Annotated in this window: 58 protein-coding genes, 1 pseudogene and 1 riboswitch (1 of these 60 cut by a window edge); of the genes and pseudogenes, 28 read left to right on the top strand and 31 right to left on the bottom strand. The window is 72.6% G+C overall.

Annotated features, from left to right (window positions below; translation table 11 throughout):
• Positions 1 to 20, top strand: the final stretch of a protein-coding gene (locus P3T41_RS29660) for an amino acid adenylation domain-containing protein (RefSeq protein WP_280693633.1). 1660 nt of this gene lie to the left of the window's left edge; 20 of the gene's 1680 nt are visible here — the last part of the coding sequence; its start codon lies beyond the left edge, outside the window; the stop codon is at positions 18 to 20.
• Between the two features lie 104 nt (positions 21 to 124).
• On the opposite strand, the gene P3T41_RS29655 is transcribed toward P3T41_RS29660, so the two are convergent.
• The 3 genes from P3T41_RS29655 to P3T41_RS29645 form a co-directional block, all read right to left on the bottom strand.
• A complete protein-coding gene (locus P3T41_RS29655; protein ID WP_280693632.1) occupies positions 125 to 472 on the bottom strand; it encodes a YrdB family protein in 348 nt (115 codons plus the stop codon).
• Between the two features lie 175 nt (positions 473 to 647).
• Positions 648 to 1685, bottom strand: a complete 1038-nt coding sequence (locus P3T41_RS29650; protein ID WP_280693631.1) for a ketoacyl-ACP synthase III family protein — start codon at positions 1683 to 1685, stop codon at positions 648 to 650.
• Between the two features lie 200 nt (positions 1686 to 1885).
• On the bottom strand, positions 1886 to 2668 hold the full coding sequence (locus P3T41_RS29645; RefSeq protein ID WP_280693630.1) for a DUF3632 domain-containing protein: 783 nt from the start codon (positions 2666 to 2668) through the stop codon (positions 1886 to 1888).
• A 127-nt stretch (positions 2669 to 2795) separates the two neighbouring features.
• On the opposite strand from P3T41_RS29645, the gene P3T41_RS29640 reads away from it, so the two are divergent.
• Complete coding sequence (locus tag P3T41_RS29640; RefSeq protein ID WP_280693629.1) at positions 2796 to 3386, top strand: hypothetical protein; 591 nt, start codon at positions 2796 to 2798, stop codon at positions 3384 to 3386.
• Between the two features lie 34 nt (positions 3387 to 3420).
• On the opposite strand, the gene P3T41_RS29635 is transcribed toward P3T41_RS29640, so the two are convergent.
• Both P3T41_RS29635 and P3T41_RS29630 read right to left on the bottom strand, forming a co-directional pair.
• Entirely contained in the window at positions 3421 to 3642 is a 222-nt protein-coding gene (locus P3T41_RS29635; protein ID WP_280693628.1) for a DUF6126 family protein, read from the bottom strand.
• The gene (locus P3T41_RS29630; protein WP_280693627.1) at positions 3639 to 3992 is read right to left on the bottom strand and encodes a metalloregulator ArsR/SmtB family transcription factor; all 354 of its coding nucleotides are present in this window, start codon (positions 3990 to 3992) and stop codon (positions 3639 to 3641) included. Before P3T41_RS29630 ends, P3T41_RS29635 begins: the two co-directional genes overlap by 4 nt.
• Positions 3993 to 4202: 210 nt before the next feature.
• Here P3T41_RS29630 and nagB point away from each other — a divergent pair, with 210 nt between their 5' ends.
• Positions 4203 to 4985, top strand: a complete 783-nt coding sequence (nagB, locus tag P3T41_RS29625) for a glucosamine-6-phosphate deaminase (RefSeq protein WP_280693626.1) — start codon at positions 4203 to 4205, stop codon at positions 4983 to 4985.
• A gap of 60 nt (positions 4986 to 5045) precedes the next feature.
• Here the strand turns inward: nagB and P3T41_RS29620 are convergent, their stop codons facing one another.
• On the bottom strand, positions 5046 to 5801 hold the full coding sequence (locus tag P3T41_RS29620) for a maleylpyruvate isomerase family mycothiol-dependent enzyme (protein WP_280693625.1): 756 nt from the start codon (positions 5799 to 5801) through the stop codon (positions 5046 to 5048).
• Between the two features lie 52 nt (positions 5802 to 5853).
• On the opposite strand from P3T41_RS29620, the gene P3T41_RS36980 reads away from it, so the two are divergent.
• Entirely contained in the window at positions 5854 to 7227 is a 1374-nt protein-coding gene (locus tag P3T41_RS36980) for a 2-dehydropantoate 2-reductase (protein WP_348533706.1), read from the top strand.
• Between the two features lie 153 nt (positions 7228 to 7380).
• Here the strand turns inward: P3T41_RS36980 and P3T41_RS29605 are convergent, their stop codons facing one another.
• Complete coding sequence (locus tag P3T41_RS29605; RefSeq protein WP_280693624.1) at positions 7381 to 8094, bottom strand: transglycosylase family protein; 714 nt, start codon at positions 8092 to 8094, stop codon at positions 7381 to 7383.
• A 516-nt stretch (positions 8095 to 8610) separates the two neighbouring features.
• Between P3T41_RS29605 and ctaD the strand changes: the two genes are divergently transcribed.
• From ctaD to P3T41_RS29585, 4 genes are all read left to right on the top strand, one after another.
• Positions 8611 to 10296, top strand: a complete 1686-nt coding sequence (ctaD, locus tag P3T41_RS29600; protein WP_280693623.1) for a cytochrome c oxidase subunit I — start codon at positions 8611 to 8613, stop codon at positions 10294 to 10296.
• On the top strand, positions 10293 to 10682 hold the full coding sequence (locus tag P3T41_RS29595; RefSeq protein ID WP_280693622.1) for a cytochrome c oxidase subunit 4: 390 nt from the start codon (positions 10293 to 10295) through the stop codon (positions 10680 to 10682). The genes ctaD and P3T41_RS29595 overlap by 4 nt, the downstream gene beginning before the upstream one ends.
• 4 nt (positions 10683 to 10686) lie before the next feature.
• Positions 10687 to 11136, top strand: a complete 450-nt coding sequence (locus P3T41_RS29590) for an HIT family protein (protein ID WP_280693621.1) — start codon at positions 10687 to 10689, stop codon at positions 11134 to 11136.
• Between the two features lie 102 nt (positions 11137 to 11238).
• Complete coding sequence (locus P3T41_RS29585; protein ID WP_280693620.1) at positions 11239 to 11922, top strand: NAD(P)-binding domain-containing protein; 684 nt, start codon at positions 11239 to 11241, stop codon at positions 11920 to 11922.
• A 73-nt stretch (positions 11923 to 11995) separates the two neighbouring features.
• Here the strand turns inward: P3T41_RS29585 and P3T41_RS29580 are convergent, their stop codons facing one another.
• Positions 11996 to 12577: a DJ-1/PfpI family protein gene (locus P3T41_RS29580; protein ID WP_348533705.1), complete on the bottom strand. Its 582-nt coding sequence runs from the start codon at positions 12575 to 12577 to the stop codon at positions 11996 to 11998.
• A 145-nt stretch (positions 12578 to 12722) separates the two neighbouring features.
• On the opposite strand from P3T41_RS29580, the gene P3T41_RS29575 reads away from it, so the two are divergent.
• Both P3T41_RS29575 and P3T41_RS29570 read left to right on the top strand, forming a co-directional pair.
• Positions 12723 to 13238, top strand: a complete 516-nt coding sequence (locus P3T41_RS29575; protein WP_280693619.1) for a DUF664 domain-containing protein — start codon at positions 12723 to 12725, stop codon at positions 13236 to 13238.
• A 73-nt stretch (positions 13239 to 13311) separates the two neighbouring features.
• Positions 13312 to 14748, top strand: a complete 1437-nt coding sequence (locus P3T41_RS29570; protein ID WP_280693618.1) for an APC family permease — start codon at positions 13312 to 13314, stop codon at positions 14746 to 14748.
• A gap of 45 nt (positions 14749 to 14793) precedes the next feature.
• Here the strand turns inward: P3T41_RS29570 and P3T41_RS29565 are convergent, their stop codons facing one another.
• The 3 genes from P3T41_RS29565 to P3T41_RS29555 all read right to left on the bottom strand — a co-directional run bounded on the left by P3T41_RS29565 (position 14794) and on the right by P3T41_RS29555 (position 16994).
• Positions 14794 to 15996 (bottom strand): ROK family transcriptional regulator, encoded by a 1203-nt coding sequence (locus P3T41_RS29565; RefSeq protein ID WP_280693617.1) that lies wholly within the window; start codon positions 15994 to 15996, stop codon positions 14794 to 14796.
• A 111-nt stretch (positions 15997 to 16107) separates the two neighbouring features.
• Entirely contained in the window at positions 16108 to 16632 is a 525-nt protein-coding gene (locus P3T41_RS29560; protein WP_280693616.1) for an SRPBCC family protein, read from the bottom strand.
• Complete coding sequence (locus P3T41_RS29555; protein ID WP_280693615.1) at positions 16629 to 16994, bottom strand: metalloregulator ArsR/SmtB family transcription factor; 366 nt, start codon at positions 16992 to 16994, stop codon at positions 16629 to 16631. Before P3T41_RS29555 ends, P3T41_RS29560 begins: the two co-directional genes overlap by 4 nt.
• Positions 16995 to 17085: 91 nt before the next feature.
• Between P3T41_RS29555 and P3T41_RS29550 the strand changes: the two genes are divergently transcribed.
• Positions 17086 to 17829 carry a PIG-L family deacetylase gene (locus P3T41_RS29550; RefSeq protein WP_280693614.1) on the top strand — a complete coding sequence of 248 codons (744 nt, stop codon included), beginning with the start codon at positions 17086 to 17088 and terminating at the stop codon, positions 17827 to 17829.
• A gap of 147 nt (positions 17830 to 17976) precedes the next feature.
• A complete protein-coding gene (locus tag P3T41_RS29545) occupies positions 17977 to 18261 on the top strand; it encodes a hypothetical protein (protein WP_280693613.1) in 285 nt (94 codons plus the stop codon).
• 36 nt (positions 18262 to 18297) lie between these two features.
• On the opposite strand, the gene P3T41_RS29540 is transcribed toward P3T41_RS29545, so the two are convergent.
• On the bottom strand, positions 18298 to 18915 hold the full coding sequence (locus P3T41_RS29540) for a helix-turn-helix domain-containing protein (RefSeq protein ID WP_280693612.1): 618 nt from the start codon (positions 18913 to 18915) through the stop codon (positions 18298 to 18300).
• The gene (locus P3T41_RS29535) at positions 18912 to 20471 is read right to left on the bottom strand and encodes an MFS transporter (protein WP_280693611.1); all 1560 of its coding nucleotides are present in this window, start codon (positions 20469 to 20471) and stop codon (positions 18912 to 18914) included. Before P3T41_RS29535 ends, P3T41_RS29540 begins: the two co-directional genes overlap by 4 nt.
• Positions 20472 to 20649: 178 nt before the next feature.
• Here P3T41_RS29535 and P3T41_RS29530 point away from each other — a divergent pair, with 178 nt between their 5' ends.
• On the top strand, positions 20650 to 21345 hold the full coding sequence (locus P3T41_RS29530; RefSeq protein ID WP_280693610.1) for a DedA family protein: 696 nt from the start codon (positions 20650 to 20652) through the stop codon (positions 21343 to 21345).
• Positions 21346 to 21430: 85 nt separating this feature from the next.
• Positions 21431 to 22597, top strand: a complete 1167-nt coding sequence (locus tag P3T41_RS29525) for a DUF5954 family protein (RefSeq protein ID WP_280693609.1) — start codon at positions 21431 to 21433, stop codon at positions 22595 to 22597.
• A gap of 74 nt (positions 22598 to 22671) precedes the next feature.
• Here P3T41_RS29525 and P3T41_RS29520 read toward each other — a convergent pair whose 3' ends face one another.
• From P3T41_RS29520 to P3T41_RS29510, 3 genes are all read right to left on the bottom strand, one after another.
• On the bottom strand, positions 22672 to 23097 hold the full coding sequence (locus tag P3T41_RS29520; protein ID WP_280693608.1) for a hypothetical protein: 426 nt from the start codon (positions 23095 to 23097) through the stop codon (positions 22672 to 22674).
• A gap of 74 nt (positions 23098 to 23171) precedes the next feature.
• Entirely contained in the window at positions 23172 to 24677 is a 1506-nt protein-coding gene (locus tag P3T41_RS29515; protein WP_280693607.1) for a DUF2079 domain-containing protein, read from the bottom strand.
• Between the two features lie 202 nt (positions 24678 to 24879).
• Entirely contained in the window at positions 24880 to 26193 is a 1314-nt protein-coding gene (locus P3T41_RS29510) for a cytochrome P450 (RefSeq protein ID WP_280693606.1), read from the bottom strand.
• A 76-nt stretch (positions 26194 to 26269) separates the two neighbouring features.
• Between P3T41_RS29510 and P3T41_RS29505 the strand changes: the two genes are divergently transcribed.
• From P3T41_RS29505 to P3T41_RS29485, 5 genes are all read left to right on the top strand, one after another.
• Complete coding sequence (locus P3T41_RS29505) at positions 26270 to 26683, top strand: PaaI family thioesterase (protein ID WP_280693605.1); 414 nt, start codon at positions 26270 to 26272, stop codon at positions 26681 to 26683.
• Positions 26684 to 26875: 192 nt separating this feature from the next.
• Positions 26876 to 27163: a DUF6296 family protein gene (locus tag P3T41_RS29500; RefSeq protein ID WP_280693604.1), complete on the top strand. Its 288-nt coding sequence runs from the start codon at positions 26876 to 26878 to the stop codon at positions 27161 to 27163.
• Between the two features lie 216 nt (positions 27164 to 27379).
• The gene (locus P3T41_RS29495; RefSeq protein ID WP_280693603.1) at positions 27380 to 28594 is read left to right on the top strand and encodes a glycoside hydrolase family 3 N-terminal domain-containing protein; all 1215 of its coding nucleotides are present in this window, start codon (positions 27380 to 27382) and stop codon (positions 28592 to 28594) included.
• A gap of 139 nt (positions 28595 to 28733) precedes the next feature.
• Positions 28734 to 29429 (top strand): HAD family hydrolase, encoded by a 696-nt coding sequence (locus P3T41_RS29490; RefSeq protein ID WP_280693602.1) that lies wholly within the window; start codon positions 28734 to 28736, stop codon positions 29427 to 29429.
• The gene (locus tag P3T41_RS29485; RefSeq protein ID WP_280693601.1) at positions 29429 to 29857 is read left to right on the top strand and encodes an NUDIX domain-containing protein; all 429 of its coding nucleotides are present in this window, start codon (positions 29429 to 29431) and stop codon (positions 29855 to 29857) included. Before P3T41_RS29490 ends, P3T41_RS29485 begins: the two co-directional genes overlap by 1 nt.
• 23 nt (positions 29858 to 29880) lie before the next feature.
• Here the strand turns inward: P3T41_RS29485 and P3T41_RS29480 are convergent, their stop codons facing one another.
• Genes P3T41_RS29480 through gndA form a run of 3 tightly spaced genes read right to left on the bottom strand, consistent with a single transcriptional unit; the run spans position 29881 to position 33263 of the window.
• Positions 29881 to 30711: a family 1 encapsulin nanocompartment shell protein gene (locus P3T41_RS29480; protein ID WP_280693600.1), complete on the bottom strand. Its 831-nt coding sequence runs from the start codon at positions 30709 to 30711 to the stop codon at positions 29881 to 29883.
• On the bottom strand, positions 30708 to 31820 hold the full coding sequence (locus tag P3T41_RS29475) for a Dyp-type peroxidase (protein ID WP_280693599.1): 1113 nt from the start codon (positions 31818 to 31820) through the stop codon (positions 30708 to 30710). The genes P3T41_RS29480 and P3T41_RS29475 overlap by 4 nt, the downstream gene beginning before the upstream one ends.
• Before the next feature lie 6 nt (positions 31821 to 31826).
• Positions 31827 to 33263, bottom strand: coding sequence for an NADP-dependent phosphogluconate dehydrogenase (gndA, locus tag P3T41_RS29470; protein ID WP_280693688.1), 1437 nt, complete (start codon positions 33261 to 33263; stop codon positions 31827 to 31829).
• Between the two features lie 291 nt (positions 33264 to 33554).
• Between gndA and P3T41_RS29465 the strand changes: the two genes are divergently transcribed.
• Entirely contained in the window at positions 33555 to 33917 is a 363-nt protein-coding gene (locus P3T41_RS29465) for a DUF3592 domain-containing protein (protein WP_280693598.1), read from the top strand.
• Between the two features lie 173 nt (positions 33918 to 34090).
• Here P3T41_RS29465 and P3T41_RS29460 read toward each other — a convergent pair.
• Positions 34091 to 35254, bottom strand: a pseudogene (locus tag P3T41_RS29460) (DUF2254 domain-containing protein); the annotation flags it as partial.
• Positions 35255 to 35713: 459 nt separating this feature from the next.
• Positions 35714 to 36550: an SDR family NAD(P)-dependent oxidoreductase gene (locus P3T41_RS29455; protein WP_280693597.1), complete on the bottom strand. Its 837-nt coding sequence runs from the start codon at positions 36548 to 36550 to the stop codon at positions 35714 to 35716.
• Positions 36551 to 37193: 643 nt separating this feature from the next.
• On the opposite strand from P3T41_RS29455, the gene P3T41_RS29450 reads away from it, so the two are divergent.
• Positions 37194 to 38126 carry a hypothetical protein gene (locus P3T41_RS29450; protein WP_280693596.1) on the top strand — a complete coding sequence of 311 codons (933 nt, stop codon included), beginning with the start codon at positions 37194 to 37196 and terminating at the stop codon, positions 38124 to 38126.
• A gap of 33 nt (positions 38127 to 38159) precedes the next feature.
• Here the strand turns inward: P3T41_RS29450 and P3T41_RS29445 are convergent, their stop codons facing one another.
• Positions 38160 to 38387: a hypothetical protein gene (locus P3T41_RS29445; protein WP_280693595.1), complete on the bottom strand. Its 228-nt coding sequence runs from the start codon at positions 38385 to 38387 to the stop codon at positions 38160 to 38162.
• A 296-nt stretch (positions 38388 to 38683) separates the two neighbouring features.
• On the opposite strand from P3T41_RS29445, the gene P3T41_RS29440 reads away from it, so the two are divergent.
• Together P3T41_RS29440 and P3T41_RS29435 are read left to right on the top strand one after the other, a co-directional pair.
• Positions 38684 to 38968, top strand: a complete 285-nt coding sequence (locus tag P3T41_RS29440; protein WP_280693594.1) for a DUF427 domain-containing protein — start codon at positions 38684 to 38686, stop codon at positions 38966 to 38968.
• A gap of 193 nt (positions 38969 to 39161) precedes the next feature.
• On the top strand, positions 39162 to 39947 hold the full coding sequence (locus tag P3T41_RS29435) for an SGNH/GDSL hydrolase family protein (RefSeq protein ID WP_280693593.1): 786 nt from the start codon (positions 39162 to 39164) through the stop codon (positions 39945 to 39947).
• 90 nt (positions 39948 to 40037) lie between these two features.
• Here the strand turns inward: P3T41_RS29435 and P3T41_RS29430 are convergent, their stop codons facing one another.
• On the bottom strand, positions 40038 to 40289 hold the full coding sequence (locus P3T41_RS29430; RefSeq protein WP_280693592.1) for a DUF4190 domain-containing protein: 252 nt from the start codon (positions 40287 to 40289) through the stop codon (positions 40038 to 40040).
• 116 nt (positions 40290 to 40405) lie between these two features.
• The gene (locus P3T41_RS29425; protein WP_280693591.1) at positions 40406 to 40564 is read right to left on the bottom strand and encodes a hypothetical protein; all 159 of its coding nucleotides are present in this window, start codon (positions 40562 to 40564) and stop codon (positions 40406 to 40408) included.
• A 139-nt stretch (positions 40565 to 40703) separates the two neighbouring features.
• Here P3T41_RS29425 and P3T41_RS29420 point away from each other — a divergent pair, with 139 nt between their 5' ends.
• Positions 40704 to 41354: a TetR family transcriptional regulator gene (locus tag P3T41_RS29420; protein ID WP_280693590.1), complete on the top strand. Its 651-nt coding sequence runs from the start codon at positions 40704 to 40706 to the stop codon at positions 41352 to 41354.
• A gap of 202 nt (positions 41355 to 41556) precedes the next feature.
• The gene (locus tag P3T41_RS29415; RefSeq protein WP_280693589.1) at positions 41557 to 41901 is read left to right on the top strand and encodes a rodlet layer protein; all 345 of its coding nucleotides are present in this window, start codon (positions 41557 to 41559) and stop codon (positions 41899 to 41901) included.
• Positions 41902 to 41988: 87 nt separating this feature from the next.
• Here the strand turns inward: P3T41_RS29415 and lpdA are convergent, their stop codons facing one another.
• The 6 genes from lpdA to P3T41_RS29385 all read right to left on the bottom strand — a co-directional run bounded on the left by lpdA (position 41989) and on the right by P3T41_RS29385 (position 47881).
• Positions 41989 to 43398, bottom strand: a complete 1410-nt coding sequence (gene lpdA / locus P3T41_RS29410) for a dihydrolipoyl dehydrogenase (RefSeq protein WP_280693588.1) — start codon at positions 43396 to 43398, stop codon at positions 41989 to 41991.
• A 125-nt stretch (positions 43399 to 43523) separates the two neighbouring features.
• Positions 43524 to 44501 (bottom strand): alpha/beta hydrolase, encoded by a 978-nt coding sequence (locus P3T41_RS29405; protein ID WP_280693587.1) that lies wholly within the window; start codon positions 44499 to 44501, stop codon positions 43524 to 43526.
• Positions 44502 to 44617: 116 nt separating this feature from the next.
• Positions 44618 to 45313, bottom strand: coding sequence for a pyridoxamine 5'-phosphate oxidase family protein (locus P3T41_RS29400; RefSeq protein ID WP_280693586.1), 696 nt, complete (start codon positions 45311 to 45313; stop codon positions 44618 to 44620).
• Between the two features lie 11 nt (positions 45314 to 45324).
• Positions 45325 to 46254 carry a pseudouridine synthase gene (locus P3T41_RS29395; RefSeq protein ID WP_280693585.1) on the bottom strand — a complete coding sequence of 310 codons (930 nt, stop codon included), beginning with the start codon at positions 46252 to 46254 and terminating at the stop codon, positions 45325 to 45327.
• 74 nt (positions 46255 to 46328) lie between these two features.
• A complete protein-coding gene (locus tag P3T41_RS29390) occupies positions 46329 to 46994 on the bottom strand; it encodes a class I SAM-dependent methyltransferase (RefSeq protein ID WP_280693584.1) in 666 nt (221 codons plus the stop codon).
• Positions 46995 to 47083: 89 nt separating this feature from the next.
• On the bottom strand, positions 47084 to 47881 hold the full coding sequence (locus tag P3T41_RS29385) for an SAM-dependent methyltransferase (protein WP_280693583.1): 798 nt from the start codon (positions 47879 to 47881) through the stop codon (positions 47084 to 47086).
• 239 nt (positions 47882 to 48120) lie between these two features.
• On the opposite strand from P3T41_RS29385, the gene P3T41_RS29380 reads away from it, so the two are divergent.
• Positions 48121 to 49566 (top strand): serine hydrolase domain-containing protein, encoded by a 1446-nt coding sequence (locus P3T41_RS29380; protein ID WP_280693582.1) that lies wholly within the window; start codon positions 48121 to 48123, stop codon positions 49564 to 49566.
• 225 nt (positions 49567 to 49791) lie between these two features.
• A riboswitch (cyclic di-AMP (ydaO/yuaA leader) is annotated at positions 49792 to 49951 on the top strand.
• A 7-nt stretch (positions 49952 to 49958) separates the two neighbouring features.
• Positions 49959 to 50816, top strand: a complete 858-nt coding sequence (locus P3T41_RS29375) for a LysM peptidoglycan-binding domain-containing protein (protein ID WP_280693581.1) — start codon at positions 49959 to 49961, stop codon at positions 50814 to 50816.
• Between the two features lie 110 nt (positions 50817 to 50926).
• On the opposite strand, the gene P3T41_RS29370 is transcribed toward P3T41_RS29375, so the two are convergent.
• Positions 50927 to 51349 (bottom strand): MarR family transcriptional regulator, encoded by a 423-nt coding sequence (locus P3T41_RS29370; protein WP_280693580.1) that lies wholly within the window; start codon positions 51347 to 51349, stop codon positions 50927 to 50929.
• 163 nt (positions 51350 to 51512) lie between these two features.
• Here P3T41_RS29370 and P3T41_RS29365 point away from each other — a divergent pair.
• On the top strand, positions 51513 to 55057 hold a 3545-nt coding region (locus P3T41_RS29365; RefSeq protein WP_280693579.1), incomplete at its 3' end, for a helix-turn-helix domain-containing protein.

Raw genomic sequence — 55057 nt, 5'->3', positions numbered from 1 at the left:
TGGACTCCCTGCCGGCCTGAGGCCTGACCGGGGAGACCAGGGAATGACGGTGGCGCAGGAGCCGATGCTCCTGCGCCACCGTCATTCCCTGATGATCCGTCAGAAATCGTTGTGGGAACGGGTTTCAGGCCGACTGGTGCCACACCCGGATCAGCACCGCGTTGATGACGTACAGCACGAACAGCACGGCCGCCGGCACCACCCGCCCGGCGGCGTACAGCGCGAGCGCGCCCAGGCCGAACCAGACGACCTCGAAGGCGATCCGGACGGCACCGTGCAACGGCACCGCCGCCGAGGGCGACCCGAAGACCGCCCACACGACGATGAACAGCAGCGGTCCGCCGATCCCCAGCAGGAACTTGACGGCCGACTTGGAGCTGAAGGTGAATCCCCACAGCCCGACCGAGAACAGGACGGCGAGTTCCAGCAGGAACGCCAGCGTGAGGTTGATGGCCTTGGCGGCGGTGAGCATGGCTGCCTCCATGGGCAGAAGAGGGCGGTCGGAACGGCCGGCACCCCGGCGAGGGGCACCGTACCGGACCGACCGCGGTTCGAGCACAGTCTTTCCGTGAACAGGCATGGTGAATCAGTTGAACTGACGCAGCGTCACCAGGAGATCGGGGAACGTCACCGCGTCGGGGCGACGATCACCAGGCCGGAGTCTCGAGCACTTCGAGCACCGCGACGGTCCACATGAACCCGATCCCCGCACCCGCGGTGACGACCAGGTCGCCCGGCTTGGGGCGCCCGGTCTCGAACAGCCGGTTGAGGCCGATGATCTGGTCGCCGCCGCCCATGTGCGCGTAGTCCAGGCCCCAGTCGTAGACGGTGGTGTCGGGGTCCAGGCCGAGCGCGCCGTGGAAGCCCCACTCGATGATGGTCTTGCACATGTTGGCGTGGATGAACCACTGCGTACCGGCCAGGTCGGTGTCGGCCTCCGCCAGCGCCTGCTTGAGCACGGCACCGAAGTTCTCGTTGATCTTGGCGATCGTCTGGTCGTAGGCGTCCTCGTTGCGGCTCAGCCAGTGGCGCTTGCGGCCGGCCAGGTCGGCGGGCTTGCCGTCGTAGAAGGGCGCCTCGGTCCAGGCGTCGTCGCCGCGGTACAGCGGTTCGAGCGACGCGTCGGCGCGGCTGACGCTGGAGCGGACCTTGGCGAAGCCGCCACGGGTCGAGAGCACCAGCGCGCCCGCGCCGTCGCCGTACACCACCTGCTCATCGGCCTTCCAGCGGTCCCAGTACGGCAACTTGAAGGAGTCACCGGTGGTGACCAGAGCCGCGCCGCCCTCCGGCCGGGCGGTGATCCAGGAGGCGGCGACCTCGGCGGCGGCGAGGCCGCTGTTGGAGCCCTGGCGCACCTCGAAGGCCGCGCCGTGGCCGCCGACGGTCTCGTTCTGCACGTAGTGGGCGGGGGTCCAGACGTCCTGACCCTGGTGGCCGACGCTGGCGTGCACCACCAGCCGGAACTCCTCACTCGCGATGCCGGAACGCCCGACCGCCGTACGGCCGGCCGCCGCCGCCATCACCGGCCCGGTCTCCTCCGCGCTGGCCACCCGGACCGCGCGGTACCCGTTGGCCTCGCACTCACCGGCACCGTAACGGCCGTCGGCGACGGCCTGCTCAGCGGTATAGACCTGCTCGGGCAGATAGGCGCCGAGACCGGCGACGTAGAGATTCTCCCAACGCATGCTGCGCTCCAGATTCGTGGTGACTGCGGTCGCTCCGAGTCTGGCGGCCCGCGCTATAGCCAGACTCGGGCGCAAACCCGCAGCCCCGGGCCGCTGCGCACGGGTCGAGCGCCGGCGGCCCCGAGCGGCCCGACCCTACGAAAAGTCGGCAGCAGGGCCGGTGTTGCCCGATCCGGCCTGGCCCAGGTCGCCCAGCGCGGTCAGGTACCCAGGTACCGCAGCGCCGCCCGTGCCTCGTCGGCGCCGGCCTCCGTCCCGGCCGCCAGCTCCGTCAGCCGGGCGCGCCAGAACTCCCACCGCTCGACGGTGAACCCTCCCTCGGCCATCCCGCTGTCCGTGCACAGCTTGCCCAGGCGACCGGCCTGCCCGTCGAACGACCGCCGCCGGCGCGCGAGGCCCGCGAGCAACGCACCGCAGTGCTGGAACCATGGGACCACCCCCCTCGGGTCGGCCAAGTTGACCGGCGACTCCTCCTCGAGGCAATCGCGCAGCGTCCAGATCGCGTAGAGCGAGAAGTCGATTCCGGCGGCGGTCAGGCGCGCCGCGAATGCGTTCAGGTTCACCCAGACGTCGACATCCGAGAAGCCGGGCGTCTCGGCCCCCATGTCCAATGCCTCGCGCATCTGCGCGCCGAAACACGGAAGGTCGACAAACACCTTCGTCTCCCAGACGACACAGTCCTGCTGCCCCTGATCACGAGTGAGCACCCCCTGTCGCTCGATCCCGGTCAACAGGTCGACAAGCCTGTCCTGGACAGTGCCGGACGACGACTCCCGGGCCGCCGTGATGACGGGCTCCCAGGCCGCCCACAGCAGCCCCTCGATCGTGTCGATCGCGGATTCCTCGGCCTGGTCGTCCACGAAGGCCGAGCGCATCGGCGCGACGAATCGAGCAACGGTCTCGTCCAGCCCGGCGGCCGGTGTCGCTCGGAGGTACCCGCTGAGAAGTTCCTCGTAATAGCGCGAAGCCGTGTCGTAGTCCATGGTGTCGGCCACCGTAGCAACGGCCGGTGGCGGACGAAGCGGAGGGCCCCGGCCTCCGCGGAGGCGGAGAAATGCCTGGTCGGACCTCCCTGGTCGGGCGTGCGGCCCTGGGGGCACAATCGTGCCCATGACGCATTCGGAGGAACCGCAGATCGGCGCGGCACCAGCGAACGCCGACTCCGCCTGGATCGGCTTCGTCCGCAGCACCGTCGCGCAGGTCACCGAGCACGCGCCGGGCAAGGAGCTGGTCGGGCCGATCGCCTACGCGGTCGACGCCGCCTGGCGGGTGATCGCCTACAACGACGCCTTCGCGGACGCGTTCACCGGGCGGCGGGTGCCCGAGAACATGTTCAAGTGGATGGTCTGGGACGGGCGCGACCAGCTGCCCGAGCACGACCGCTACTGGGTGCGCCGAGTGGTACCGCAGCTGGACAGCCTGCTGGAGGAGTTCCCGGACCAGCCCGAGCTGGTGGAGCTGGCGCGGTGGACCGAGCGGACCGTGGGCGGCCCGCTGCGGCTGGCCGGCCGGACCGGACCGGACGGCGAGATCCGGCCGCTGATCCACGCCCGCTACGGCTTCGGCTCGCTCTGGATCGGCGCCGCCTCGCCGATGACCCCGTTGGGGCGCGTGGTCTTCGCCCACTTCTACGCCGGCGCGACCCCGGACGACGTGCGCGCGCTGCTGCGCTCCCCGGAACCTCGGCAGGGCGCGGCCTGAGGGCGGCGGGGCCTGGGGTGGGTGGCCGGCGCGGTCAGTGCCGGTGGCTGCCCAGGTAGAAGAGCAGCATCACGAAGAACGCGAAGAAGTGCGTGCCGGCGATGTAGATGCCGGCCCGGATCAGCGCCGCCTTGCGCTTGCTGTTCTCGTCGCGGATGGTCTCGTTCACCGGGTTCGCGGCACTCGCCGGGTTCGCCTCGTACGCCGGACTCGCCTCGTACGCCGGACTCGCCTCGCTCACGGGATTCGCCGTCACCGGACTCGCTCCTTCGCCTGGCCGGCCCCCGCGCGCAGCTGCACCAGCAGGTGCTCCTGGTCGGCGATCATCTCGGTCAGGATCCGCCGCGCCGCCCGCAGCAGGTCGGCCACATCCGGGGTGCTCAGCGCGTAGACCACGGTGTTGCCCTCACGGGTGGCGGTCACCAGGTTGCTCCGGCGCAGCACGCCGAGTTGCTGGGAGAGGCTGGACGGCTCGATCTCGATCGCCGCGAGCAACTCGCGCACCGGGCGCGGCCCGTCCTGGAGGAGTTCGAGGACCCGGATCCGCGCCGGGTGGCCCAGGGTGCGGAAGAACTCGGCCTTGGCCTGGTACAGCGGAACCGGCATACCCGTCCTCCTCGCGACACGTCGGGCGTCAGCTTCTCCGAACTTGAAGAATTCTTCAAGTCGCGCCCCGCCCGATCACGCCACCGGCCGCCCGACCTGACAGAACCCGGGCGCGACCATCGCCGGGCTTTCGAAGCGCCCCTGGACTGCGCTAAACTTCCAGAGATTGGTCTAGACCACTACATACACGCTTTCGGACGGTTGGTCAAGATGGAGATTGTGATCGTTCCCGACGCCGCCGCGGGCGGTGAGCTGATCGCCGAGGCGATCGCGGAGCTGCTCACCGGCAAGCCCGACGCGCTGGTCGGCGTGGCCACCGGGTCGACGCCGCTGCCGATCTACCGGGCGCTGGCCGCCAAGGTGCGGGCCGGATCGCTGGACGTGTCGCGCGCCCGGATCTGCCAGCTCGACGAATACGTCGGCCTGCCCAAGGGGCACCCCGAGTCCTACCGCTCGGTCGTGCTGCGCGAGGTGCTCGAACCGATGGGCATCACCGCGGACGCCTTTCTCGGCCCCGACGGCTCCGCCGAGGACATCGCGGCGGCGGCCGCGGCCTACGACCGCGAGCTCGCGGCGGCCGGCGGCGTGGACCTGCAGCTCCTCGGGATCGGCACCGACGGGCACATCGGATTCAACGAGCCGTGCTCCTCACTCGCCTCGCGGACCCGGATCAAGACGCTCACCGAGCAGACCCGGGTCGACAACGCCCGGTTCTTCGACAGTCTCGACGAGGTCCCGCACCACGTGATCACCCAGGGCATCGGCACCATCCTGGAGGCCCGCCACCTGGTGCTGCTGGCCACCGGCGAGGCCAAGGCCGAGGCCGTCGCGCAGGCCGTCGAGGGCCCGCTCTCCGCGCTGGTCCCGGCCTCCGCGCTGCAGTTGCACCCGCACGCCACCGTGGTGGTGGACGAGGCGGCGGCCGCCCGCCTCAAGCTGGCCGACTACTTCCGGGCCACCTACGCGGCCAAGCCGGCCTGGCAGTCGATCTGAGCCGTCCGCCCGCGGAGCCACCGCCCTGATGCTGCGTCAGGCCCACAGCCTGACGCAGCATCAGTTCCAGCCGGGGAACGGCGGCAGCGGCCAACTCGGCGGCTCCGGCAACGGCGCGTCCGACACCAGCGCCGCACCGCCCGTGCGCCCGGCGAGCCAGCCGAGCAGGGCGTGGCCCGAGCCGCTGACCACCAGGCCGGACGGCGCCAGGGTCCAGCGGCGGCCGAGATCAACGGCAGCCACCTCGCCGACCGGGAACTCGCGGGCGGCCAACGCGGCGAGCGTGTCCGGCAGCGCCCACCTCACGTACGCCTCGGGCCAGTCGGCCGGCCGGTAGCCGAGGTCGAGGTCGACATGGTGCGTCTCCAGCTCCCGCCAGCAGCGATACAGGGTGAACCAGGCCGGGTGCCGCCAGCCCGCGAGCGCGGTGACCAGGTTGTCCCACCGGTCGGCGGGCATCGCCGCGGCGTCCTCGGCCAGCCGGTCCAGCCGATCGCGCAGCTCGCCCACGAGCGCGGCGGCGGGCCGCGCCGCGCCGTCCCGCAGGGCGCCGACCGGCGTCGCGTCATCGGCCCGCCGGGTGGGCTCGACCCCGGTGCGGGCCAGCGCCAGCAGCCGCAGGTACGCCTCGGCGGCGCCGGCCAGATGCGTGATGACCTGCTCGCGGCTCCACCCGGCCAGCGTGGACGGCGCGCGGAGCTCCGCGTCGTCCAGCGCCACCGCGGCGGCGACCAACCGGGCTGCGGAGTCGGTCACTTCCGCGAGCAGCTGAGGCGGATCGAGCACGAGGGACGGATCGGACCACATCGTCGGCATGGCATCGGAGCTTACCGATGATCCACTTGATCGCTACCGTGGCCTGGTGATCATGACCAACGACTCTCCGACACCACAACCCCTGAGCACCGGACCGCGGCTGAACCCGGGCAGCACCTCCCGCCTGACGGTGGCCGTCCTCGGACCGGGCGGTGTCGGCGGACTGCTCGGCGCGCTGCTCGCCCGCGACGGGCACCACGTCATCTGCCTGGCCGGCGAGCGGACCGCCGACGTCATCCGCCGTGACGGCCTGCGGGTGACCAGCGGTCAGTACGGCGACTTCACCGTCCCGGTCGAGGCCGACACCGAACTGCGCCGACCGGTCGACCTCGCCTTCGTGACCGTCAAGCAGCCCGCCCTGCCCGCCGCCCTCGACCGGCTCCCGGCACGGCTGATCGGCCCCGAGGGGATCGTGGTGCCGCTGCTCAACGGCCTCGACCACCTCCCGGTGCTGCGCCGGCACTACCCGGCCGACCAGGTCGTGGCCGGCACCATCAAGGTCGAGACCACCCGCACCGCGCCGGGCCGGATCGCCCACACCAGCCCCTTCACCACCCTCGAACTGGCCGCCCCGCTCGACGCGCTGGCCGCCCGGCTCCGGCACGCCGGGCTGACGGTGGCGCTGCGGACCGACGAGCAGGCGATGCTCTGGGACAAGCTCGCCTTCCTGGCCCCGTTCGCCCTGCTGACCACCCGTCACCAGGCCTCCATCGGCGCCCTTCGGGGGCAGCACCGGTCCGAACTGCTCGCCGTGCTCGACGAGGTCACCGCCGTGGCCCGCGCGGCGGGCGCACCGGTGACCGCCGAGTCCGTGCTCTCCTTCTTCGACCGCGCCCCGGCCGCGATGAACTCCTCGATGCAGCGCGATGTGGCTGCCGGCCGCCCGATCGAGCTCGACGCCATCGGCGGGGCCGTCCTGCGGGCCGGTGCCGCGCACGGGATCGACACCCCGCTCCTCGCGTGCCTGGTCGCGGAGCTGAGCTCGGCTCCGGCGGCGGCAGCGGGCGTCCGGATCACCAGCCTGGACCACCTGGTGCTGACCGTGGCGGACGTCGAACGGACCATCAGCTTCTACCAGCGCGTGCTGGGCATGCGGCCGGTGACCTTCGGCGCGGGCCGCCGCGCGCTGGCCTTCGGCAGCAGCAAGATCAACCTGCACCAGGCCGGCCACGAACTGCTCCCGCACGCCGCCCGCCCGACCCCCGGAAGCGCGGACCTCTGCCTGATCACCGACACCCCGCAACAGCAGGTCGTGGCGCACCTGACCGCCTGCGGGGTACCGAAGGAGGAGGGCCCGGTGCCGCGCACCGGCGCCCAGGGGCCGATCACCAGCACCTACCTGCGCGACCCCGACGGCAACCTGGTCGAGATCAGCACCTACGACAGCACGCCGGGGCACCCGGGAGCCGGCGATCACGTCCAGTAGCGCGTCGGGCCGGCCGCTCCGCCGCTCCCCTGTGCTCCCAGGGGCCGTGGCGTGAACCTGAACTGACGAACAGTCACCTATGAGTACGCAAGCTGCCCCCTGTCCCGCGCGGGACAGGGGGCAGCTTGCGTGACGGGTGGTCCGAGCGTCAGATCAGAGGCTCAGGACCTGGCCCGGCAGGATGACGTCCGGGTTGGTGCCGATGGTCTGGGCGTTGGCGGCGTACAGCTTGGCCACGGTAGTGCCGTGCGAGGCCGCGATGGCGCTCAGCGTGTCACCGCTCTTGACGGTGTAACCGCCGGCGGCAACCGGGGCCTGCTTCTGGACCGGCGCCGACTGCACCGGAGCGGACTGCTTCGGGGCGGCCTGCTGCTTCGGCGTCGCCTGCTGCACCGGGGCGGCCTGCTGCGGCGCCGGGGCCGCGGTCGCCGTCGAGCCGGTGGTGGTGTCGACCTGCGCCGCCGGGCCGCCCGCCGTCAGCCCGGCCTTCACCGAGCACACCGGCCATGCGCCCGGACCCTGGTCCGCCAGCACCTTCTCCGCCACCGCGATCTGCTGCGCCGGCGTCGCCTGGGCGGCGGAGGCCGCGTACTGGGTACCGCCGTACGCGGCCCAGGTGCTCGGCGTGAACTGCAGACCGCCGGAGAACCCGTTGCCCGAGTCGATCGACCAGTTCCCGGTGCTCTCGCACTGCGCCACCGCGTTCCACGTCGACGTCGACGCCGCCGAGGCCGCGTTCGCCGTCACGAGACCCGCCACCGGCAGGACGGCGATCGCCCCACCCAGCACCGCCAGCCGCACTCGCGAGCGCTTGCCGGCCTTCTTGGCAGTAGTGGTGGTGGCGGTGTTCTCGTTACGGAAAGTCAAAGGATCTCCCTCATCGCTGGTCTCCGGGCAACCGCGCGCACGGAACCACACCCCACGAACCAACCGAGGACGGTTCCCGCACGACCCGCCCCGGCCCGGGAAACCCACGGGCCCCGGGGCGGTCCCGGGTGGCGCTCACTGCGCCGAGAACGAAGCTACGCACCCCCCGCGCCCCGATCAACCACATCGAAACATCCCAGGTCACGCCCCATTACCCCCGGGAACCAAGCCACCAATCCGCCCCAAACCACCGGAATCCAGGCAAATCGACCCCGCCGCCTTCGCCTGAAAGTGGCGCACGCCACCCCGGATCGACCACCCAGGGCGATCAGCTCGACACCGCTGGTCAGAAAACGGCCCCCTTGTGGCCCCCGGCACACACCTGCCCGCCGTCCGAGCTAACCGCGCCGTCCCGCTGGCGCTGCGCCACCTCGCGGCGCCGCCGCCGGGACCAGCATGGTCCCGACCCGCCGAGCCCTCGGCCCCACCAAGCGCCCCAAGCCCCCAGGAGGCCGGATGACCGTCGTGGAGGAGCCGGAGCGGCAACTCGCCCCCGGCACCGCGACCCGCCTGCGCCACGGCAGCACCGTCCTGCGCTGGCTGAGCACCACCGACCACAAGGAGATCGGCAGCCTCTACCTGACCACCTCCTTCGGCTTCTTCCTGGTCGGCGGCGTGTTCGCGATGGTGATGCGCGCGGAACTGGCCCGCCCGGGCGAGCAGTTCGTCACCAGCGCCCAGTACAACCAGCTCTTCACCATGCACGGCACGATCATGCTGCTGCTCTTCGCGACCCCGACCTTCACCGGCTTCGCCAACTGGATCATGCCGTTGCAGATCGGCTCGCCGGACGTGGCCTTCCCGCGGCTGAACGCTTTCACCTACTGGGTCTTCCTGTTCGGCGGGCTGATCGTGCTCAGCGGCTTCTTCACCGCCGACGGCGCCGCCGCGTTCGGCTGGTTCGCCTACGCCCCGCTGAACAGCGTGGTCCACTCCCCCGGCACCGGCGGCGACCTGTGGATCGCGGGGCTGGCGGTGGCGGGTCTCAGCACGATCCTCGGCTCGGTCAACTTCATCACCACCATCGCCTGCCTCCGGGCGCCGGGGATGACCCTGTTCCGGATGCCGATCTTCACCTGGAACGTGCTGCTCACCTCGATCCTGGCGCTCTTCGCCTTCCCGGTGCTGACCGCCGCCCTGCTGGTGCTGCTCTCGGACCGGCGGCTGGGCTCGCAGGTCTTCGACGCCACCAGCGGTGGTGCGCTGCTCTGGCAGCACCTGTTCTGGTTCTTCGGGCACCCGGAGGTGTACATCGTCGCGCTGCCGTTCTTCGGGATCATCAGCGAGATCCTGCCGGTGTTCAGCCGGAAGCCGATCTTCGGCTATCTCGGGCTGGTCGCGGCGACCATCACGATCGCGGGGCTCTCGGCGGTGGTCTGGGCGCACCACATGTTCGTCACCGGACAGGTGCTGCTGCCGTTCTTCTCGCTCACCTCCTTCCTGATCGCGGTGCCGACCGGGGTGAAGATGTTCAACTGGGTGGGCACCCTGTGGCGGGGCTCGCTCTCCTTCGAGACCCCGATGCTCTGGGCGATCGGCTTCCTGGTCACCTTCCTCTTCGGCGGCCTCAGCGGGGTGATGCTCGCCGCGCCGCCGATCGACTTCCACGTGTCCGACTCGTACTTCGTCGTGGCTCACATGCACTACGTGCTCTTCGGCACGGTGGTCTTCGCGACCTTCGGCGGCTTCTACTTCTGGTGGCCCAAGTTCACCGGGCGGCAGCTGGACGAGCGGCTCGGCCGGCTCCACTTCGGCCTGCTCTTCGTCGGGTTCCAGACCACCTTCCTGGTCCAGCACTGGCTGGGCGCCGAGGGCATGCCACGCCGGATCGCCGACTACCTGCCGTCCGACGGCTTCACCACCCTGAACACGATCTCCAGCGCCGGCGCCTTCCTGCTGGGGCTGTCCACGCTGCCGTTCCTCTTCAACGTCTGGCACACCGCGAAGTACGGGCGCCGGGTCGAGTCGGACGACCCCTGGGGCTGGGGCCGCTCGCTGGAGTGGGCCACCTCCTGCCCGCCACCCCGGCACAACTTCCACGCGCTGCCCCGGATCCGCTCGGACAGCCCGGCCTTCGACCTGCACCACCCGGGCAGCACCAGCGAGGACACCGACATGCTCACCAGGGAGCCCCGGCCATGAGGTTCGAGGCCTACCTGTTCGCCGGCATCGCCCTCTTCTTCGGCGTGATCGGCGGCATCTACGACTGGCTCGCGCACGAGCCGGCCGGCAAGGGCACGCTCGCGTTCGCCTTCCTGATGTCCGCGCTGATCGCCGTCTTCTTCTTCGTCCAGTCGGTGCGCCACGGCCCCCGCGCGCAGGACCGCCGCGAGGTCGAAGTGGCCGAGACCTCCGGACCGCTCGACTTCTTCCCGCCGCAGAGCTGGTACCCGCCGCTGCTGGCCGCCGGCGCGGGCGTGTCGGCGCTCGGCCTGGTCTTCGGCGTCTGGCTGCTGCTGATCGGCGCGGGGATCACGGCCGCCGGCGTCGGCGGGTTCGTCTTCCAGTACGTCAACCGGGGCGGCTGAACCGATGGACTGCAGCTTCTGCGCCCTGATCGCGGACCCGGCGGCGCCGATCCACCAGGCCTTCCGGGACGACGTCGCGCTGGCCTTCCTGGACCACCGGCCGCTCTTCCCCGGCCACCTGCTGGTACTGCCGGTGCGGCACGTCGCCACGCTCACCGACCTGCCGCCCGAGCTGGTCGGCCCGTTCTTCGGCCGGGTCCGGCTGCTGACCGAGGCCGTCGAGCGGGCGACGGCGGCCAAGGGCTCGTTCGTCGCGATGAACAACCGGGTCAGCCAGTCGGTGCCGCATCTCCACGTGCACGTGGTGCCGCGCAACCCGAAGGACGGGCTGCGCGGTTTCTTCTGGCCGCGCCACCGCTACCGCGACGAGGCCGAGGCGCGGCGGATCGCCGAGCGGATCGCGCGGTGCTCGGCCGAGTTGCTGCGCAGCGGCTCGGCCGACCCGGACGCCTGATCCGTACGGCCGACCCGCTCTACTGAACCGCTCGGCTGATCCGTACGGGTGATATGACGCTGCGTCAGGAATACCGTCGCCCGCCCCGGCACTGTCACCATCATGGCTACTCTTGGACTGATCGGCAGTGGACACATCGGCGGCACCCTGGCCCGGCTCGCGGTCAACGCGGGCCTGGACGTGGTGCTCAGCAACTCACGCGGGCCCGAGACCCTCGCCGGCCTGGTGGCCGAACTGGGCCCGCGGGCCCGCGCCGCGACTCCGGCGCAGGCGGCCGAGGCGGGTGACTGGCTGGTGGTGACGATTCCGCTGAAGAACTCCTTCCAGCTGTCCGCCGCCCCGCTCGCCGGCCGCCTCGTGCTCGACACCGGCAACTACTACCCCGAGCGTGACGGGCACTTCCCCCGACTCGACTCCGGCGAGACCACCAGCAGCGAGCTGGTCCAGGAGCACCTGGCCGACTCCCAGGTGGTCAAGGTCTTCAACAACATCTACTCCGGCCACCTGCTGGCGCTGGCCCGTCCCGCCGGCGCCCCCGACCGCTCGGCGCTGCCGATCGCGGGCGATGACGCCACGGCCAAGGAGCGGACCACCGCCCTGCTCGACGCCCTCGGCTACCTCGCGGTGGACGCGGGGCCGCTCTCCGCCGGCTGGCGGTTCCAGCCCGGCACCCCGGCCTACGGCCTGCCCTACCTCAAGGACCAGAGCTCCCGCCTCGACCTGGACCCGGGCCACCCCGCCGACATCGCCACCATCAAGGAGGCCCTCGCCGCCGCCACCCGATAGCCCGCCAACCACTCAGTCGGCCCCGCCGGTGCTGCGCGACAGCCGGCCGCACCGGCGGCGACTCCCCACCCGCTCACCTGCCCCAGGGCCCCAGCCTGCCGCGCAGCCTGGCGCACTCGTTGACCAGCGCGTCGGTGAAGAGCGGCAGGTCGGCGCTCTTCCGACTGGTGATCAGCGGGCCCTGGCCCGCCTGGCAGGTCCGCACCTGCTCGTTCACCCAGGCCGCGCCCGCGTTCTCCAGGTCGGTGCGCAGGGTGGGCCATGAGGTCAGCGTCCGCCCGCGCACCGCGCCTGCCTCGATCAGCAGCCAGGGCGCGTGGCCGATCGCCGCCACCGGCCTGCCCGCCGTGCAGAACGCCCGGACGAAGTCCACCGCGGCGGGCTCCAGCCGCAGCCGGTCCACACCGACCAGCCCGCCCGGCAGCACCAGGGCGGCATAGTCGGCGGCGTCGCTCTCCTCGACCACCGCGCCCACCTCGAAGGTGTCCGCCCGGTCCAGCTCCCGGTAGGCGAGCACCCAGCCGGGCCGGGTGGCGAGCAGCCGCGGTGTGCCGCCCGCCTCCAGCACCGCCTGCCACGCGCCGGCGAGCTCCCGCTGCTCGACGCCCTCGGCGGCGGCCAGAAACGCGATCGTCAGTCCCCGCAGAGTGATCACCGGCCCGACACCTCCTCGCCCCGCTCCCTGCCATCCTCCCCCCCTTACCCGCGAGCGTGACACGCGGACTCACCCGGTCGGCCCCGATCGACCACGGGCGCGACGGGGGATGCCTGCTGCACCAAGCACGGCGAAAGGAATCGAGATGGAGAGCGCGGACCTGTTGGCCGATGCCTTCGACCGGGTCAAGGAGGCCGTCCACGAGGCGGTCCAGGGCCTGGGCCCGAAGCAGCTGACGGCCAGGCTGGACCCGGATGCGAACTCGGTGGCCTGGCTGATCTGGCATCTGACCCGGGTTCAGGACGACCATCTGGCCGAGCTGATGGACGTCGAGCAGGTCTGGACGGCGGACGGCTGGCGGGAGAAGTTCGACCTGCCGTTCGCGCCGGAGGTGATCGGCTACGGCCAGAGCTCCGCCCAGGTGGCCCAGGTCCAGGTGACCTCCCGCCGGCTGCTGACCGGCTACTACGACGCCGTGCACCGCCGAAGCCTGGGCTTCGTCCGTACCGTGACCGCCAAGGAACTGGACCAGGTGGTGGACGAGCGCTGGACGCCACCGGTGACGCTCGCGGTACGGCTGGTGAGCGTGATCGCGGAGGATCTGCAGCACGCGGGGCAGGCGGCCTTCATTCGTGGCGTCCTGCTCCGTCGCAGCTCTTGACTGCTCTAGTTAGGAAACTTAACTTATGGACACCCATCCCCCGCGTGCACCGCCCTGATCCCTGGAGTCCCCCGTGTCCGCGACACTCAGCAGACGGATAGGCCTGTTCCAGGCCATCGCCATCAATATGAGCCAGATGTGCGGGATCGGTCCCTTCGTGACGATCCCGCTGATGGTCGCCGCGTTCGGCGGCCCGCAGGCGATCATCGGCTGGCTGGCCGGCGCGGTCCTGGCGCTGGTCGACGGCCTGGTCTGGGCCGAGCTCGGCGCCTCGCTGCCCGGCTCCGGCGGCAGCTACGTCTACCTGCGTGAAGCGTTCCAGTACCGGACGGGCCGGCTGATGCCGTTCCTCTTCGTCTGGACCGCGATGCTCTTCATACCGCTGATCATGTCCACCGGGGTGGTCGGCTTCGTCCAGTACCTCGCCTACCTGTGGCCGCACATGACCAAGCCCCAGGGCGACCTGGTGGGCCTGGCGATGATCGTGCTGGTCACCCTGCTGCTCTGGCGCCGGGTGGAGCGGATCGCCAAGCTCGCCACGGTCATGTGGGGCGTCATGCTGGCCGCCGTCGGCGCGGTGCTGCTCGCCTCCTACACCCACTTCTCGCCGTCCCGCGCCTTCACCTGGCCCGCACACGCGGTGGACCTGACGCACGGTCACTTCTGGCTCGGCTTCGCCGCCGGTCTGACCATCGGCATCTACGACTACCTCGGTTACAACACCACCGCCTACCTCGGTGCCGAGATCAAGAACCCGGGACGGGTGATGCCGCGCTCGATCATCTACTCCATCGTCGGCATCATGGTGATCTACCTGCTGCTGCAGATCGGCGTGCTCGGCGCGCTCGACTGGCACCAGATGCTCGACCCGAACTCGATCGCCTCCACCTCGGTCGCCTCCGCGGTACTGCAGGCCACCTGGGGCAAGTCCGCCGCCGACGTGGTCACCGTGCTGATCCTGGTCACCGCCTTCGCCTCGGTGCTGACCGGCCTGCTCGGCGGCTCCCGGGTGCCGTACGACGCGGCCCGCGACGGGGTGTTCTTCCGCTCGTACTCCCGGCTGCACCGCAAGCACGAGTTCCCGACCCTGGGTCTGCTCACCATGGGCGTGGTCACCGCGATCGGCTTCCTGATCGGCCGGCACACCGACCTGAACACGCTGATCAACCTGCTCACCACGGTGATGGTGATCGTCCAGGCCTTCGCCCAGGTGCTCGCGGTCACCGTGCTGCGCAAGCGTCAGCCCGACCTGCGGCGGCCGTACACGATGTGGCGCTACCCGCTGCCCAGCCTGGTCGCGGCGCTCGGCTGGGTGGCGATCTACGGCTACGCCGACCGCAACGCGCCCGGCTACCACCCGATCGAGTGGTCGCTGGCCTGGGTCGCGGCGGGCGGGGCGGCGTTCGCGCTCTGGTCCCGGTTCGAGCGGATCTGGCCGTTCGGGCCCAAGGAGATCCGCGAGGAGTTCCGCAACGCCGACGTCGAGTCGGAGCTGCCCGTGGGCGCCTGACCCAGGGCCTCGGGACGAGCCCGTCACGAGACCCGTCGAAGGGCCCTACCCCACCGCCGCCGTCCGCCGCTCGAAGACCTCCGCGCGGGCGCCCAGCAGGGCGGTGGCCAGCGCGCCGCGCAGCACCGCCTCATCCCCCAGCAGGCTCGCCGCCAGGCGCGGCCGCAGCGGGCTGAGGCGGTGCAACTCCTCCTCCAGCGGGTCGATCAGCAGGTCGGCCCCGTTGCCCAGACCGCCGCCGAGCACCACCAGGTCCGGATCGAGCACGGCGGCCACCACCGCGACCGCGTAGGCGAGTTGCCGGGCCTCGCGGAGCACGGCGGCGCGCGCGGCCGGATCGCCGGCGCGGGCCGCCTCGAAGACCCGCTTGGCGGTCAGACTCCCGCCCAGGCCCAGTTCCCGTGCCGAGCGCACCACCGACTCGGCCGCGGCCGTGCCCTCCAGGGTCTGCCGCCCGCCCATCAGCGGCAGCAGCCCTATCTCTCCGGCCGCGCCGCTGGCGCCCGGCTGCAGCTCGCCGCCGACCACCACACCCATGCCCAGGCCGGTGCCGATCAGCAGGTAGACGAAGACCTTGCTGCCCGCGCCCGCGCCGTCGGCGTACTCGCCGAGCGCGGCGAGATTGGCGTCGTTGTGCAGGCTGATCCTGGTCTCCAACCCCGCCGCCAGGCGCTCGAAGAGCCCGCGCCGGCCCCAGCCCGGCAGGTTGCCGGCGTAGTGGACCCGGCGCTGCGACTCGTCCCAGACGCCCGGCGAGCCGATCGCCGCGTGCACCACGTCACCCGGGCGCAGGCCGGCCTGCTCGGTGGCCTCGCGCGCGGCGGCCACCACCGCGTCCGCCACGGCGTTGGCGCTGCGGCCGCGGTTGGGCACGTCGCGGCGGGCCAGGATCCGGCCGTTCAGGTCCGCCACCGCCACCCGCAGCCGGGCCCGCCCGATGTCCACCCCGAGCACGTGGCCGGCCTGCGGATCGGGCTCGTAGAGCACCGCGATCCGGCCGCGCTCGGGCGCCAGCAGCCCCGCCTCGCGGGCCAGCCCGGCGCGCTCCAGCATCGCCAGCGCGGCCGAGACGGTGGGCTTGGACAGCCCGGTGTCCCTGGCCAGTTGGGCCCGCGACAGCGGGCCCGCGGAGCGCAACCGCTCCAGCAGCAGCCACTCGTTGTTGCTGCGCAGCCGCTGCCGGTTCCAGGGCTGCGCCGCCTGCGGCCCACCCTGCGAACCGGCACCCGTCGCCGGGCGGGTGCTCATCGATGCCTCCGGGCCGTTGCCGTGCTCTCGTCGTTCTGCCGCAGCCACTCTATGCAACCCGCCTGACCAGCCGGGAGACCCGGTCTGACGCGCGCTCCGGCCGACGGGGCGTCAGCTCGGCCGGTACCGCTCGGGCACACCGATGGTGGCCGCCTCGGGCCCGAGCGCCGCGACGTACCCGGCGTGCAGCGCGGCCCACCCGGGGCCCGGCGGCCGGTCGTCCACGGCCCCCGCCAGCTGCCGCGCCAGCAGGTCCAGGCACTGGTGCCAGCCCGCCCCGTCGCGGGCCGCCTTGCCGCGCTCGTCCAGGGTGTCGAGCAGCACCAGGGTGCTGCCGCCGGCCCGTTCGGTCAGCTCCAGGCGGATCACGTCGGTGCCCCATTCGAACTCCAGTACCGCGGGCGGGGTGTACGCGAGCACCTTGCCGTGGAAGGCGGGTGCCCGGTCCAGCGGATCGGTGAAGGTCAGCGTGGCGCCGACCGCCCAGTCGCCGGTGATCCGCTGCGGGAACCAGGCCGCCAGTTGCTCGGGCTCGGTGAGCGCCCGCCAGACCCGCTCCGGTGGGTGCGCGAGGTCGCGGCTGAACCGCAGCCGCCAGCGGTCGCCGGCCGGTTCCAGGGTTCCGAGGTCGCTCATGGCATGCTCCCGTTCTCCGTCCGCGGCCCAGCGCGTCGCCGTTCGACCGCGGGATCGTCGTCCATCGCGTCCAGTTGACGTTCGAGCCGGTCCAGGCTCTCGCTCCAGAGCTCCCGGTACGGCGCCAGCCACTGCTCCAACTCGCGCAGCGGTTCGGCCCGCAGCCGGTAGAGCCGGCGCTGCTCGGCCACCCGCACCTCGACCAGGCCGGCCTCGCGCAGCACCCGCAGGTGCTTGGAGACCGCCGGTTGGCTGGCCGCCAGGGCCTGCGCCAGTTCGCCGACCGACCACTCGCCGCCGCGCACCAGCTCGAGTATCCGGCGGCGGCGCGGCTCGGCGAGCACCTCGAAGAGCGACGTCACGACGTCAGCATGCCTCTCCAGTTATATGCTCGTCAAGGCATACGATGGCCGTGCACAACTCACCGCACCCTGACCGGCTGGGAGTCGCACCGTGACCGACGAGAACCTCGCCCCGCTGGCGCCGCTCGACGAGGACTGGGAGCGCGCCCTGGCCGTGGTGGCCCACCCCGACGACATGGAGTACGGCGCGGCGGCCGCCGTGGCCCGCTGGACGGGGCAGGGCAAGACCGTCGTCTACGCCATGGTCACCAGCGGCGAGGCCGGCATCGACTCGATCGACCCGGCGCAGTGCGGGCCGCTGCGCGAGGCGGAGCAGCTCGCCTCGGCCGCGCTGGTCGGCGTGGACACCGTGGAGTTCCTGCGCCACCCCGACGGCACGGTCGAGTACGGGCTGCCGCTCCGTCGCGACCTGGCCCGGCTGGTGCGCCTGCACCGCCCGGAGATCGTGATCACCACCAACTTCCGGGAGACCTACGGCGGAGTCTTCCCGAACCAGGCCGACCACATCGCCGCCGGGCGGGCCACCCTGGACGCGGTGCGGGACGCGGGCAACCGCTGGGTCTTCCGTGAACTGACCGCCGAGGGCCACCAGCCGTGGGACGGCGTGCGCCAGGTCTGGGCTGCCGGTTCTCCACAATCCGGGCACGGCGTGGACACCACCGACGCCTTCGAGGCCGGGGTAGCCTCTCTGGAGGCCCACGCGGCCTACCTGGCGGGCCTGGGCGGACAGATGGCGGACGCCCGCGGCTTCCTGGAGTCGATGGGCCGGGCCACCGGCACCCGGCTCGGGTCCCGGTTCGCCGCCGCCTTCGAAGTGATCGATCTGCATTTCTGAGGTCACTTCCGAGTCGGGGCCCGGCAGCGCGGGCAGGCTGCTGTGGCTAGGATGTGACTGGTTGTCAGATCGCGAGGGCGGCACCGGCTGCCACCCTCGGCGCAGCGCGCGATCCCCCGCGCTATCCCCCGGAGTGGAGAGAACGCAATGGCTGAGGAAGCGGCTTGCTGGGCGGCCTGGACCACCAAGAACGTGCGCTCGGGTCCGGGCGGTGTGCTCACCGCGGAGGGCGCCAAGCTCACCGGTGACCTGAGCGTGCACACCACCTGGACGGGCACCGAGGCGATCCTCACCGTCCAGTACACGGACGCCCTGGACTGGTTCACCCTGCAGGGCAGCCCGAAGACGGTGACCGACGAGCTGATGGCCCGCGACCTGCACCAGGCCGCGGTCAACGCCGTCAAGGCCGGCGGCGGCGCGGCCCTCGACTGAGACCGACCGGCGATCGGCGCTAGTGCCGGCGCCCCGTCAGTTCGCCGGGCTGGCCGCCGCCAGCAGCTCGCGCAGCAGCGGCTGCAGCTGCTCCGTCGGCACCGCGGCCAGTTCGGCGAAGGCGCCGCTGGAGCGGGCCAGCACCACCCCGGCGAAGGCGGCCGCCGCCAACTCGGCCCGCAGCCGCGGCCGGTCCGCGCCCTCCTCGGCGAACCGGTCCTGCAGTGGCCGCACCAGCCGCTCGTCGAGGTAGTCACGGGCGGCCTGCTGGACCTCGCTGCTGTCGCCCGGCAGCACCGCGGCCTGGAAGGACGGCCCCGGGCCGCGCCGGTCGAAGCGCTCCAGCAGGATCCGCAGCCGGTCGTTGTCGAGCAGGTCGGCCGGGGTGGCGTCGCCCAGTTCGAGCCGCACGGCGGCCAGGTACAGCTGCGTCTTGCCCCCGAAGTAGCGGGCGATCAGCGCCGGGTCGACACCCGCGCGCTCGCCGATCTCCCGGGTGGTGGTGCGCTCGAACCCGCGGTCGGCGAACAGCTCCACGGCAGCCTCGATCAGCAGTTCGCGGCTGCGGGCGGCGTCCCGGCGGCGAGCGGGCGCGGGCCCCGCCCCGGCGGCCGACGGCCCGTCAGCGGTCGCGCCGGCGGCGGCCGCGGTCACCGCTCGGTCCGGGCCTGGACGACGGGCACCTCGTCCTCACCGGGCGCGATATCGGCGATGCTCTCGTCCACCATCAGCTCCTCGTCCACCGTGGCGCGGTCCACTGCCACGGCGCCGCGCCGTGGCAGCACGATGGTAACCACCCCGGCCACCACCCACACCGCACAACTGATCAGCGCGGCGAACCGGTAGCCGTCATTGGTGGGCAGCAGCTGCCCGGGGGCGGTGTGGGCCTGCAGCACCGCGCCGCAGAGCGCACTGCCGGTGGAGTAGCCGACGTAACGCAGCACCTGGTTGAAACTGACGGCACTGCCGACTTCCCGGGCGGGCACCGAGCTGACGATCAGTCCGGGCATCACCGCGAACGTGCAGCCGACGCCGAGCCCGGCGATGCCCATCACCACCAGCAGCTCCCAGAGCTGACCGCGGGCGAAGAGGAAGAAGAGCACCGAGACCAGCGAGACCGCGCAGCCCAACGGCAGCACCAGCGCGGTGGAGGTGCGCCTGGCCAGCACCGGGACCACCTTGCTGGAGAGCACGCTGACCGCCGAGAACGGAAGCAGCACCAGGCCCGCGACCACCACCGACTCGCCGAGGCCGTAGCCGGTGGCGGTCGGGGTCTGCACGTAGCGGATCACCAGCGACATCAGCAGGTACATCCCGACGCCGGCGACCAGCCCCGCCACGTCGGCGGTCAGCACCACCCGGTGGGTCAGCGTGCGCAGCTCCACCAACGGGTGCTCGGTGCGCAGCTCGTGCCAGATCCAGCAGGCGAGCAGCAGCACCGCGCCCGCCGCCACCGCCCAGAGCCGGCCACTGGCCCAGCCCCAGTTCTCGCCTTCGCTGAGCACCAGCAGCAGTCCGGTCAGCGCCAGCCCGAGCAGCACGGCGCCCAGCGCGTCCAGCGGACGGGCGGTGCGGTGCGTGGTGGGGGGCAGCACCAGGGCGGCGAGCAGCAGGGCGAGGCCGCTGATCACGGCACCGAACCAGAAGCCCGCGTGGATGCCGAAGGACTCGGCGATCAGGCCGGTGAGCGGGTAGCCGAGGCCGACGCCCGCCACGGCGGTGATCGAGAGCAGCGCGACCGCCGAGCGCGAGCGGTCGGCGGGCAGGCTGTCACGGGCGGTGGCGATGGCGAGCGGGGTCAGGCCGAGTCCGATGCCCTGCAGCCCGCGCCCGACCACCAGCCAGCCGAAGCCCAGCGGCAGCGCGGCCAGCACGCTGCCGAGCACCACCACGGCGGCGGCGCCCAGGGTCACCGAGCGCCGCCGCGGTCCGTCGCCCAGGCGGCCGAGCACCGGGGTGGCGACGGCGCCGACCAGCATGGTGATGGTCAGCGACCACTGCGCGTCGGCGAGCGAGACGTGGTCGATGGTGGCGATGGTCGGGACCAGCGGCGCGCCGAGGCTGCTGATCACGGCCACCACCATGCCGAGAAAGACCAGCACCGGCACGAGTGCCCGCTGACGGAGCAGCGGCATGGCCGGTGGGGTCGGCGAAGTCGTGGTGAACGTCGCCATGGACGCGCCCTCCTGGAAGTCATCAACTGATGTCATCCGATGATGACATAATCATCGAGGCGCGAGAAGCCCCCGGCGAGCAGCCCGTACCAAGGCCCGGTGGCCGGAACCGGTCGCTGACCGGAAACCAGGTGCACTGGACCGGAACAGACCGTCCGTTTCGCGCGTTGCGGCTGGAGGGGATCGGGGCGATCGGGAGAGAGCAGGCGCGGCGATGGGCTCGTTGACCACCATGGTCCAGGCCGCCGGCGTCTGGGCGTACGCCCTGGTCTTCGTCCTCACCGCCGCCGAGACCAGTGCCTTCATCGGCGTGGTGCTGCCCAGCGAGACGCTGATCCTGTTCGCCGCCGCGCTGGCCGCACACGGCATGCTCGCCGCGCTGCCGCTGGCCGCTGTCGTGATCGCCGGGGGCGTCGTCGGCGACAGCATCGGCTACCTGCTCGGCCGCCGGCTGGGCCCCCGGGTCGCCGCCGAGCGCCGCTCCCGCCTGCTGCGTCCCGGCGGCCGGGTCGCCCGCGCGGGCGGCTACCTGCGCGAGCACGGCGGACCCGCGGTGTTCACCGGGCGCTTCATCGGGTTCGTCCGCTCCTTCGTCCCGTTCGCGGCCGGCGCCGCGCGGATGCCCTACCGCCGTTTCCTCGGCTTCAGCGCGGCCGCCTCGCTCGCCTGGGGGTTGGGCAATGTCGCGCTCGGCTACTTCCTCGGCGCCTCGGCCGAGCACCTGCCGCGCTCCGTCGACCTGGCCGGCGCGGCCGTGCTCGCCGGAGCGGTCGGCGCGGCCCTGCTCGCGCTGCGGGTGCGCCGTCGTCGGCGGGCCGCGGCGGAGCAGCCGGTCCGCCTTCCGCCGGCACCGCGCGGCGAGGAGTCCCCGGCACTGGCGCCCGCGTACCACACCGGCTCCGCCGAGTAGCGGATCACGGCCCAGGGACCCACTTTCGACTGAACCGCTTTCCGGCGGACCGCAACGGCCGACCGGCCGCCGCCATGCTGTCGCCATGACGGAAGACGCAGAGCACGTCCCCGCCTACCGGACCATCCGGATGTCGCCGCCGGACGCCCCCGTGGCTGTCCTGGCCGACCTGGAAGCCTGGCGGGCCAGGGATCCGTACCCGGAGTTGCGCGGCGCCGACGGGCCCGCGTTCGGCATCGCGCGCGAGCGGGAAGAGGGTGGCTGGCGGCTCGAACCGCACTTCGGCAACCCCGACCCGCAGGACGCCCGGGACTCCATGGCGGCCGTCTTCCGCCGCCAGGCACAGGAGGCCGAGGAGGCCGGCGACGAGGAGCGGCGCCAGGCCTTGCTCACCGCGGCGGAGCGGCTGGACTGGGAAGTGATCGACGAGCTGACGGTGCACGGCACCCGCTACCGGGTGGTGCGGTGCGAGCGGTTCATCCGGACCGGTCCGGACGGCCCCGAGCCGCCACGCCCCACCGACCCCGATCCGTCCCCGGCGGGCCTGTCGCACAAGGAGCGCGACCCGGCCGACGGTTTCGTGCTCGACCCGGTCTCGGTCACCGGGCTCTCCGAGGGAATCCTGAAGTTCGAACTACTCGGCCTGGTCCACCCGGTGGACCCGGTCGACCGGGACGTGCAGGAGGACGGCATCCGGGCCGCGCACACCCATCCCGGCGGGGTGCTGCTGCCGGCCGTCTTCATGGTCGCCGAACGGACCACCTTCGGCTGGCAGCCGAGCCTGCCGGCGGTCGCCACGTCACCCCAGGACGCGCGCGACTCGATCGCCTTCGGGCTGCGCGTGGTGGACCCGGTGCGGCGCCGGCTCGACCGGGCCCAGCGCGAGGAGTACGCGCGAGCCGCCCAGTGGCTCGACGACAACCGGACGAACGATCTGGAGGTCGCCGGACGCCACCTTCGGGTGGTCCGGGTCGAGCGGCTGGTCCGGATCGGCCCGGACGGCCCCGAGAGCCCGCGCCCCTCGGACCGCAGCCTGCAGCCGCCGTTCAGGGTGCACGACCAGCAGCTGCGCGCCAAGGGCCTGATCCCCGAGGACGAGGACGAGAACACCCCGATCGTGCTCAGCCCGGCCGCCGAGGAGATGCACCAGCTGATGGTCAAGGAGCAGGAACGCCGGGCCGCGCTGGCCGCCAAGGAGCAGCGGCGCAGGAGCGGCAAGAAGAAGCCGAAGCGGGGCGGCGGCCGCAGGTAGCCCCCGGCCACCTCAGCCGCCTGCCCCCGGCGCGGTGGCCGGGGGCAGGCGGCTGAGGGCGGATCAGGGGTGGGTCAGGAGGTACGGCGGACGTACGGCTCCCAGATCACCTTGATCGACCGCGTCTGCTGCGCGGGGCCCGGGCGGTGCTGCACCGCCACGCCGAAGGGCGGGGCGCCGGAGCGCCGTGGGGCGTTCGGCTGGGCGGTGATCGCGGTCCACGCGTTCGGGCAGGCCACCGGGGTGCTGTTGTCGGCTGTGGCGAAGTCGCAGGTGGTGCCGTAGATCACGCCGTTGGTGTCGCTCCCCTCCACGAAGATGTGGTTGCCCATGTCCGCGATGGTCACCCCGCAGGCGGGGGCGGCGCCGGCGGGGAATGCCTGGGTGGTCGTCCAGGCGACGCCGGTCGTCGGGCTGCTCGTCTTCGCGCTGCCGAGGTCGATGTGGCCGCTCTTGACCGCAGCGGTGTAGAGGATCGAGCCGTGGATGACGTTGGACAAGTCCGCGCACGGTCCGGCGGCGCCGGTGTTGCCCGTCGCACCGGTATTACCGGTCGCGCCCGTGTTCGAGCCGTTCAGCCGGTCCGGGTGAGCAGCACGTAGCCGTCCTCGTCGGCGACGTCGCGGTACCCGTGCGCGCGGTGCCAGTTGAGCCGGTTCTGCTCGATCTCGGTGGTCAGCGGCCAGCGCTTGTTCCACGGTGTCCAGGTGTCCACCAGGATCCACTGCGGGTCGGGCCGGCTGGGTTCCCAGCCGAAGAGGGCGACGGTGGTGCGGTTGGTGAGCTGGGGCACCAGCAGGGTGGAGGCCTGGACCGTGGCGCCGTCCGGGATGCGGTCCATCAGCCGGTGGGCGACGGCGAGCCGGGGGTCGGTCCGCCAGGTGGCCGGCTGGACCAGTTGCCAGAAGGGGAACTGCGGCACCAGCAGCAGGCAGACCGCCGCCGCGCCCAGCAGGTATCGCCGCACGCTGCCCTCCTGCGCGCGCCGAGCCGCCAGCGCCTCGACGAAGGCGGCGAAGACGATCGGCATCAGCACCAGCGAGTAGTGGTAAGCGGTGCCCCAGTGGACCGAGTTGGTCGAGACGAACCGCCATACCAGCGTCGGCACCGCGACCCACACCAGCGAGGAACGCAACGCCAGGAAGAGCGTGGGGGCCAGCACCAGCACCAGCGTCGTCGCCTTGGCCTCGGGGGTGACCAACCCGACCGTGCCCTTGTACAGCAGGCCCGCCAGCACGGTGCCCGCGCTCGCGCCGTCGCCCGACCCGCCGCCTGAGCCGCCGCCCGGGCCGCCGAGGTACGACCAGTAGGCGAAGTCCCCGCTCGGGTTGAAGGCCGGCAGGACCACCAGGACGGCCAGCAGCGACCCGGCCGCACCGGCCGCGGCCGTGCCGAGCCCCAGCCTCCGGCTCCCCCGCCGGGCGATCACCAGACCGATGGCCGCCACCGTGAGCCCGAGGTCCTCCTTCACGAGCAGCAGCGGCAGCGCCCAGTACGCGGCGGCGCGCAGCCTGCCGTCGCCGAGCGCGGCCAGCGAGAGGGCCAGCAGCGGGACGGCGAAGGCCACCTCGTGGAAGTCGAAACCGATCGCGCTGGCGACCCCCCAGGACAGGCCGTAGCAGGTGGCGATCACCGCGGCGGGCCCCGAGCCCAGCGCGCGCCGGGCCCAGAAGGTCAGCGGCAGCATGCCGGCGGTGACCAGCGCGGCCTGCACCACGAGCAGCGTCACCGGGGTGCGCCAGACCCAGTAGAACGGGGCCACCAAGGCCAGCACGGGCGAGAAGTGGTCCCCCAGCACGGGGAAGCCGGGCGCCTTCAGCTCGGAGACCGGCAGGTGCCCGTCCGCGTAGGAGCGGACCACCTGTTCGAAAATGCCCAGGTCATAGCTGTTGGAGAGGATCCGCTGATGGATCCGCACGGACAGCGTCGCGTAGACGATGAAGAACGCTCCCGCCAGGCCCCAGACCCACCACGCGCTGCCCACGCTGGGCGGCAGCAGGTACGGCTGCGGCACCCGCCTTTCGGGGCCGGACTGCTGCGGTGGACGCCTGGTGGTGCTGCCGGTGGGGGGTGCCTGCATGTCCACACCTTCCGGAAGTCGCTCTCGAAGCCGATGCCGATGCCGATGCATCACGGGCGATGCATCAGGCCGATGCCGATCACGATGGCAGCAACGGTCCGGCCCCCTGGGGGAAGGGAATTTTCGGCAGCGCAGAATCAACCGAATGGCCGCAGAATCCGCTGCGGGTGCGGGTCTGTCGGTGATGCGCCAGGGTCAGTGGTCACTGGTCCTGCCGCCACTGGATCGGCAGTTGCTTGAGCCCGTTCTGGAAGTTCGATACGAGGCGGGTGGGTGAGGCGCCGGGGACCGCTTCCAGGCCGGGCAACTCGGCGATGACCCGCTGAAGCATCGCCCTCAGCTGGATTCGAGCCAGTTGCGCCCCGATACAGAAATGCGGGCCATAGCCGAAACTGACATGGTCGTTCGGCGTTCGCGTGATGTCGAAACGGTCGGGGACCGGAAAAACGGTCTCGTCGCGATTCGCGGCCGCGTGGTGGACGACCACCTTCTCACCGCGCCGGATCCGCACACCCGCCAGCTCGAGGTCCCGGGTGGCGGTGCGCCGAAAATGCAGCACCGGCGGCCAGAACCGCAGCATCTCCTCGACCGCCGAGCCGATCAACTCGGGTCGCTCCACCAGCAGTCGGTACTGAGCTGGGTGGCTGAGCAGCGTGTACAGACCGCCCGGCAAGGAATTGCGTACCGTCTCGTTTCCGGCGACCGCGAAGAGGAAGAACGCGGTCTCGAACTCCTCCGTACTCAGTCCGCCGTCCCTCATCCGGGCGAGCACGCTGCCGGGACGGGGTCGTTCGGCCAGCGCGTGGGCGTAGGCGAACATGTCGGCCAGGGCGGCGCGCGAGCGCGGGTTGACGGGCCTGCCGTCCGGCGTGCTCGGGGCGGTGCTGGGGCGACGGGCGAGCGCGGCGCGGCCGAGGGCGGTCAGCCGACCCGGATCGGCCGTGCTGGAGTGGGCGTAGTCGGCGTCCTGGTAGCCGATCACCCGGTTCGCCCAGTCCACCAGCAACTGCCGGTCCTGCTCCGGAACGCCCATGATCCCGGCCAGCGTCCGCGCCGGCAGGTCCGCCGCCAACTGCACGAAGTCCGCCGCACCGTGCTCCCGGACCGAGCCCACCAGTTCGGCCGCATGACGCTCGACGGCGCTGGCCAACTCGCCCAGCGCACGCGGCGTGAAAGCCCCCGCGGCGATGCGGCGCAGCCGGGAATGGTCCGGTGGATCCTGGTTGAGCATCATCGTGCGGGCGAACTCCAGCTCTGCCGGGGAGTCCGGGTCCCGGAGCTGGGTCGCGCCCAGGTGTGAGGAGAACAACTCCGGCGTGCGCAGCACGTGTTTGACATCGGCATGCCGCAGCACCGCCCAGTACCCGGGCCCGGCGGGCCAGTTGCCCACTCGGGGCTCCTCGACCCAGCAGACCGGCGCCGCCGCGCGCAACTGCGCGAACAGCTCGTACGGCACCCCCTCGGCATAGGTCTCGGGCAGGTAGATCCGATTCACCCGCGCCTGATCGAGGATCACAACGACCGACCGTACGACAGAAGCGACGGGCTGTCAGCTCCTGGTCGCGAGGCGGCCGTTCCTGGAGACTGGCGCCATGCCTCTCACCTGTGCCGAAGCGGACCAGATCCTCGCCGACAACTTCGCGCCCTGGGTACGGGCGCTCCGGCTCCAGGTGGTCGAGACCGGCGAGCGCTCGGCGCTGCTGCGGCTGCCCTGGTCGCCCGAGCTGGCCCGGGAGGGCGGCGGGCTGTCCGGGCAGGCGCTGATGGCGGCGGCGGACACCGCGACCGTGATCGCGCTGTCGGCGGCGCTCGGCGGCTTCGGCCCGATGACCACGATCCAGCAGTCGACCAGCTTCCAGCGCGCCGTCGTCGGGGCGGACGTCCTGGTGGCGGCCCGGGTGACCAAGCTGGGCCGCCGCCTCGCCTTCACCGAGGTCGTTCTGACCGCCGAGGGCGAGCAGGAGCCGGCCGCCCAGGCGAGCACGGTCTACGCCTTTCCCGGCTAGCGATCCGATTCGCCGCGCCGACCTCGGTGTGGCCACGACGAAATCGACCGTATTTTGTTGTGATGATCTGATCTGCGGCGTAGTGGCCATGCCAAAATGGGATTGAACGGCGGATTGTTGGGCAGACGCTGAGGGATCGGCCCGGACGGCGGTCCGGGCCACCCGGTTCGCCGGTCTTGAGGAGGTCCGATCGTGGAACCCGTCCAGCGCTATGCAGTCTCCCTGCCAGGCCAGGCCGGTCGGCACGGGCCCACCACCGTGGTCGTGGTGCACTGGACACCGAGGACCACGGCCGGTCATGCCGTCTATACCGACAGCTCCGGGGATTTCGAGGTCACCATCGACGCAGGCGGCGTGGCCAGCCTGCTCGATGCCGACGCGGGGCACCAGCACCAGTGCCTGCACGCGGTACCGCTGCCACAGGCCCGCTCCTCTGCGGTCTCGCCCTTCCGGGAGGCCTGGGGCGGCCCGGTGAGCTGACCTGGGTGCAACGGGATGACGGTGGGTCCCGGAGCGTGTTCGCTCCGGGACCCACCGTCATCGGCGCCCTGGCGGGCCGCCGTCGCACTGACGGCCCGCCGGTCGGTGCGCTCGGGTGGCCCGACACGAAGACGTTTGTCCGGCCTTGCGCGCCTTGTCCGCTCTGGTGAGCGATGCTCGAACAGACGAGTCGGCCCACCCGAAGGACATCACGTCATGGAACCACCCCGCCGCTGGCTGCTCGGCACGCTCGCGCTGCTGCTGAGCGGCTGCGCCCCGGCCGCGCCGCCGCGCGCGACGGCGGCCGGACCCTCCGCCGCCTCCGCCGGGTCACCCTCCGCCACCAAGCCGTCCCCCGCCGGGTCGCCCTCCGCCGCACCCTCGCTCGCCCCGCCCGCCTCGCTGACCTCGACCGCCGCACCCGCCCTGACCTCCGATCAGCTGGCCGGCCAACGCGTCGTCTACTCCTACCCCGGTCCCACCGTGCCGGAGTCGCTGATCACCGCCGTGCGCTCCGGGCGGGCCGCCGGGGTGATCTTCTTCGAGTCCAACACCGCCGACCCCGAGGCGTTCCGCAACTCGGTCGAGGCGTTGCGCCAAGCGCAGCAGCAGAGCCCGATCCGGCTGCCGCTGCTGCTGATGACCGATCAGGAGGGCGGCCGGATCCGACGGTTGCCCGGGGCGCCGGAGCTGTCGGCACGCGCCGTCGGCCAGTCGGCGGAGCCGCTGGCGGCCGCGCGCGCGGCCGGCACCGCCGCCGCCCGGAACCTCGCCGCCGCCGGCCTGAACGTCAACCTCGCCCCGGTGCTGGACGTCTACGCCCAGGACGGCGACTTCATCGACGCCACCCAGCGCTCCTACAGCCATGACCCGACGGCCGTGGCCGCGCTCGGCGCCGCCTTCATCAGTGCCCAGCGGCAGGCCGGGGTGGCCGCGACCGCCAAGCACTTCCCGGGCCTGGGCACCGCACCCGCCGGCGCCGACACGGACAGCGGGCCGGCCACCCTGGCCGCCTCGCGGACCCGGCTGGCCGAGGCCGACGAGACCCCCTACCCCGCCGCGATCGCCGCCGGGGTCGACCTGGTGATGGTCTCCTGGGCCGTCTACCCCGCGCTCGACCCGGACCACCCGGCCGGCCTGTCACCGACCGTGGTCGGCGGCGAACTGCGCGACCGCCTCGGCTTCCACGGCGTGACCGTCACCGACGCCCTCGAAGCCGGCGCCCTGCACCCCTACGGCACCACCGGCCAACGGGCCGTCTCCGCCGCCCTGGCGGGCATGGACCTGCTGCTCTGCTCCGCCCAGAACCCCACCCAGGGCCAGGACGCCACCACCGCCCTCGCCGACGCCCTCACCACCGGCCGCCTGGACCGGGCCGACTTCACCGCAGCCATCACCCGGATCACCAACCTGCGCGCGGGCCTGCACTAGGCCGCGTCAGGCAACCTTTGCCCGTCAAGGAGCGGCGCCCGGGCGAACGAAGGGGGTTTGACGACAGGACCAAGGGTCCGCTCCCCCACCGCCGGAAAACGGGCTGCTCCCGCGCGCCCGTCCCACGTACGGTGTCCGGATGCGACGTGACGATCAGGTCCTGGTGTTCGATGCCGACGACACGCTCTGGGAGAACAACATCCGCTTCGAGCGGGCGATCGAGGCCTTCCTGGACGAGGTGGTCCCGCCCGCAGCCGACCGGGCCGCCGCCCGCTCGGTGCTGGACGCGATCGAGGCGGCGAACGCGGCCGTCCACGGGTACGGGTCGCAGGTCTTCCTGCGCAGTCTCGGCGAGTGCTTCGAGCGGCTGCACGGGCGTCCTGCCAGCCCGGCCGAGCGGGCGCGCTGCGAGGCGCTGGCCGCCACGGTCAGCAGAGCCGAGGTGGAGCTGATCCCGGGCGTGGCCGAGACGCTGGGCGCGCTCGCCGAGCGGCATGAGTTGCTGCTGCTCACCAAGGGCGACCGCGCCGAGCAGCAGGCCAAGATCGAGGCCTCGGGGCTGGCGGGGCGGTTCCGGGCGGTGCACATCGTGCCGGAGAAGGATGTTGCGGCCTACCGGCGGCTGGCCGAACAGCACGGGCTCGTGCCGGAGCGCAGTTGGATGATCGGCAACTCGCCGAAGTCCGACATCGTGCCCGCCCGGCGCGCCGGGCTGAACGCGGTGTTCATCCCGCACCAGCACACCTGGGTGCTGGAGAACGACGTCGAGCTCGACCCGCACGACACCGGGGTGCTGCGGCTGGCCGCCTTCACCGAGCTCGGCGAGCACTTCTGATGGGTGATCAGCAGAAGCGGATCGGCGTGTCCTGCGTCTTCGTCTGCCACGACGGCGCCGGGCGGCTGCTGCTCGCCCGGCGGGCGGCCGGGGCGCGCGACGAACCGGGGCGCTGGGACTGCGGGGCGGGCGCGCTGGAGTTCGGCGAGAGCTTCGAGGCGGCGGTGACCCGCGAGGTGCGCGAGGAGTACGCGACCGAGGCGCTGGCGATCAGCGTGCTCGGAGTGCGGAACGTGCTGCGCGGCGAGCCGGTCGACTCGCACTGGGTCGCGGTGGTCTGCGCGGTGCGGGTCGACCCGGCGGCGGTGGCGATCGGCGAGCCGCACAAGTTCGACGCGCTCGGCTGGTTCGCCCCGGCCGAGCTCCCGACGCCTCGCCACACCCAACTCGACGCCACCCTCGCCCTGGTCGACCTACGGCGTTTCTGACGGTCCGTCAAGCAAGCTGCCCGTCAGCCCTTGGACGCGGCGGCGAAACCGGCGGGCAGGTCGGTGAAGGTGACCGCGGCCTCCGGCGAGTAGAGCGCGAAGGTCAGCGACTCCTGCAGGTAGAGCCGCACCGAGTCGGCGTCGTGGCCGAGGTAGCCGATCGAGAGGTCCTGGCCCAGGTACAGCTCGAAGTCACCGCCTCGGGTGGAGAGCACCACCGCGCCCTTCAGCGCCGGCGCCCAGATGATCTCGCCGGTGACCACCCGGGCCAGGTGCTGGCGCACCGGGTAGCCGTGGTTGGAGGTCTCGTTCACCGCCGTGTAGGCGTCGGCGCCGAGCAGCAGCGAGTAGGGGCCGTCCACGCCGGCCAGCCGCAGCGTGCTGAGCGCCCGGCTGACCGCGTCCGGGTAGTCGACCACCTCGGCGGGCAGCGAGAGCGACGGGTTCTGCGAACCGGCGCGCACCCCGGTGATGCCGGCGGCCGACCAGCCGTCGAAGATCGCGGTGTCCTCGGCCAGCGCGATGGTGCGGGCGGCGTCCTTGACCGGCTGCCAGTCGGAGTCCTTGGCGCCGCGCTCCACGGCGTCGACGGCCTCCCGGCTCAGGGTGAACGGCGCCCGCAGCTCGACCACCGGGCGCGACTGGCGCGCGTACGCCTCGGTCCCCGGCACCAGCGCGGCGATCTCGCTCCGGTGGCCGTTGCCGACCGCCGCCAGCCCGGGACCGGCCGGTCCGGCCAGGTCGACCACCCGGCGCCCGGCCAGGTGCAGGGTGAAGGTGCGCCGGGCCTCCTCCTCGATCTCCGCCCAGGCCTCGGCGGAGACCGGGGCCAGCTCGCGGTGCAGGTTGTTCATGGGGTGGTACTCCTCTTCAGGCTGCCGATCTCGAGACTGCCGGTCTTGAAGCTGTCGGTCTTGAAGCTGCCGGTGCTGACACTGCCGGTGCTGACGCTGTCGGTGCTGACGCTGTCGGTCACGCCAGCGGCCGGCGCGGGCGCGGGCGGGTCGTCCAGCAGGTCGGCGGCCGGGACGAAGAACAACCCCCCGGTCACCGCGGTGGAGAAGTCGAGCAGCCGGTCATGGGTCGCCGGCGGCCGCCCGAGGAACATGTTCTCCAGCATCTCCTCGGTCACCGCGGGCGTGCGGCAGTAGCCGATGAAGTAGGTGCCGAACTCACCGCTCGCGTACGAGCCGAACGGCATGTTCAGCCGCAGGATCTGCCGCTCGGTACCGTCCGGGGCCGGGTCCAGACTGGTGAGCGCCACGTGCGAGTCGGCCGGCTGCTCGGCGGCGGGCAGTTCGACGTCGGCGAGCTTGGTGCGGCCCACCGCGCACTCCTGCTGCTCGACCGGCAGCGCCTGCCAGGCCGTCAGGTCGTGCAGGTACTTCTGGACGATGACGTAACTGCCGCCCGCGAACGCGGGATCCGCCGCGCCGATCAGCGCGGCGGCGTCGGCCTCGGTGCCCTCCGGGTTCTCGGTGCCGTCGACGAAACCGAGCAGGTCGCGCCGGTCGAAGTAGCCGAAGCCGGCCACCTCGTCCACCACGTCGGCGGCGCCCGCGAGCCGCTCCAGCAGCTGCCCGGCCAGCTCGAAGCAGGCGTCCTGGTGCTCGGCGCGCAGATGCAGCAGCAGGTCGCCGGGGGTGGCGGGGGCGGTGTGCGCGGGACCGCGCAGCTCGCGGAAGGGGTGCAGTTCGGCGGGGCGGGGGCCGGCGAAGAGGCGGTCCCAGAGCTGAGAGCCGATCCCGGCCACGCAGCTCAGCCGCGCCTGCGGTCGCCGGAAGCCCACCGAGCGGCGCAGCGGCGCCAGTTCGGGCAGCAGCTCGCGGACGGCCGGCTCGCCGCCGGGGCGCACCGTGAGCACCAGGAAGAGCGCGGCTTCGGTCAGCGGGTCTCGGACGGCTTGCGGCCGCGGGGCCGGCCCGGTCTGGGCCGCCCCCGCGGTGTCGTGCTCGGTGGTCACGGTCGGTCAGTGCTCCTGCTCGCTGCGGTCCCCGGCCCAGAGCGTGTGGAAGACGCCCTCCCGGTCGGTGCGACGGTAGGTGTGCGCGCCGAAGAAGTCGCGCTGGCCCTGGATCAGCGCGGCCGGCAGCCGGCCGGCCCGCAGCGAGTCGTAGTAGGCCAGCGCGGTGGCGAACCCGGGTACTGGCACGCCGAGTTGGGCCGCGGTCGAGACCACCCGGCGCCAGGCCGCCTGGGCGTCGCCGAGCGCCTCCCTGAAGTACTCGTCGGCGAGCAGCGTGGGCAGCTGCGGATCCGCCTGGTAGGCGGCCGTGATCCGGTTCAGGAACCGGGCCCGGATGATGCAGCCGCCGCGCCAGATCGAGGCCATCGCGCCGGGGGCGATCTGCCAGCCGTATTCGGCGCTGCCGGCCTGGATCTGGTTGAAGCCCTGCGCGTAGGCGACGATCTTCGAGGCGTACAGCGCCTTCTCCACGTCGGCCGCGAAGGTGTCGGCCGCCGCGCTGTCCAGCCAGGTCTCGGTCGGCCCCGGCAGGTCGCGGGCCGCCTCGCGCAGCGCCGTGCTGCCGGAGAGCGAGCGGGCGAAGACGGCCTCGGCGATGCCGCTGACCGGCACGCCGAGTTCGAGCGCGGTCTGCACGGTCCAGCGCCCGGTGCCCTTCTGCTCGGCCCGGTCCTGGACGATGTCGACGAACGGCTGCCCGGTGGCGGCGTCGGTGTGGCCGAGCACCTCGGCGGTGATCTCGACCAGGTAGGACTCCAGGCGGCCCCCGTTCCAGGACCGGAAGATCTTGGCGATCTCGGCGGGCTGGCGGCCACCGCCGTGCCGCAGCAGGTCGTAGGCCTCGGCGATCAGCTGCATGTCGGCGTATTCGATGCCGTTGTGCACCATCTTGACGAAGTGTCCGGCGCCGTCGGGGCCGACGTGGGTGCAGCAGGGCTGCCCGTCCACCTTGGCGGAGATCGACTCCAGCAGCGGTCCGAGCGACTTGTAGGCCTCGGCGGTGCCGCCGGGCATGATGCTCGGGCCCTCCAGCGCGCCCTCCTCGCCGCCGGAGATGCCGGTGCCGACGAAGTGCAGACCGTGCTCGCGCAGCGCGGCCTCGCGCCGCCGGGTGTCCAGGAAGTGCGCGTTGCCGCCGTCCACCACGATGTCGCCCGGTTCGAGCAGCGGGACCAGCTCGTCGATCACCGCGTCGGTGGGCTCACCGGCCTTGACCATGATGACGATCCGTCGGGGGCGTACCAGCGCGGCGACGAACTGCTCCATCGTCTCGTTCGGGACGAACGCACCCTCGTGGCCGAACTCGGCCATCAACGCGGTGGTGCGCGCGGTGCTGCGGTTGTGCAGCGCGACCCGGTGGCCGTGCCGGGCGAAGTTCCGCGCCAGGTTGCGGCCCATGACGGCCAGGCCGGTGACGCCGATGTCGGCTGACTTCTGCACGCTCATTCAGGTGACTCCAGTCGCTGGTCCGGAACGGTGACACGGTCGAGGAGGCGTGATGACGGTGAACAGTCCTTAGCCTGCCGTGCCGACCCCCGCTAACGCACCCCGGCACGCGGGACGGGAGGTACAGCGTCAGCTGGCGCTCCAGCCGCGCGGCGCCGTGGTCGATGCCCGACCTGACCCCGCCGAGCCGGGCGGCCGAGCGCCGCGCGCCACGCCCTGTCGAGGCGCGGTGCGCGGCGCTACCGTGGAGGGAGTCGTCAGCGTCGGCCCGAGGGGATGGTGGCCGTGTTCGCACTGCTCGCGTTCAACCTGCTGTTCGGCGGCGTGCTCGCCTACCTCGCCGGGGCCGCCGGGCTGGCCCAGAACCGGCGACTGCGGCAGACCGGGATAGCGGCCACGGCCCTGGTCAAGCGCCGGCCCGAGGGCCGTCCACTGCTGCAGTTCGCCACCCGGGAGGGGCTGGTGATGGAGGTCTTCTCCCCCGTCGAGCTGCGCGGCGGCCCCGAGGTGCCGGTCCGCTACGACCCGGCGGACCCTCGCCTGGTGCTGGTCCAGGGGCGGGAGCGGCGCGCCGTCGAGTACGGCTTCCTGGGCGCTGGTGCGGCCATCGTCCTGACCGCCCTCACCCTGGCCGTGTTGTCACTCTGATCGACCGGCCCGGCCGCCACGCGCAGTGCCTCGTACCGCCGTTGCACGTCCGCCCGGTCCGCCGGCTCGGGCACCGTCGCCTCGCAGAGCCGCCAGATCATCGCGCCCTGCTCCAGCAGCACCGCACGCCGCTCGGGCCGCGCGGTCTGCTCCATCACCTTGCTCAGCGCGTCCAGTTGACGGATCATCACGGCCGGCATCGCGCCGGAGCACTGGCGGATCTTCTCGAAGGCGCGCTGGACCAGCCGGTCGTAGTCCGCCTGGTAGGCGATCAGCCGGATCCGGCCGCTGCGGTCGCGGTGCACGCGCTGCGGGTGCCAGCTCTGGTCGATCCGGCACAGGCAGTCGCTGAGCCAGTCGATGCAGGTCAGAGCGGTGAAGGTGTCGTTGACGGCGGGCGACAGGGCCCGGATGGCGATCTCCACCAGCTGGTCGACGCCGAACGAGATGTCCTGGGTGAGCGTGCGGTAGGGGCCGGTGATCTGGCCGCGGCGCAGCTCGCGGGCCACCCGCTCGGCGTGCTCGGCCGGCCAGACCACCATCAGCGGGTGGCCCTGGACCAGGAAGTGCCCCGGCCGGTGCGGCAGGTGGATCACCACGTCGGCCTCGGTGGCGATCCGCAGCAGGTGCTGGTGGCTGATGTACTGCAGGTAGCCGCTGGCCGCGGTCGGGATCGCCGCGCCGCGGGAGGTGACCAGGGCGAGCAGCCGCTCCCGGTCGAGGCCGCAGTCGCCGCGCACGGGAGCCGGCTGGTCCTCGCCGCCCTGGGCCTCTATCGCGCGGGCCAGGTCGGCGGCGATGGCGGCGATCACCTGCGGCAGTTGGATCATGGTGGCGATGTGGTTGATGAAGTAGATCAGCACCGCGAGATCGAGCCCGGTCAGGCCGAGCGCGATGGTGATCGACAGGTGCGGGACGAAGTCGCCGTGCGGCCCGGGGCTGATCACCACCAGCACCAGCACGCTGTAGCAGAAGGTGGCGACGAACGCGCCGAGCGCCAGCTGGGTGCCCCGGTCCCGGATGAAGTTGCGCAGCATCCGGGGGCCGAACTGGGTGGAGGCCAGGGTGAGCGCCACGATGGTGATCGAGAAGACCAGGCCGACCACGGTGATGATGGCCGCCGCGATCGTGGTGAGGATCTGCCGGGCGCCGTCGGCCGTGCCACTCAGCACCCAGGTGGCCAGCTTGAACCGCCCGTCGTAGGCGGCCCGGTCCAGCGCGGTGGTGGCCGCGAAGAGCAGCACGGCCAGCAGCGCCTGGATCGCCGGGACCAGCCACAGGTTGGTCCGCAGCCGCTCGCGCCGCCAGTCCGCCGACCGGAACACCCTGCCGCGCATCAGCGCGCCACCCGAACCCGCGGCCGGTCCGTGGCGGAGGGCATGGGGGTGGGACTGCTGGCGAGCACGAAGGCCTCCTGGCAACACGGGACGCCGCACGGCGAAACCGCGCGGAGATCAGAGCTGTCTCCTGTTGCCGACCAGACTTCCCGGCGCACCAGCCGATGAGCCTAGCCCACCGGCGCCGGGGGTGTTACCGCCGCGTCAAGATCTGCCGTCGCCGCCGACGACGAGGTGCCCTCCGACACCCTGCGGGCATGCCGGAGCCCGGCGCCGGTGGCACTCGGCGCCGGGCGGCCCAGGGGCGGGCTACTGGTTGGCCTTGCGGCCGTGGTTGGCCTTCTTCTTGCGCCGGGCCCGCTTCTTCCTCGCTCGCTTGGACATGGTGTGCGCCGTGCTTTCTCTGGTCGGGGCTTCCTCTTGTCTGGATACTGCTCAGGTGGTTACCGGGCCCGCGGTTCAGGCGCGGGTGACCAGCAGGTCGGTGAGCTTGGCCAGCCGGCGCTGCGAGCGCTCCTCCTGGGCGGCCGCGGCGGTGGCCGCGATGTCGCCGCCGTCGTAGTAGGCGCCCGGCGTGAGGCGGAAGTCCGGCAGGCAGAGCCGGACCACAGCCGCCGCGCCCTCGGCGGCGGGCGCGCCGACCCGGCCGTAGAGCGGGAGCAGCGCGGTGTCGCACAGGCCCGGGTTGACGCTGACGGCGGTGATGCCGGAGTCCGCCGGGGCCATGTCGCCGGTGGCCATCGTCAGGGCCAGCTGGGACTGGGCGTAGGCGGCGACCCGGGAGTACTTCTTGGTCCGGTTCGGGTCGTTCCAGTTCATCGAGGCGGTGCGGTGCAGCGAGGAGGAGACGTTGACGATCCGGGCCTGCCCGGCGGCGGTCAGCGGGGCTCGCAGCAGCTTGGCGAGCAGGTGCGCGGCCAGGAAGTTCACCTGGAACGAGACCTCGTTGCCGTCCGCGGAGAGGGTGCAGCGCTCGGGCGCCATCACGGCGGCGTTGTTGATCAGCAGGTCGAGCGCCGGAACGGCGGTGGACACCGCCTCGGCCAGCCCGGCGACCTCGGCCAGGCTGGTGAAGTCGGCCGCGTAGCTGCGGAGTTGCTCGCTCGGCAGGCCTGCCTCGTGGACCAGCCGGTCGACGGCCCGCTCGCCGTCCTCGACGGTGCGCGCGTGCAGCAGCACGGTCGCGCCCTGCTCGGCGAGCAGTCGGGCGCTCTCCCAGCCGATGCCGGAGGAGGCTCCGGTGACCAGGGCGGTGCGACCGGCGAGGACGGACTGGTTGTTCAGGACTGCGGACATGACCCATCCAAAGGGTGCTGGGCACAACCCGGGGTGCCGAGACGCGGTGAGACCGCGCCGCGGGGGCCGGGCGTGCGGGGAAACGCGCCGGAGCGCGTGGCGAAGACGCCGCTCGGCCGATCGCGACAGGCCGACCCGAGGCGGATCGGCAGCGCGAGTCGCAGCCGTGGAGCGGGGGTGAAGCGGTGCTCACGGTGTGCGCGTGGGCCGCTGAGCGATCACGAGGACGCGGTCGGGCCGCCGGCACAGCCGGAGAGCAGAGAGCGCGGGTGAGCCGGTATCGACCCACCCGCCGCGCGACCAGGCTCAGCTACGGGGAGGCAGCACTACCGAGCGGCGCGAACAGGCGCGCCGGGCCGACCCGCGCGCGGATGCGGCGGTCGGTCGTGGTGGCGGATCGGCCTGTTCATGACGTTCATTCAAGCCAACCCGATCGCGCCGGGCAAGCCCGTTCACTCGCTCTGATGAATCCTTGATGTCCGCCGCCCCCAGGTTTCACCGAAGTTCCGGGCCAGTTCCGGCCGAGTTACGGCCATCGCCGGAGCGGCGATGACCGAGGCCGCCCTGGCCATGTCAAGCTTGACGGGCCATCAGGTCCCGCCCCGAGCCGCTCCGGCTACGGGCGCCCGATCCAGGAGGCCGCGTGGGCACCTTCGCCAAGCAGTCGTCGCAGTCGTTCGCCAAGCACTCCTTCACCAAGCACTCCTTCGAGTCGATCTACCAGCAGCCGCTGCCGCGCGGCTACTTCCATCGGCTGGCGCCGCTGCGCTATCGGACCCCGGACTTCGCGCGCGGGCTGCTCCCGGAGACGATCGCCCGGCTGCGCCGCCGCACCGGCCGGCAGCGGCTCAAGATCATCGATCTGGCCTGCGGCTACGGCATCAACAGCGCACTGCTCAAGTTCGGGGTGGACTTCGCGACCTTCGCCAGGCGCTATCCGGCGTCGGCCACGCCGCCCGGGTGGGCCGCTTCGCACCTCGCTCCGGCCGCCGAACGGTCAGTCGCCGAGCGGTCAGCTGCCGGACGGCTCGACCCGGTGGACGCCGACGGTGACGGCACCCACCAGGCCGTCGCCCGCGACAGCGCGTTCCTGCGGGCCAGGCCGCGGGACACCGAACTCACCGTCGTCGGGCTGGACGTCTCGCGCCCCGCGACCGAGTACGCCCTCGCCACCGGCCTGCTCGACGCCGTCGTCAACACCGACCTGGAGCACGAGGACCCCACCACGGCCGACCGGGTCGCGCTGGCCGGAGCCGATCTGGTGCTGGCCACCGGGGCGTTCAGCTACCTCGGCACCGCCACCCTGGACCGGGTCCTGGCCCTGCAGAGCACACCGCCGGTGGTGCTGGGCTGGCCGCTCTACGGCCAGCCCACGGAGTCGCTGGCCCGCTGCCTGGCGGCCCACCGCCTCACCGTCACCCGACCCGACTCGACCCCGCGCCACCAGCGGCACTTCGCCGACCCCCGGGAGCGCGAGGCCTACCACTACTCGCTGCGCCGGCTGCGGCTGCCGTTCATCGGCTCGGCGGCCGAGGCCAGCCTCTGCGTCACCTCGCTGCTGGCTCATCCTGCTTGATCCGCCGTACAGGCCCTCGCATCAGCTCTGGCGTCACACGGCCCGGCTGAGCGACGCCTGCGCCCGTCGCCCCACCGGCGCCGCGTGGCGCCCCCGCTTGCGGCTCACCCGTCGCGGCCCGCGGCCACGACGGGTGAGGCCGAGGGCCGACCCGGTCGCCCGGGCGCGCGCTCGGCCGGCGTCGCGGCGAGCCGGGTCGGTCAGGCTGAGCAGCAGGGCCAGCAGCGGCGGAACGGTCAGCAGCAGCATGGTCAGCGTCATGGCGGACACCTCTTCCGATCGTCAACGAACGGCCCGAGAGCAGTCTCACCGCTCCGCGCCACCGGTAACCGCCCGTCACACAATCGCCAGGGCCCTTCACCCAGCGGGCCGCGTCGGCGCTGCGGCGTCCGGCTGCAGGCCGATCCCGTCCGAGTGATCACCCGTAACCGGCCGCCCCGCAGCCGGGCGGACGTAGGCTGGAGCCATCGCCGCCCAGCAGCACGGGCACGGCAGCACCAGCACGGCAACACCCGCGCAGCGATGACCCGATGAGCGAAGAGAAGAGGAACCGCCCGATGCCCACCGCGTACTGGAACGGCCAGGTGATCGCCGAGAGCGACGACACCGTGGTCGTCGAGCAGAACCACTACTTCCCGCTGAGCGCCGTCCGGGCCGAGTTCCTGGCCGACTCGGCGACCACCAGCAGCTGCCCGTGGAAGGGCACCGCGAACTACTACACGCTGGTGGTGGACGGCGAGCGCAACGAGGACGCGGTCTGGTACTACGCCGATCCCAGCGCCGAGGCCGAACAGGTCCGCGACCGGGTCGCCTTCTGGCGCGGCGTCGAGGTCCGCGCCTGACCCGCCGCGCGGGGCCGCCCGGCCCCGCGCACCTGACGCAGTCTCACCCCGTTCATCCCGCCTCCTCGCCCCGGCGCGAACCTCCGCACACCATCGGCCCAGGTATTCCCGCCGCCCGGGTGGTCAACGTCACGCTCCGCCACCCCACACCTACGGTGGCGTAGGTCACTTGAGACAGTGAACTATTCTGCCCATGGCTGACCATCTGGAGACCCTTGACCCCATCAGCTCCTACGCGGCCCTCGGCGACAGTTTCACCGAGGGCCTGAACGACCCCCGCCCGGACGGCGGTTTCGCCGGCTGGGCCGATCGCCTGGCCGAGCTGCTGGCCGACCGGCGACCGGCGGGCGAGTTCCGCTACGCCAACCTCGCGGTGCGCGGACGGCTGCTCGACCAGGTCGTCACCGAACAGGTCCCCCAGGTCCGGCGGATCCAGCCGGACCTGGTGACCTTCTGCGCCGGCGGCAACGACATCCTGCGTCCGGGCAGCGACCCGGACGAGGTGGCCGAGCGCTTCGAGGCGGCCGTCTCGCAACTGCGCGAATCGGCGCGGACGGTGCTGATCAGCACCGGCTTCGACACCCGGAGCATGCCGGTGCTCAAGCACCTGCGCGGCAAGATCGCGACGTACAACGGGCACCTGCGGGCGATCGCGGACCGCAACGACTGCGCGGTGGCCGACCTCTGGTCGCTGCGCACGCTGCAGAACCGTCAGGCGTGGAGCGAGGACCGCCTGCACCTCTCCCCCGAGGGGCACCAGCGCGTCGCACTGCTCACCGCCCGGGCGCTCGGCCTGACCACCGAGGAGGACCCGGCCGCGCCGTGGCCCGCCGAGCAGTCGCACACCGCCGCCGAGCAGCGCCGGGAGAACCTGCAGTGGGCGAAGGACTACCTGCTGCCCTGGGTCGGCCGGCGGCTGCGCGGCGAGTCCTCTGGCGACCACGTGGCGGCCAAGCGGCCCGACCTCCTGCCGCTGTGAACGTCTGAACAGCACCGTGCCCGGGCGCCCTGCGGAGGGGGCGTCCGGGCACGGTCATGAGCGGTGCCGGGCAAGCTGACTGACGGAGCGTCAGCCGATCTGCCAGATCGATCCGTGGCTGCCGGCCAGCGTCACCGCGAGCACGATCAGGTCGCCCGCGCCGAGCGCGAGGCCGAGCAGCGCGCGGCCACGCCGGGCCGTGCCGCGCACCAGCGCGAGCGAGCCGAGCACCAGGGCCAGCGGCCCGAAGACCACGTTGAAGAGCAGCAGGCCGATCAGGCCGACGACGAACGAGGCGACGGCCATCCCGTCCGCCTCACTGGTCAGCGTCCGAGTTTCCATCGGATTCCCCTTTCGGATGACAGAACGAGTGGTGACAGAACGAGTCGTGATTGAACGGGTGGTGATTGAACGGGTGGTGACGGAGCGGAGAGCGGCCTCCGTCGCCTGACGGTGCGTCAGCGCTGGCGCAGCCGGGCGAGGCCTTCGCGGGCCCCGAAGACCAGCAGCCAGGTGCCGATGGCCGCGGCGGCGATCAGGAAGTGCGCCAACGTGGTGTGCGCGGCGGCGCCCAGCAGGACACCGGCGACGGCGAGTGCGGCAAAGAGGAAGATCATGGTCGGACCCTTCAACTGGCAGGAAGCCCCGGGCACCGCCGGCGGACACCGCGCCCAGTCGAGCTTGAGCTAACAAGTGTTCGCCGACATCCCCACTCTACGCTGGCGGAAGTCGGCAAACAGTTGTTTACTGAATGATGTGAGTCACATCGTCGGAGTCAGAGCCGCCCAGAAGGAGCAGAGCCGCCGCGCCCTGCTGGACGCGGGCCTGCGGCTGCTCGAACACCAGAACCTGAGCGGCCTCGGCGTCCGGGAGGTGACCCGGGCGGCCGGGCTCTCCCCGGCCGGCTTCTACCGGCACTTCCGCGATCTGGACGAACTCGGCGTGGTGCTGGTCACCGAGTCGCTGCAGAGCCTGCATCTGATGATCCGGAAGATCCTGGCCGAACAGGGCGATGCCGAGGAGCTGATCGACGGCGCGATCGCGGTGATCGCCCGGCACGTGCGCGAGCACCGGGCCCACATCCGGTTCCTGACCCGTGAACGGCACGGCGGGGTACGGCGGGTGCGCGAGGCGATCGCGGCCGAGCTGGCCACCTTCACGGCGGAGACCGCCGCCGCGCTCGGCACCCAGCCGCAGAGCGCCGGCTGGAGCGCCGAGGACCTGCGGATGCTCGCCGGCCTCTACGTGGAGCACCTGGTGGCCACGGCCGCCGCGTTCCTGGAGGCGCCCGACGCGCCCCCCGCCGCCGCACGCGCCGCCGAGCGCCGGATCGCGGCGCTGGCCCGTGACCAGCTGCGCCTGATCAGCCTGGGCCGCCGGCACTGGCCGACCGCGCCGCGCACCTGACAGACCCGCGCCGGGCCCAGCCGGACAGCGCCGCTCCCGCCCAGGTCAGCCGCCGACCGCTCCGGACGGGTGAGTCCGCCGGCCTGCCAGTGTCCTCTCCCGGACCCGGGCGTTGAACGCCACGTCGCGACCAACGTTCGGACACCGGCGCGCGGTCCGCTCAGCACCGCCCGCGCCGGTCATTGTCGAGAGGATATGACTCATGCTCAAGAAGGTTCTGGCGGGCACCGGGATCGCCGTCGCTTCGCTGGCCACGCTGGCCGCGCCCGCGATGGCGATCGGCGACGCGGACGGCTCGGCGACCTCGGTCTCCGGCAACGGCGGCACCAACGCCACCGGCACCATGGGCAACCACAGCCCGTCGTACCACGCCGCCGACAACCTGAACCTCTGCCTGCCCGAGGTGCACCACGTGCAGGTCGGCGTGCTGGTCCCGGTCCAGGTCGACGTGCCGATCGCCAACCAGCAGCAGCACCAGATCTGCAACGTGGGCGAGACCACCCAGGGCAACGGCGACGGCCCGCTGCTCTCGCACGCGATCGGCTGACCTCGCCGCTGCCGCAGCACGCAGCACGCAGCACGCAGAGGCCCGCGCGGGCGTCCCCGCGGGCCTCTGGTCGGCCAGTCGGGCAGGTCAGAAGTTGATCATGTGCCCGGCCAGGCCGTGGATGGCCTCCTTGACCGCCTCGCCCAGGGTCGGGTGGGCGTGCACGTTGCGGGCCACCTCATGCACCGTCAGGTCCCACTGCTGGGCCAGGGTCAGCTCCGGCAGCAGCTCGGTGACCTCGGGGCCGATCAGGTGGGCGCCCAGCAGCTCGCCGTACTTGGCGTCGCTGATGATCTTCACGAACCCGATCGGGTGGCCCAGGCCGTGCGCCTTGCCGTTCGCGGTGAACGGGAACTTGGCGACCTTGACGTCGTATCCCTGCTCGCGGGCCTGCGCCTCGGTCCAGCCGAAGCTGGCCACCTGCGGCTGGCAGTAGGTGGCACGCGGGATCATCACGAAGTCCACCTCCATGGTCTCGACGCCGCCGATGGTCTCGGCGGCGATCACGGCCATGGTCTCGGCGGCGTGCGCCAGCATCAGCTGGGCGGTGACGTCACCGATCGCGAAGATGTGCGGCACGTTGGTGCGGCCGCGCCCGTCCACCGCGATCGCGCCGCGCTCGGTCAGCGCGACGCCGGTGGCCTCCAGGCCGTAGCCCTGCACCCGGGGCGCGAACCCGATCGCCTGGAGCACCTTGTCGGCCTCCAGCACCTCCTGCTGCCCACCCCGGGTGACCGTGACCCTGACCTTGGCGTTCGGGTCACTGTCGTCGATCGAGTCGACCCGGGTCGAGGTGAGGACCTGGATGCCGAGCTTCTTGTACTGCTTGGCCAGCTCGGCCGAGATGTCGGCGTCCTCCAGCGGGACCATCCGGTCCAGGAACTCGACGATGGTCACCTTGACGCCGTAGCTGTTCAGCACGTAGGCGAACTCGACGCCGATCGCGCCGGCACCGGCGATGATGATGCTCTCCGGCAGCGCGTCGGTGAGGATCTGCTCCTCGTAGGTCACCACCCGCTCGCTCAGCGAGGTGCCGGGCAGCAGGCGGGTGGTGGCACCGGCCGCGATGATCACGTGGTCGAAGGTGACGGTGGCGAAGCCGCCCGCGGTCAGCGCGACCTGCAAGGTGTGGTCGTCGATGAAGGTGCCGCGGCCGTCGAACTCGTCGATGGCGTTCTTCTTCATCAGGTAGTGGATGCCGGCGACCCGGCCGTCGGCCACCTTGCGGCTGCGCAGGAACGCCTCGCGGTAGTCGAAGGTGACCTGGCCCTCGACCTTGATGCCGAAGGTCTTGGCCTCCCGGGTGAAGATGGTGGCCAGCTCGGCGTTGCGCAGCAGCGCCTTGGAGGGGATGCAGCCGACGTTGAGGCAGACACCGCCCCAGTACTTCTCCTCGATCACCGCGGTCTTCAGTCCGAGCTGGGCCGAGCGGACGGCCGCGGTGTAACCGCCGGGGCCGGCTCCCAGGACTACGACGTCGTAGTGGTTGCTGCTCATGATTCTCGTTCCGGTCCTTCGGTGCGACGTTCGGTGGAGGCACCCGGTGGGGCGCTCCATGAGATGGTGCCGCAGCCGACTGTATTCCCAGCGCTCCACGTCGACCACGTGTACCCACCTGCTGACTACAGCCGCAAGTGATCCAGGAAGGCCAGCAGCTCGGCGTTGACCTCCGTCGGGCGCTCCTGCTGCGTCCAGTGCCCGCAGCCCGGCAGGATCACGCTGCGGAACAGCTTCGGCGCGATGCTCGGCAGGCTCGCCACCAGCTTGTCCACCCCGTACATCGCACTCACCAGGTCACGGTCGCCGCCCACGTACAGGGCGGGCACGGTGATGCCCAGGCCCTGGAAGGCCGACAGCAACTCCTGGTTGCGGTCGATGTTGCGGTACCAGTTCAGCGGCCCGGTGAACGCGTGCTCGCCGTGCGGGGCGTAGTCCGCGGCGAAGGCGGCGATGTCCTCCTCGGTCAGCCAGTGCGGCAGTTCCTTCGGCTCGGGCAGCGAGTCCAGCAGCGTCTGGCCGTCCGGGACGATCCACGGGGCGGGCTGGCTCGGGTTGTCGCCCGACGCGCCGTACAGCGTCCGGCGGAAGGTGGTCGGCAGGTCCCGCGCCATCTCGGCGTCGGCCACCCCGGGCTGCTGGAAGTAGTGCTGGTAGAAGCCGTCCCCGTAGCGGCGCCGGCTCAGCTCCACCGGCACCAGGCCTGCGGGCAGCCGCGGCGGCACGCTCAACCCGGCGACCGCGCTCACCAGGTCGGGCCGGAGCATCGCGGTGATCCAGGCCACCGGCGCGCCCCAGTCATGGCCCACCACCACCGCCTGCTCGGCGCCCAGCTCCCGGATCAGGCCCACCACGTCGCCGACCAGGTGCGGCAGCGTGTAGGCGTCCACCGCGCTCGGCCGCTCGCTGCGCGCGTAGCCGCGCTGGTCGGGCGCCACCACGCGGTAGCCGGCCTCGGCGAGCGGCGCGAACTGGTGCCGCCAGGAGTACCAGCTCTCCGGGAAGCCGTGCAGCAGCAGGACCAGCGGGCCCTCGCCCTGCTCGGCGATGTGCAGGCGGACGCCGTTGACCTCGACATGGCTGTGCTTGACCGCATGGACCACGATGACTCCCTCGGCAGACACTGAACGTCAGGAGACAGCCTAATCAGTCAACTTACCGAAGAGTAGCGAGGGTTCGGACAACTTCCGGCCGCGCCCGGACTCACGGCCGGCGCGGGTTACGGCCAGAGCAGCTCGCGCCGCCAGCCGTCGTCCCGCGAGCCGCGCCGGTAGACCAGCCGCAGGTGCCGTCGGTCCGCCGCGCCCTGCCAGAACTCGACCTCCCGCGCCCGCACTCCGTACTGCGTGTAGCCCTGCGCCACCAGGCCCGGCTCCGCCGCCAGCTCCCGTTCGGCCGCACCCCAGGCCGCCCAGAACTCCTGCGCCGTGCCCAGCCGCTCGCTCTGCCGCCCCACCAGCGCGGCCGCCCGCGACTTCGGGCTCAGCAGCCGGAACACCTCACCGGCCGCCGCCGCGTCGCCGGGGGTCACCTCTCCCCGCACCCGCACCTGCCGCCCCAGCGCCGGCCAGTACCAGGTGAGCGCGGCCCGCGGCTCGGCCGCCAGCTGGCGGCCCTTGGGGCTGCGGGCGTCCCCGGCGAACCACCACACCCCGAGCTCGGGGTCCACATCACGCAGCACCACGATCCGCGCGTCCGGTGCGCCGTCGAGCCCGACCGTGCTCAGCGTGACCACCTGGGCGTCCGGCGACTCCACCCGCAGCGCGTCGAGCAACCAGCTCACGAACAGCTCACCCGGCCCGGCCGGCGCCGCCTCGGGAACGAACCCGGGCAGTTCGCGCGCCATCGCCGGCCGGCCGAGCAGCAGTTCCCGCAGCGCGGCCAGGTCGGCAGCGGGTGCCTCGCCCCCGGTCATCCCGCCGCCGCTCATGCTGCCGCCGCCCAGGCCGCCAGCGCCCGGCGCGAGCGCAGCCGCACCGGCTGCCCGCTGACCGGATCGGTGAACGCCAGGCCGGCGGCCAGCAGTTGCAGGGGCGTGCCGAAGTCGTCCGGCGCCGCCTCGGGCAGCACCCGCGGGTAGACCGGGTCGCCGAGGATCGGGATGCCCAGGCCGCTCATGTGAAGCCGCAGCTGGTGGGTGCGACCGGTCAGCGGGGTGAGGCGGTAGCGGGCCAGCTCGCCGCGCCGCTCGATCAGCTCGATCCGGCTCTCCGCGTTCACCGGCCCGGGCACCTCGCGGGCGGCGATCACGCCGCGCTCCTTCACGATCCGGCTGCGCACCACCCGGGGCAGCGCCAACCCGGCGTCGTAGCGCGCCACGGCCTCGTACTCCTTGGTCACCAACCGGTCCCGGAACATGGTCTGGTACGCGCCGCGCGTGTGCGCCGTCGCCACGAACATCACCAGCCCGGCGGTCAGCCGGTCCAGCCGGTGCGCGGGAATCAGCTCGGGCAGCTCCAGGTCGCGCCGCAGCCGGGAGAGCGCGGTCTGCACCACGTGGCTGCCGCGCGGGGTGGTCGCCAGGAAGTGCGGCTTGTCGACCACCACCAGGTGCTCGTCCCGGTGCACCACCTCGAGCTCGAACGGCACCGGGACCTCCTCGGGCAGGTCGCGGTGGAACCAGACGCTCGCGCCGGGCTCGAACGGCGTGCCGTGGTCGACCGGGCCGTGCGCGCCGACGATCTCCCCGGCGCGCAGCATCTGTGCCAGCCGCTCGGCCACCCCGTCCGGCAGCCGGTGGGCCAGGTAGTCGGCCACCGTCGGCCAGGGACCCTGCTCGGGCAGCCGGACCCGGACCGGATCCACCCCGTCGCGCTGCGGCAGCGGAGCGGGGGCGGGCTTCGTCCTGCGTCTCATGCCGCAGAGCCTACGGGGGTTCACCCGCGCCCCGACAGCTACGCCGCAGACGCATGAAGCGACCGCTGCCCTGGTCAGCCCGGCAGTACCTGCGTGATCCGCCAGAGGCGGCGCGGCAGTTCGCCCTCCTCGAACGGGTGGACGTCGACCGACCGCCACCCCGCGCCGAGCGCCTCGACCAGCTCACGGGAGAAGAAGTGGACGGCGAAACCGCCGTGCTCCCAAGTGTCGTCGCCATGGCCGATGCCCGCTCCGTAGTGGGCGTCGCCGGTGTGCCGCACCGTGTAGACGAAGACGCCGCCCGGGCGCAGCACCCGCCGCACCTCGGCGACCAGGGCGTGGATCTCCTCGGTGGAGAGCGCCATGCAGAGCAGCATGTGCGCGAAGACCGCGTCCACCGAAGCGGCTGCCGGCGGCAACGGCTGGCGCACGTCGTGCACCGCCGTGGTGACCCGCCCGGCCACCTGCCGGGCCTCGGCCGCCGCGCGCAGTTGGGCCAGGCCCACCGGGCTGAAGTCGGTGGCGAGCACCGAGAACCCCTCGCGCGCGAAGTAGAGCGCGTCACGGCCGTGCCCGGCGCCGAGTTCCAGCACCTCGCGGGCGCCGGCCGCCCGGAAGGCGGCGGCCGCGTGCACCGCGGGCTCGGAAGGCGCGGCTCCGTACATGCCGGGGTTCTGGTCGTAGGTGCGCTGCCAGTGCTCGCGCTGCGTTCGAGCCAGTTCCCGCTCGTCGTGCGACACGCTGCCGTCCTTCCGCTCGATCCGCGCTGACCAGCGTAGACGGCAGTGGACGTCAAGGATCCCGCCGCCGGCGCGGCCGGGAGGTCAGCTCAGCTCTTGCGCCCGACCCCCGCGTACATCCACCGGGTACTGGCCTCCGTCGGACCCTCCGCGCGCCAGAGCGGCACGAAGTCCACTCCGGGCTCCAGCAGTTCCCAGCCGTCGAACAGGTCGGCCACCTGTGTGCGGGTCCGCAGCCGGATGCCCGAGGTGGTCTTGTCCCAGGTCTTGGCCACCTCCGCGGCCCGCTCGGGATTGCCCTCGTGGGTGCTGTGCGAGAGCAGCAGATAGCTGCCGGGCGCCACTCGCTCGCGCACCCGCCGAACCGCCTCGCGTGCCTCCTCGTCCGTGACGAAGTGCAGCACCGCCAGCAGCAGCACGGCCACCGGCTGCCCCAGATCGATCAGCGCGGCCAGCTCCGGACGCTCGAAGAGCTCGTCCAGCTCCCGCACGTCCCCGGTCAGCACCGTGGTGGTGCGGTTGTCCGCCAGCAGCGCGCGGCCGTGGGTGAGCACGATCGGGTCGTTGTCCACGTACGCCACCCGGGCGTCCGGGTCGATCGACTGTGCCACCTGGTGGACGTTGCCGGGCGAGGGCAGGCCGGCACCGATGTCGACGAACTGCCGGACCCCCGCCTGCGCGGCCAGCTGGACCGCCCGGCGCAGGAAGGCGCGGTTCTCCCGGGCGGCTGCCGGGATGTCCGCCGACGCGCTGATCGCGTGCTCGGCCGCCTGCCGGTCGGGCGCGAAGTTGTCCTTGCCGCCGAGCCAGTAGTCGTAGATCCGCGCGGGGTGCGGCCGGTCGGTATGAAGATCCGTCAGATAGCTTCCGTGCTCGGACTGCTGCACCGTCTCCCCCTTGCTCCACGCCCGTTCGTGGGCGGCCCGGTGCAGCATAGCGGTCGCGTTCGAATCGGTACGGCGGCGGGTGCGGGCGCAGACGCGAACCGGTACGGCGGCGGGTGCGGGGCGCGGACGCGGTTCGCCGCTCCGATTTAATGCCGGGCCACGCCTGGTGGGCCCGGGTAAGGTCGAGCGATCCGATCCCCGCGCCGACACCCCCGGCCGCCTTGCGAATGCGAGATCAGATGACCGACCCGGCTGCCGAGTTGCCGTACAACGAGCAGCGAGCCGACGAACTGTCACCCCCCGCCCTGCCGGTGCCCGACCTGCTGCCGGAGACCGTGCGGGCGCTGCGACACCGCCTCGCCGTCGGACAGGCCGAGGGCCGCACACCCTCCCTGGTCGGCGCGGTGGTCCGCGACGGGCGGCTGGTGTGGACCGACGCCCGCAGCATGATCGAGGGCCACGCGCCGGACGAGAACGTCCAGTACCGGATCGGCTCCATCTCCAAGACCTTCACGGCCGTCCTGGTCATGCGCCTGCGGGACGAGGGTCTGATCGACCTGGCCGACCCGCTGGAGCAGCACCTGCCCGACACCGCCGCGGGCGGCGCCACGATTCGCCAACTGCTCAGCCACACGGCCGGCCTGGCCGCCGAGACGCCCGGCCCCTGGTGGGAGCGCACCTCCGGCGAGCTACGCCCCGAGCTGGGGCACCTGCTGGAGGACCAGCCGTTCCGGCACTCCGGCGGGGAGCGCTTCCACTACTCCAACCCCGGCTTCGCGCTGCTCGGGGCGCTGGTGGCCAAGATCCGCCGGATGCCCTGGATCGACGCGCTGCGCCAGGAGGTGCTGGAGCCGCTCGGCATGACCCGCACCACCCTGCTGCCCCAGGCCCCGCACGCCGGCGGGTTCGCGGTGCACCCGTGGGCGGACGTGATGCTGCCCGAGCCGCTCACCGACACCGGCCTGATGGCGCCGGCCGGCCAGCTCTGGTCGACCGCCGCCGACCTCGCCCGCTGGGCCGCCTTCCTTGCCGGCGCCACCCCGGGCGGCACCGGCAAGGTGCTCTCCCGCGACACCCTCGCCGAGATGCGCCGGCCCGCCGCCGCGCCGGAGGGCGACTGGAGCTCGAGCTACGGGCTCGGCCTGCAGCTGCTGCGCCAGGACGGACGCCTACTGATCGGCCACGGCGGCTCGATGCCGGGGTTCCTGGCCGGCCTCTGGGTGAGCCCGGCGGACGACGTGGCCGTCGTCACACTGACCAATGCGACGTCGAGTCCCTCGTTCTGGCCGGTGGCCGGCGAGTTGCTCGCGATCGTGGCCGAGCGCGAGCCCCGGTTCCCCGAACCGTGGCGCCCGTTCACCGACGCCGATCCCGAGCTGCTGGCGCTGACCGGCCCCTGGTACTGGGGGCCCACCGCGCTGGCCCTGCAGCTGCGGGCCGACCGCACCCTGGAGCTCAGCTGGCTCGCCACCGGCGCCCGCCGCGCCCGCTTCCGTCCCGAGCCCGACGGTTCCTGGACCGGCCTGGACGGCTACGACGCGGGCGAGTCGCTGCGCGTGGTGCTCGCCGCCGACGGCTCGGTGAGCCACCTCGACCTGGGCACCTTCGTGCTGACCCGCACCCCGTACGACCCGGCCGCGGCCGTGCCGGGCGGGGTCGACCCGCAGGGCTGGCACGCGGGCTGACGGAATCTCAAATCACGCGGAGATAACAACGCCCATTGTGAGGGGAATCACGCGAGGAATCCTCCGCTGGATGCTTGACGTTTTTCTGACTCTCTCCCAGGTCGAACATGAGACACCTCACATTGGCTTGTGATAGGACCTTCGACCTGATTACGGTGCATCTCGTTCGTCTTCACACGAACCCCGCTCCCCGGAACGCCGAATCCTGCCGCCGGACGGAGTGGGCACGTGCATACACAGCACCACGGCAGGGGCGGGGGACCCAAAGGTAAGTCGCCTCACCCGGATTCTCCGGGCGGGGCTTGGGGTGAAGCCGCGCAACTGCGCGGCCGGGCAACTCCAGCCCGAATCCGACAGCTCACCTCGCAGGCGTGGGAGAGGAAACGCTTTTCATGCTGTCCGTCAACGGTCGCTCCAGCCTGCCCAACCGCGCCGCCCTCAAGCGCGCCATCGCCGTCACCGTCCTCGCCGGTGTCGGCGCCGGTCTGCCGCTGATCGCCGCGACCGGCGCCAGCGCGGCGCCGCTCCACCAGGCCGGCTACGGCCACCACCACACCGCCGAGCAGGGTTACGGCTACACCGCCCACCAGGCCGCCGCCCCGCAGGCCGCCGCCGCTCCGGCTGCCGCCCCGCAGGCCGCCCCGGCCCCCGCCGCCGCTCCGGCCGCGCCCGCCGGCTACACCGTGCAGAGCGGCGACTGGCTGTCCAAGATCGCCACCAGCCACAACGTGCAGGGCGGCTGGCAGAAGCTGTACGAGCTGAACAAGTCCACCCTGACCCACGGTCCGGACGTGCTCTACCCCGGCCAGCACCTGGCGCTGGGCGCTGCCCAGACCGCCCCGGCCCAGGCCCCGGCCGCCACCCAGGCCCCGGCTCCGGCCGCGCCGGCCGCCGCGCCGAAGGCCGCTGCCGCGGTCGTCGCCGCCCCGGCTGCCGCGCCCGTCGCCGTGAACGTCAGCAGCCCGAGCTCGCTGCAGGCGCTGGCCGCCTCCATCGTCCCGGCCGACCAGCTGGCCTCGTTCGACCAGATCATCACCCACGAGAGCGGCTGGAACGTCAGCGCCACCAACCCGAGCTCCGGTGCCTACGGTCTGCCGCAGGCGCTGCCCGGCAACAAGATGGCCGCCGCCGGTGCCGACTGGGCGACCAACCCCGCCACCCAGATCAAGTGGGCGCTGCAGTACATGGACACCACCTACGGCAGCCCGAACCAGGCCTGGGCCTTCTGGCAGGTCCACCAGGCGTACTGATCACCCCGTGATCAGCAGCCACAGCTGCAGCCGTAGCTGAACCGGCCGGCCGGTCGACAGGTCCTCGCACCTGACGACCGGCCGGTCGGCTTTTCACGCCGCGGGTCGGATCAGTCCGCGGCGCCGTAGCGGACCAGGTAGCCCGCCAGCCGCGCGACATCGTCGTCCGTCCAGTCGGTGAACCGCTCGGTGAACGACTGCCGCCGCATCTCGTACGCCTCCCGCAGCAGCGCCAGGCCCTGCTCGCTCGGGCGCAGGATCTGACCGCGCTGATCCTCCGGGTCCACCTCGCGACTCAGCAGCCCCAGCTTCTCCAGTGCGCCCACCTGCCGGCTCACCGTCGACTTGTCGAGCAGGAAGTACGCCGCCACGTCCGCCGCCCGGCAGCCGCCGCGCTCGTTCATCAGGTCGAGAATGCTGTAGGTCACCAGCGACAACCCCGGATGCAGCTGCGAGGCCTTGTGCCGGGCGCGGCGCGCGAAGGCGGTCAGCTCGCGCTGGATGGTCTCGATCGATTCGTCCCGACCCGACACGCTCGTCTCTCTTCTCCCGCGCCGGAATCTCCCGCGCCGACCTCTCCGATACTGGTTGCGCAGTACAACATAGCGGCCGACGGTGGTCCGAGGCGCTCATCACAGCCGGTAACCTTTCGTTGACAGATCCGACAGATCCGACAGGCCGTCAGTGGAGTGACAGATGGATCGGCATCCACCGACGGACCCGCCCGTCCGCTCCGCCACCACCTCGCCCCAGGAGTTCGGCGCGGAGCTGCGCCGGCTGCGGACCGCGCGTGGGCTCTCGCTCAGTGCGCTGTCCCGACTCCTGCACTACAGCAAGGGCTATCTCAGCAAGATCGAGAACGGCAGCAAGCCGGCCGGCCCGGACCTGGCCCGCCGCTGCGACCAGCTGCTGGACGCCGACGGCGCTCTGGTCCGGCTCGCCGACCCCGAGCCGGCGCCCGAACGCGCGCCCGGCGGCCTGCCCGCGCCCGCCGCGACGGACCGTGCGCCTACGCTGCCCTGCCCCTATCCCGGCCTGGCCGCCTTCGGTCCGCAGGACGCCCGCTGGTTCGCCGGCCGCGAGAGCGCGCTGACCGCCCTGCTCGATCGCCTGGCCGAGCGCGCCGGCCACGGCCCGCTCGCCCTGGTCGCGCCGTCGGGCGCCGGCAAGTCCTCCCTGCTGCGGGCCGGTCTGCTGCCGGCGCTGCGCCGCGGCGCGCTGCCCACCACTCGCCCCGGGCCCCAGCGGGTGGTGGTCTGTACACCCACCGGCCGGCCGCTGACCGCGCTCCGCCGGGCCCTGGAAGCCGAGCCACCCACCGCCGACAGTCCCCACGCCGAGGCCCTTGTCCCCCGGCCGACCGGCGACGGCGGCGGCAGCGGCCTGGTGCTGGTGGTGGACCAGTTCGAGGAGGTGTTCACCCTCTGCCCGGATCCCGCCGAGCGGCGCGCGTTCATCCAGGCCCTCTGCGAGCTCGCCGCCGATCCGGGGCCCTCCCCCACGCTGGTGGTGCTCGGCGTCCGCGCCGACTTCTGCGGCCGCTGCCTCGAACACCCCGAGCTGGTCCCCGTCTTCACCCGCGGCGTACTCGCCCTCGGCCCGATGACCGCCGCCGAGCTGCACCAGGCGATCACCGGTCCGGCTGCGGAGGCCGATCTGCTGCTGGAACCCGGCCTGGTCGAGGTCCTGCTCCGCGACCTCGGCCTCGCGGGCATCCCGCACCCGGCCGGCTCGCCGGAGGACCCGGCCACCGCGATCGCCGCACCGCTCCAGGCCGGGCTGGCCGGCGTCCTGCCGCTGCTCTCGCACGCGCTCCTCGCCACCTGGCAGCAGCGCGAGGGGCGCACCCTGACCGTCGCGGGCTACCTGCGCACCGGCGGCATCCAGGGCGCGATCGCCGCGACCGCCGAGAACCTCTTCGCCGGCCTGACCGGCGAGGGCCGCCAGACGGCCCGTCAACTGCTGCTCCGCCTGGTCCACGTCGCCGAGGACAGCGAGGCCACCCGCCACCCGGTTCCGCTCGACCAACTCCGCACCCCTGCCGCCGCCCCCGTCCCCAGTCCCGGCGCCGCTGCGGCCCTCGCCAGTGGCTCGACCAGCGGGTCCAGCGCCGGCGACCAGGTCGGCCCCGTTCTCGATGCGTTCGTGCAGGCCCGGTTGCTGACCGTCGACAGCGAGACCGTGCTGATCACCCACGAGGCCCTGATCCGGGCCTGGCCCCGGCTGCGCGGCTGGCTGCACGCGGACCGGGCCGGTCTGCTGGTCCGTCAGCAACTGGCCGAGGCCGCCGCCGAATGGGAGCGCGAGGGCCACGACCCGGCCCTGCTCTATCGGGGGACCAAGCTCGCCGCCGCCTACGAGTACCTGCGCGATCCGCGCCGACGCGCCGAACTGAGCCCGGGCGAGGCCGCTTTCCTGACCACCGGGCACGACCAGGAAGCGGCGCGCGAGCGGACCGTGCGACGCCAGACCCGCCGCCGGCGGCAGTTGCTGGTCACCCTCGCGGTGCTGCTGGTGCTGGCCGTCACCGCGGGTGGCGTCGCCTACCGGCAGCGGGCCGAGGCGTTCGCCGGGCGCCGGACCGCGCTCTCCAAGGCGCTGGCCGCCGAATCGGCCGCGCTGGCGGCCGGCAGACCGGAGGCCTCGATGCTGCTGGCCGACGAGGCCTTCCGCACCGCCCCCACCACGGAGGCCCGCAGCGCGCTGCTCAGCAGCCAGTCCCAGGCCTTCGCCGGTCGGCTCTTCGGACACACCGGGCCGATCAACGCCGTCGCCTTCAGTCCGGACTCGACCCGGCTCGCCACGGCCAGTGCGGACGGCACGCTGAAGGTGTGGCAGGTGACGAGCCGCCAGCTCGACACCACGCTCACCGGACACGGCGGGTCGGTGCGCACGGTCGCGTTCAGTCCCGACGGCCAGACCCTGGCCTCCGGCAGTGCCGACGGCACGGTCCGCCTGTGGGACATGGCGGGCCGCCGGCTGCCGGTCACCCTCTTCGGCAACGGCGGCGGGGTCCGCTCGGTGGCGTTCAGCCCGGACGGCCGGACCCTGGTCTCCGGCGGGGCCGACCGCAACGTCCGGCTCTGGGACACCACCAGCCACACCCTCACCGCCACCCTCACCGGACACACCGACGAGGTCCTCGGCGTCGCCTACAGCCCGGACGGCCGGCTGGTCGCCTCGGCCGCCGCAGATCACACCATCCGCCTCTGGGACACCACCGGCCACACCCTCACCGCCATCCTCACTGGACACAGCGACGAGGTCCTCGGCGTGGCCTTCAGCCCGGACGGGCACGCCCTGGCCTCCGGCTCCGCCGACCGCACCGTCCGACTCTGGGACACCACCAGCCACAGCCTGATCACCACCCTCACCGGACACAGCGACGACGTGAACGGCGTGGTCTACACCGACGGCGGCGCCACCCTGGTGAGCGCGAGCGGCGACGGCACCGTGCGGCTCTGGGACCTGGCCACCCGCCGGATCATCGCCACCCTCTGCGGCCACACCGACTACGTTCAGGGCGTCGCCGTCAGCCCGGACGGCGCGGTGATCGCCGCCGCCGGATTCGACCAGACCGCCGCGCTCTGGCAGTTGGGGGCGTCCGCGCTCACCGTGCACCCGTTCACCGAGATCTGGCAGACCGCCTTCAGCACCGACGGGCGCACCGTCGCGGCCGCCGACGCCGCACATACCGTGCGGCTCTGGGATGTCGCGCGCCACACCCTGGTCGGCACGCTGGACGGCCACAGCGGCTCGGTCTTCGGCATCGCCTTCAGTCCGGACGGCCGGTTGCTCGCCTCGGCGGGAGCCGATCAGACCATCCGACTGTGGGACCTCGCCGCACACGCCCAGGTCGCCGTCCTGACCGGCCATCAGGACTCCGTCTTCGCCGTGGCGTTCAGCCCGGACGGACAGTTGCTCGCCTCGGCCGGCGAGGATCGCACCGTGCGCTTCTGGGACGTCCGAACCCGGCGGCAGGTCGGCGTGCTGACCGGCCACACCGACTTCGTGAACACGGTCGCCTTCAGCCACGACGGGCGGACCCTCGCCTCCGGGAGCGACGATCTGACGGTCCGGCTCTGGGACGTCACCGCCCAGCGCCTGTCGGCCACCTTGACCGGGCACACCGGCTCGGTGCGCGCGGTGGCCTTCGCCCCCGACGGCCAGACCCTGGCCAGCGCCGGCAACGACGGCACCGTCCGCACCTGGGACACCCACGACCACACCCTCACCGCCAC

Origin of the sequence: Kitasatospora sp. GAS204B, assembly GCF_029892155.1 — a bacterium.
Lineage (GTDB): Bacteria > Actinomycetota > Actinomycetes > Streptomycetales > Streptomycetaceae > Kitasatospora.
Note: the sequence above shows the minus strand (reverse complement) of the source record. Positions and strands in the feature narration are given on the sequence as shown.

Excerpts from the sequence above, each read along its gene's own strand:
- P3T41_RS29395 (WP_280693585.1), bottom strand. The coding sequence starts at position 46,254 with ATGAGACGCAGGACGAAGCCCGCCCCCGCTCCGCTGCCGCAGCGCGAC.
- nagB (WP_280693626.1), top strand. The coding sequence starts at position 4,203 with ATGGAGATTGTGATCGTTCCCGACGCCGCCGCGGGCGGTGAGCTGATC.
- P3T41_RS29445 (WP_280693595.1), bottom strand. The coding sequence starts at position 38,387 with ATGACGCTGACCATGCTGCTGCTGACCGTTCCGCCGCTGCTGGCCCTG.
- P3T41_RS29490 (WP_280693602.1), top strand. The coding sequence starts at position 28,734 with ATGCGACGTGACGATCAGGTCCTGGTGTTCGATGCCGACGACACGCTC.
- P3T41_RS29380 (WP_280693582.1), top strand. The coding sequence starts at position 48,121 with ATGACCGACCCGGCTGCCGAGTTGCCGTACAACGAGCAGCGAGCCGAC.
- P3T41_RS29565 (WP_280693617.1), bottom strand. The coding sequence starts at position 15,996 with ATGAGCACCCGCCCGGCGACGGGTGCCGGTTCGCAGGGTGGGCCGCAG.
- P3T41_RS29430 (WP_280693592.1), bottom strand. The coding sequence starts at position 40,289 with ATGGAAACTCGGACGCTGACCAGTGAGGCGGACGGGATGGCCGTCGCC.
- P3T41_RS29650 (WP_280693631.1), bottom strand. The coding sequence starts at position 1,685 with ATGCGTTGGGAGAATCTCTACGTCGCCGGTCTCGGCGCCTATCTGCCC.
- P3T41_RS29630 (WP_280693627.1), bottom strand. The coding sequence starts at position 3,992 with ATGCCGGTTCCGCTGTACCAGGCCAAGGCCGAGTTCTTCCGCACCCTG.
- P3T41_RS29590 (WP_280693621.1), top strand. The coding sequence starts at position 10,687 with ATGGACTGCAGCTTCTGCGCCCTGATCGCGGACCCGGCGGCGCCGATC.
- P3T41_RS29585 (WP_280693620.1), top strand. The coding sequence starts at position 11,239 with ATGGCTACTCTTGGACTGATCGGCAGTGGACACATCGGCGGCACCCTG.
- P3T41_RS29480 (WP_280693600.1), bottom strand. The coding sequence starts at position 30,711 with ATGAACAACCTGCACCGCGAGCTGGCCCCGGTCTCCGCCGAGGCCTGG.
- P3T41_RS29530 (WP_280693610.1), top strand. The coding sequence starts at position 20,650 with ATGGGCTCGTTGACCACCATGGTCCAGGCCGCCGGCGTCTGGGCGTAC.
- P3T41_RS29655 (WP_280693632.1), bottom strand. The coding sequence starts at position 472 with ATGCTCACCGCCGCCAAGGCCATCAACCTCACGCTGGCGTTCCTGCTG.
- P3T41_RS29560 (WP_280693616.1), bottom strand. The coding sequence starts at position 16,632 with ATGAGCGACCTCGGAACCCTGGAACCGGCCGGCGACCGCTGGCGGCTG.
- P3T41_RS29455 (WP_280693597.1), bottom strand. The coding sequence starts at position 36,550 with ATGTCCGCAGTCCTGAACAACCAGTCCGTCCTCGCCGGTCGCACCGCC.
- P3T41_RS29435 (WP_280693593.1), top strand. The coding sequence starts at position 39,162 with ATGGCTGACCATCTGGAGACCCTTGACCCCATCAGCTCCTACGCGGCC.
- P3T41_RS29545 (WP_280693613.1), top strand. The coding sequence starts at position 17,977 with ATGGCTGAGGAAGCGGCTTGCTGGGCGGCCTGGACCACCAAGAACGTG.
- P3T41_RS29440 (WP_280693594.1), top strand. The coding sequence starts at position 38,684 with ATGCCCACCGCGTACTGGAACGGCCAGGTGATCGCCGAGAGCGACGAC.
- P3T41_RS29595 (WP_280693622.1), top strand. The coding sequence starts at position 10,293 with ATGAGGTTCGAGGCCTACCTGTTCGCCGGCATCGCCCTCTTCTTCGGC.
- ctaD (WP_280693623.1), top strand. The coding sequence starts at position 8,611 with ATGACCGTCGTGGAGGAGCCGGAGCGGCAACTCGCCCCCGGCACCGCG.
- P3T41_RS29535 (WP_280693611.1), bottom strand. The coding sequence starts at position 20,471 with ATGACATCAGTTGATGACTTCCAGGAGGGCGCGTCCATGGCGACGTTC.
- P3T41_RS29425 (WP_280693591.1), bottom strand. The coding sequence starts at position 40,564 with ATGATCTTCCTCTTTGCCGCACTCGCCGTCGCCGGTGTCCTGCTGGGC.
- P3T41_RS29485 (WP_280693601.1), top strand. The coding sequence starts at position 29,429 with ATGGGTGATCAGCAGAAGCGGATCGGCGTGTCCTGCGTCTTCGTCTGC.
- P3T41_RS29505 (WP_280693605.1), top strand. The coding sequence starts at position 26,270 with ATGCCTCTCACCTGTGCCGAAGCGGACCAGATCCTCGCCGACAACTTC.
- P3T41_RS29640 (WP_280693629.1), top strand. The coding sequence starts at position 2,796 with ATGACGCATTCGGAGGAACCGCAGATCGGCGCGGCACCAGCGAACGCC.
- P3T41_RS29515 (WP_280693607.1), bottom strand. The coding sequence starts at position 24,677 with ATGCAGGCACCCCCCACCGGCAGCACCACCAGGCGTCCACCGCAGCAG.
- P3T41_RS36980 (WP_348533706.1), top strand. The coding sequence starts at position 5,854 with ATGACCAACGACTCTCCGACACCACAACCCCTGAGCACCGGACCGCGG.
- lpdA (WP_280693588.1), bottom strand. The coding sequence starts at position 43,398 with ATGAGCAGCAACCACTACGACGTCGTAGTCCTGGGAGCCGGCCCCGGC.
- P3T41_RS29415 (WP_280693589.1), top strand. The coding sequence starts at position 41,557 with ATGCTCAAGAAGGTTCTGGCGGGCACCGGGATCGCCGTCGCTTCGCTG.
- P3T41_RS29495 (WP_280693603.1), top strand. The coding sequence starts at position 27,380 with ATGGAACCACCCCGCCGCTGGCTGCTCGGCACGCTCGCGCTGCTGCTG.
- P3T41_RS29575 (WP_280693619.1), top strand. The coding sequence starts at position 12,723 with ATGGAGAGCGCGGACCTGTTGGCCGATGCCTTCGACCGGGTCAAGGAG.
- P3T41_RS29525 (WP_280693609.1), top strand. The coding sequence starts at position 21,431 with ATGACGGAAGACGCAGAGCACGTCCCCGCCTACCGGACCATCCGGATG.
- P3T41_RS29645 (WP_280693630.1), bottom strand. The coding sequence starts at position 2,668 with ATGGACTACGACACGGCTTCGCGCTATTACGAGGAACTTCTCAGCGGG.
- P3T41_RS29400 (WP_280693586.1), bottom strand. The coding sequence starts at position 45,313 with ATGACCGGGGGCGAGGCACCCGCTGCCGACCTGGCCGCGCTGCGGGAA.
- P3T41_RS29620 (WP_280693625.1), bottom strand. The coding sequence starts at position 5,801 with ATGCCGACGATGTGGTCCGATCCGTCCCTCGTGCTCGATCCGCCTCAG.
- P3T41_RS29375 (WP_280693581.1), top strand. The coding sequence starts at position 49,959 with ATGCTGTCCGTCAACGGTCGCTCCAGCCTGCCCAACCGCGCCGCCCTC.